This window comes from Sporosarcina sp. P37 (assembly GCF_002109365.1).
In the GTDB taxonomy this organism is placed as follows: domain Bacteria; phylum Bacillota; class Bacilli; order Bacillales_A; family Planococcaceae; genus Sporosarcina.
The window spans coordinates 1,309,537-1,367,207 of sequence record NZ_CP015349.1 but is presented as its reverse complement, the minus strand read 5'-3'; the positions used below and the strand labels follow the sequence as shown (position 1 = coordinate 1,367,207).

Genomic DNA, 57,671 nt, shown 5'->3' with positions numbered 1-57,671 from the left:
AAAGCCTACAAGCGGCACTATTTTAATCGACGATGTAGATTTAACGAAGTTATCGGGAGCACAGCTTCGGCAGGCACGTTTGAAAATAGGGATGATTTTTCAGCACTTTTATTTAATCAGCCAAAAGACGATATTCGAAAACATTGCATTTGCACTGCGGGCGGCAAAAATGCCTTCAGACAAAATAGAGGCACGTGTCATGGAACTGCTTGAAATGGTAGGACTGTCTGACAAGCGCAATGTATATCCTGCGCAGTTGAGCGGGGGACAGAAGCAGCGTGTCGGTATTGCAAGAGCGTTAGCCAATAATCCATCTGTGCTGCTTTGCGATGAAGCGACATCCGCACTGGATCCTAACACAACTATGTCCATTTTGCGTCTGCTGAAAAAGATCAATAAAGAGTTGAACATCACAATAGTTTTAATTACACATGAGATGAATGTGGTAAAAGAGATTTGTGATCGGATGGCGATTATGCAAGCGGGCAAAGTGATTGAAGAAGGTCCGGTGTATGACATTTTTGCTAATCCTGTTCAACCTTTGACGAAGGAGTTTATCAGCAGTGTGGTTTCTTATGATATTCCTGAAAGTGTCACTGCCGGCCTAGCCGGCACATTGATAAAAATCACGTTTAAAGGTGAAGTCGCAATGGAAGGTGTAATTTCCGATACGATGCAGAAGTATAAAGTCAAAGGGAATTTCCTGCACGGGTCGATTGAATATATTCAGGAACGGGCACTCGGGATTTTCTTGATGGAATTACAGGGAGCGCGCGAAGATGTAGAGCAGGCCATTGCATACATACTGGAACAAAATGCTGAAGTGGAGGTGATCCGATAATATGTTCGATGTGTCCCATATCATAGAACTGATGCCGGATATCACAAAAGCTTTCGGCGAAACGTTATATATGATCGGTATTTCACTTTCCATTGCTTTAGTTATCGGTCTGCCGCCTGGGGTTCTGTTATTTACAACGGATAAAGGATTAATTCTGGAGAATCGTGCAATTAACTCTATAGTCGGATTTTTCGTCAATGTCGTCCGTTCTATTCCGTTCATTATTTTGCTTGTAGCACTAATCCCATTAACCAAACTAATCGTAGGGAACACGATTGGCCCAACTGCAGCAAGTGTATCTCTTTCTGTGGCAGCCATTCCTTTCTTCGCAAGAATTGTTGAAACATCGATGCGTGAAATAGACAAAGGTGTTATAGAAGCTGCTATATCAACAGGGGCTTCGCCGTGGATGATTATCTGGAATGTATTGCTGCCTGAATCAAAGTCAAGTATTATCCAAGGACTTACATTGACTTTGATCAACCTGGTTGCCTATTCGGCAATGGCCGGATTTGTTGGCGGCGGAGGAATAGGTGACTTGGCGATTCGCTTTGGCTATTACCGATATGATGACAGTATTATGCTGGTTACTGTCGCTATTTTAATCGTTCTTGTACAGCTGATACAATTTAGCGGAGACCGTTTTTCAAAAATGATAGATAAAAGATAATAGGGGAGAGATGGATGATGAAGAAACTGGTACTTGCTTTCATACTAACTTTGGCAGCAGCCGCTTTAGCTGCCTGCGGAGGAGAAAAGACTGCTGAAAAATCGGATGATGATAAAAACCTTCGTTTTGGTGCAACAGCAGGCCCTTACAGCGACATGCTGAAAAAAGCAATTCAGCCTGGACTTGAAGAAAAGGGGTATACTGTGACCATCACAGAATTCAGTGATTATATTCAGCCGAATATTGCATTGGACAATGGGGATATAGATGCAAACCTGTTTCAAAACATTACGTACTTAACGAATTTTGAGAAGGAAAATAATATGGAACTCTCGGAGCTGATTATAGTGCCGACAGCGCCGCTGGGCATTTATTCAAACAAATATGATTCACTTGATGAGATTGAAGAAGGCTCAACCATTACGATACCAAATGATCCCGTCAACGCAGCGAGAACGTTATATGTATTAGAAGACGCGGGATTAGTAAAAATGGATAAAGAAATAGACCAATTGACGGCATCTGAGAAAGATATCGCAGAAAATCCTAAAAACCTGGTTATTCAGCCGGTTGAGGCAGGGCAATTGCCCCGCTCTGTAGAAGGGGCTGATTTGGCTGCGGTTCCGGGGAACTTTGCAATTGCGGCAAATATGGATTTATTGGACGCGCTGGCTTTAGAAAACATGCCGGATCGTTTCCGTAATGTTGTCGCTGTGAAAACAGAAAATGAAGATAAGCAATTTGCGAAAGATATCATTGAAGTAGTAGAGTCTGAGCAGTTTTTAGAAGTCATCGATTCCGAATTTAAAGGTTTTGGCAAACCGGAGTGGATGGAAAAATAATCGTAATCCTGTAGCAGTGAGATAAAAATATACCAGACCCGGAGACAAAATAATATGTCTTCAGGTCTGGTATTTTTACTTTGTTTTATTACTCTGTCTCTACCAAAACAATATCGTCAATGATAGGCACGTCACGTTTTAATTGTGTCAGCATTTCTTCGTCCACCCGGCTGTCGATTTCGCAGATCGTAATTGCCGGTCCGTCAATCGCAAACCGTTCATTTGCCATGCGTGCAATATTGATTCCTTTTTTTGATAGAATACCCAGCAATTCAGCGATTACACCTTTTTGATCGGTATGGCGGATCAACAATGCCGGACGTTCACCTGAGAATTTTATCGGATAATCATCCAGTTCTTGCACTTCGATTTTACCTCCCCCAAGTGAACTTGCCAGGACTTTAATTTTATTGGTCGGTCCTGTCAGCTCGACGAGTACGGTATTTGGGTGGTAGCTGCCGAGCACCCGGTTCGTGAATTCATATTCTAATCCTGTCTCTTCAGCGAGTTCCTTTGCATGCGGAATTCTTTCATCGGTCGTATTGTACCCCATAACACCCGCCAACAGTGCCAAGTCAGTTCCGTGTCCCTGATAGGTAGTGGCGAAAGAACCCATCAGTGAAAACTTTGCATGAATCGGCTGCTCGTTCAATAATTGATATGCAACATTGCCGATTCGCACAGCACCTGCAGTATGTGAGCTGGAAGGGCCGATCATGACAGGGCCGATGATTTCATAGGCGCTCTGGTATTTGGCGGGAGCGCCTCCGCTTTTTTCTTTTTGCTCTTTTTCTTTGCCGAATACTTTAGTTTTCAGTTTTTGGCCAGTGGGTGTCCCGGCAAGTCCGCCGATTCCTGTTTCACGCAAGGATTCTGGCATTTGCTGGCCGACTTCGTGCATGACATGAATGACTTCATCCGGCGGGATAATGCTGACCACACCAGCCATGGCCATATCCGCGGCGGCCTGTGCAGTAATGGCATGCAGGCCGTTTCGGATGATGCAAGGAATTTCCACCAATCCTGCGACAGGGTCACACACGAGCCCCAGTGAGTTCTTCAGCGCGATACCAATCGCATGCCCTACTTGAACCGGCGTTCCCCCGGCAAGTTCAACCAGTGTGCCAGCAGCCATACCGGTTGCCGATCCGACTTCTGCCTGACATCCGCCGGCTGCTCCGGATATAGAGGCCCGATTTGCAATGACTAACCCAAGTGCTGATGCGGTAAACATCGACAAGACAATTTGTTCGCGTGTAAATTTGCCGCTGTCGAGTGCGTGCACAAGCACGGCGGGCAGAATTCCGGCCGATCCTGCTGTCGGCGTAGCAACGATTCTTCCCATATTGGCATTTACTTCTGAAACAGCAAATGCGTTCGCTGCTGTATGAAGTGTAAGGGGATGGACGAAGGACTGTCCTTTTTCCGCATAATCATGCAGACGATGTCCATCTCCGCCTGTCAATCCGGTGCGCGACATTACGGAACTGCTCGTTCCTTTGCGCACGGCTTCTTCCATTACAGTGAATTGTTCCGACATTTTTTTGATAATGGTCTCTCTGGTGAGGCCTTTTTGTTTAATTTCTGACTGAATCATCAGTTCATGAATGGGTGTATGATCCTGATCTGCGAGCTTGATCAGCTGATCCAAACTTGTAAATGACATTTCTGTATGCTCCCTAATGAGAACGGCTGACCGCGCAGGGATACATTACCGTTCTCGTTGTATTTGATGTGATTCATAGTATTCTGCGTTTGTCTGTTTGTATAAGATTAAGATATATGAAGCCAGCAAATTGTTTTGAAAGCGCTTACTAATATTATTTGACATTTCATGTGAAATGTCAATGAATCCAAGATGCAGTGGATTAGTCCTTTTGCTGTATGTGTTTAGCCGTATTTTATAAAGTTTCCGTTCCTTGACCGGCAATTCTATTCGGCGGCAAAAGTACAAATCGCAGCCGCTTTTCACTCAATAGCTCTGCATATCAGATTGCACGTAATGATACAGCAATTGCAATGTGTTTCGCAGGGAGTCTCCATGCGTCCGTTCAAAAGCATGTGAGGAATCAATTCCCGGTCCAATCAACCCGTGGATGATATCATGACCTGCCCTGATGGCCGCGGAAGCGTCCGAGCCGTAATGCGGATACATATCGATTTTGTACGCTATATCATTTTTAACAGCCAGACCGACTAAATGATTTCGCAGTCCGTAATGGTAGGGTCCGCTGGAGTCTTTTGCGCAAATTGACACCGTATATTCATCAGTTGACTGACCGTCTCCAATGGCCCCCATATCAACCGCCAAATACTCGACAGTTTCCTCAGGGATGTTGGAATTACCGCCATAGCCAATTTCTTCATTATTCGAAATGAGGAAGTGAGTAGTGTAAGGCAGTGAGATGTTTTCTGTTTGAATATGCTTAATAAGCTGAAGCAAAATCGCAACGCTGGCTTTGTCGTCCAGGTGGCGGGATTTAATAAAGCCGCTGTCCGTAATTTCAACGCGAGGTTCAAGTGAAACGAAATCACCGACTTCGATTCCAAGCGTCCGGATTTCCTCCGCTGTTTGAACTTTTGCATCAATGCGAACTTCCATGTTTGCCTGATTTCTTTCCGCAGTGCCGGCATTTTTATAGACATGCACAGAGGTCTGATGCAGTAAAATCGTTCCTGTGATGGTTTTGCCGGATGCTATATGGATTTTACAATACTCCCCTTCGATAGAGTTATAATTATACCCGCCGATGAGGTCGAGCCGCAGACGTCCGTTGTTTTTCACTTCTTTCACCATGGCACCAAGTGTGTCGACATGGGCAGTCAGCATTCGGTGTTCTGTATCATTTTTACCCGGTAAAGTGGCAAGTAAACCGCCTTTGCGGCTGCGCTTTGTCTCTACATTGTATTCCTGTAAGAAATCTTCAACAAATGCAATCACTTGTTTTGTATAGCCTGAAGGACTTGGTATGGATACGAGCTGCTGAATAAGATGTTTGGTTTCATTTGTATCCGGCTGATAAGACATGTTTTAGAGTCTCCTTTTGAGCAGATTGTTTTCCAGTTTAGTGTAGCGTGTTCAATGAATGGTTTCAATCATTAGTTATGACTCTATAAGTCCAAACAGATGAAGCTATGCTATAATTAACCAATAAAAACCGTTAGAACATACTAAGCAGTTATATGAGGGTGGGGAGGTTATGATGTTGAATAAAGAAATGAATTTAGCAGAAGAAGTGAAGGAACTTAAAGAAAAAATCATAGTCTATGAACAATTAATTGAAGAACTCTCTGCACCGATCATTCCATCCATCGTGCCGGATACCATTTTAGTGCCTGTAACCGGTGCGCTTTCAGTCGGACGCTTTATGCATATTCAAAATAAGCTTGTTCAACGAATCGCTGATAACACGGTATACACGGTGATTTTTGATTTTACCGATATAAGCGCACTTGCGGTGGAGGAAAATATGGGGTATGAGCTGTTAAGTGAAAAAATAAATGAGCTGGTCAGTGTGCTGAAGCTGATGGGGACAGAAACATTGTTTGTTGGTTTCTCTCCGGCTTTCGCGCAAAACCTCGTCCTGTCCAATGTGGGGAAGTTCGATCAATTCCGGGCATTTACTAATTTTCGTGAAGGTCTTCAATATTTATTGGAGCAGAAAGGTTTGGAAATCATTCGCAAAAAGTAAAATAAAGAAAGCCCGGGTGACAGAAGAAACTCATTTCTGTCGCGCAGGCTTTCTGCAGTTTTTATCGGTTTCGACGAACGACCAGCACATCACATGCTGCGGTCATAACAATTGCTTCGGATACAGAGCCCAGGAAATAGTGCTCGGCATTTTTCAATCCTTGTGCACCGCATACAATTAGACGGGCTTTGACTGAAGGCGCCAGATCTTCGGGAATTGTGACTTTTGGATCGCCTGTTGTCATGTGAATTTCAACATGTTCAATTCCTTCGTTTTCAGCGAGTGTTTTATAGCGGGTCAGCAGATCATTTACACGCAGCTGTTCTTTTTCAAGATAGGACGTATCCTCTTCAGAAATGGAGAATACATCAATCACACTGACAATGTGAAGTCTCGGACAACCCTCATTCTTTGCCATCTCAATTGATGTAAGCAGGGCGTGTTTTGCTTCGTCTGAACCGTCTACGGCCGCCAAAATAGAGTCATATTTATTCATCTGTCAAAGCCCCTCTCGGAAAACAGGATAATTACTCATGCAGCTTCATATAAAGACGATAGAATACCGGATCACTCATTTCATATTCTTCAGTAATCATACCATATTTATACATACGGTATGTAAAAGTATTCTATACGGTTGGTGTTTCCGCTGGTGAATCCCTCTTCTTTGCAGGTGCGATACGTCTTTTTGTGTTTCACGATACTCTTAGCAGCACATACTAATCAAAACATGGATATCATCAGGAGGAATAGTATATGACAAACAGCAATAGCAATCAGAACATATCATCAGAACAGAAAGAACGCTTACTCTCGGCGTTAAAAGAACGTTTTGAAGAAAACACGGAACGTCACAGCTCCCTTGACTGGACGGCTGTACAAGCAAAGATCGAAGCAAATGCTGATAAGCTGCGGTCGCTGCATAAAATGGAGAAAACTGGCGGGGAACCGGATGTTGTGGGCTATGATGAATCAGCGGATGAATATATTTTTTACGACTGTTCAGCGGAAAGTCCGGCCGGCCGGCGAAGTCTTTGTTACGACCGCAAGGCATTGGATTCCAGAAAGAAAAACAAACCGGAGAATAGTGCAGCGGATCTGGCGATGGAAATGGGAATTGAACTGTTAACGGAAGAACAATACAGAGAACTTCAGAAACTTGGAGAATTCGACAGGAAAACATCAAGCTGGGTACAAACGCCGGATGACGTCAGACAACTGGGCGGCGCACTTTTTTGTGATCGTCGCTATGATAAGGTCTTTGTATACCATAATGGGGCGGAATCGTATTATACTGCCAGAGGTTTCCGTGGTGTGTTACGGGTATAATTCAATAAATAAATTACGTCAGTCCATTTAGCGGGGCTGACTTTCATCCATTCCGTCTATTTTTTACTAGTAATAGGAGAATAAAAGTATGTTAATTTTGGAGATTCTATATGGGGTATAAAGGAAGATTGTATGCTGTCGGTATCGTGATACTATTTAATATTTTGCGGTACTATTATTATCATCAGTATTTGGGCTATTCTTTTAAAGCAAGCTTTTTTGTGTTAACAGCAGTTTTCCTGCTGATTGCATGGTTTGGAGGAAAACAATATGACTTGGCAAGGTTCTATGCCGAAAGAGACCCTTTGACGAATGTATATAATCGCCTCACTATAGAAAAAGCATTCAAAAAACAGGCTTCCTTATGCAGAAGCCGCGGGGGCAAATTGGCGGTTGCCTTGATTGATATAAATGATTTTAAGGAAATAAACGACAAACACGGCCACCAAAAAGGCGATGAGGTACTGCAGTTTGTTGCCGGCCTTTTACTGGCTAATGCAAAAAAAGGGGACCTCGTCGTACGATGGGGCGGAGATGAGTTTATACATTTGATTTCGAATGTCGAACCGGAATGCCAGGCTGCCTATATTCAAAATATAACAAAACAGCTGTCACACCTGACTATGGAACCTCTTTCACCTCTCAGTGCATCGATCGGCTTTGCTGTTTATCCTGATGATGGGGATAGTTTCGAAAGGCTGATCCAGCGGGCAGATGAATCGATGTATGAAATGAAAGTTGATGAAAAAACAAAACGCCCGGTGAAACATGATTAGTGCGGCAGATTGATCCAGCGATAAATCGAATATAATCCAAATGAAAACTTACTCATAGCAGACAGCTGATGAAGAATTGAAAAACATGCGAGAAAGAGAGATGGTGCATATGACCTCTTATAGCTGTTTAGAATGTGAAGAAGTATATCCGGTTGAAGCAGGCCGCTGGAAATGTGAATGCGGAGGTCTGTTGAATCTTCGACATGAAAAAAACTGTACAGAAAGCCGCCATGTTCAGTGAACATAGTTTGCTTTCCGTAAAGGACTCAATAAATTTCAGGCAATTTCTGCACCGCCTGTAACTTCTTCAGCATCGGGATCGCCCAAGACGCCTTCCGTTTTCGCAACGACGACCGCACATGCAGCATCACCGGTAATGTTGACAGCAGTCCGTACCATATCGAGCAGACGGTCGACTCCCAGAACGAGTGCAATACCTTCAACCGGCAGACCGACTGATGTCAGAACCATTGCCAGCATGATCAGGCCAGCGCCTGGAACCGCAGCAGTTCCAATACTTGCAAGTACTGCGGTCAAGACGACAGTCAGCAGCTGACCTACCGTCAATTCGATGCCATAAGCCTGGGCAATGAAAATGACGGCGGCCCCTTGCATAATTGCGGTGCCATCCATATTGATGGTTGCGCCAAGCGACTGCGTAAACGAGCTGATGGATTCAGGCACTTTTAGCTTCTCCTGTGCCGTTTTCATGGAGATAGGCAGCGTTGCGGCAGAACTGGCTGTACTGAACGCGACGAGTTGTGCCGGGAAGAAATTCTTGAAAAACCAGACAGGGCTTCGCTTGCCGATGAGTGCGATGGAGCCGCCATAGACGACAATCGTATGAATTAGAAGCGCACCCAGAACAACCGTCATATACATCCCCATGACTTTAAGCGCGTCAACTCCTTGGCTTCCGACGGCAGATGCAATCAGGCCAAATGCCCCGTATGGCGCGAACTTCATAACAAACGTGATCAAGTACATGATCAGTTCATTGCCTTGTTCAAACAGTTCTTTTACTTTTTCTACTTTAGCACCTAACATCGCCATTCCAAAACCGACCAGTGCTGCAAAGAAGATAATCTGAAGCATATTACCTTCTGCCATAGCGCTGATAGGGTTGGTCGGGATGATTCCCAATAATGTGTCAGCAACCGGGGGCGCTTCAGTTGCTTCATATGTGGCAGCAGCTGTTTCAAAGTTCCCGCCTTCACCGGGCTTCAGCAATAGACCAAGAGAGATTGCAATAACGAGGGCAATTGCCGTCGTAATCAAGAAGAATCCAATCGTCTTCCCGCCAATCCGGCCTAATTTTTTCGGATCCCCTATCCCGACGGTTCCGAGTGCGATGGAAATGAAAACCACGGGCACTACGAGCATTTTCATCAGGTTCAGGAAGATTGTGCCGAGCGGTTTAAATAAGAATGCATCGGCTTTTGAGAAAATGCCGGGTGAAAAGATGTTCAATACAAGACCGACTGCAACACCTGCAATAAGTGCAATAATAATATTTCTAGCCAGTTTCATGAAAATCCCTCCTTAACGCAGTATATTCAATTATTTAGACAAAAATGAAAGCGCTTACTATTTATTATTCGATAGTTTCTGCAAATTGTCAATTATAATCTATTTATATACGTAACTGACAAAATGAATCGTTAAATGGGATTATATATCATGCCTGTTATTGTTTGATGAAATAATTTGTTTTCTTCTTCCTGCCCTGTATAATTAATCATATATAAGAATAATTCATGTACTGAGTAAGATTGGAGTGTTTCAACTGAAGAACAGGGGACGGCAGATAGGGGCGGATGGCGAAAAAAGCCGTAAGCTGCTTTTGGAAATCGCGGCAGGACAATTCGCACTTCATGGTTTTCATAAGACAAAAATCAGTGAAATTGTGAAGGAGGCAAATGTCACCCAGCCAACATTTTATCTGTATTTTCAAAGTAAAGATGCTGTATTTCAAGAACTGATCGATATGTTTAAAACAAAACTGCAAAACCAGGTTGCAGAAAGCAGGCTGCCTTCTGATATGGATGAATTAGGGCTGAAGGAGCGAATTGCATCCGGTTTGCGGGCTGTTTTTGAGTTATTTCAGAACGATGAAGAAGTTGCGCGCATTGGATTTATTGTCTCTGAGGAGGCTTGTGATATTAAAGCGCAAATGGCAGAGCAAATCGAACAAAATTTAATTGCAGAAGCAGAGCTTGGGTATTTTCATACCAATCTGGATCTCGGAGTAGCAGCAGCTGCAATGGTGGGCGCGATTGAACATTTGGCTAAAACAAAACTATGGGCCGGCACGCATACACCAGAAAAACTTGCTGATGAAATCACAAAAATGTTTTTATATGGGTTGAAAAAATAAGAATTGCACGCATAAGCATAAACTCATATACGGAGTTTATGCTTTTCCATTTCTAAAATTCTGTTAAACTATTTTGAAAGATATACTTGATACAGAGTTTTAGCCGAAGAGTTCTATTAGCAATTCTTTCCTGGTGTTTGTGACTGCGCTGTCAGTACTTTGAATAAAAAGACTTTGACAACTGCTGCCATCGTGATAGATTTATGATTGCACGGAGTAAGCGGATGTCGCGTGATATAGAATAGAAATACATGCGCTGGCTGGTGCAGGACAAGTTTTTATGAGGTAAAAATATCGTTTAGCTGGAAGTGACAGAATATGCTGAAATCAAAACTGCAAAAGAAAATATTGCTGATGGTCACTTCGCTTATTTTATTTTTAATGACGCTTATGCTGATTGTTTTTGTCGTCACGGACTATTTGAACTTACTTGACCGCAGTCATACGGTGGGTTTGCAAACTGCAAAAATGCTGTCTTATATGGATACAGTTAAAGAAGGTCTTGAAGAAAAAACGGATGCAGAAAAAGCCGGTGACCTGGAAGCGGTCATTGAACATTATTCAAATCAAGTGGATGCGACTTTTATAGTGATTCAAGATAAAGCCGGGCATATACTTGCTTCGCCCGATGAACATCAAATAGGTGAGATAATCCCATTTAGAGATGGCTATAAAGCGATAGTGTTTGGGGCGAATTATTCCATGCTGTCAAGCGAAATTATCGGTCCCTCCGTCATTAGTAAAGCGCCGATTTATAATGAAGAGGAGAATCAGATTATTGGCGTGGTGACAGTGGGGTATCTCCTGTCGGATTTACGTGAGATTGTACATAATCGTGTAGTAAAACTACTCTTTATCTCACTGATTATCCTCGCCCTTGGAATTTACATCAGTTTCCGTTTGGCTAAATCCATCCGGAAAGATACATTTGGGCTCGATCCCGAACAAATTGCGAACTTTTATATGGAACGAAAGGCGATATTGGCATCGATCGATGAAGGAATCATTGCAGTAAATCCATCGGGTGAAATTACACTGATGAATACTGCTGCGCGTTCTATTCTAGGCGTTCATACGAATCGAAAAGGAGATGATATAGAGACAATTTTTCCAAACTTACCCTCTGTCGCAGAATTAAATGGGTCAGTCACTCAATCTTTTGAAATGGTCTATTCCGCCAAAAGACTGGTTGTCAGTGCCATGCCGCTGCAGCTTGAGGGGATGCAAAAAGGCGCACTGATTACGTTTCGTGATACGACGGAAATGGCGGAAGTCGTAAATACGCTGTATGAAGTCAGAAAGTATTCGGATGACCTAAGAGCACAGACACATGAATTTACAAATAAGCTCTATTTAATCTCAGGCCTATTACAGCTTGGAAAATATGAGGAAGCCATCCGCACCATTCAAACGGAAATCAGTTTTAGTGATCATACTAATCAGTTTATTTTAGAAAATATTAAAGATGCGCATGTTCAAGCGATTCTATTTGGCAAAATGGGTAAGGCATCTGAGATGAAGGTCAGTTTTGAGATTGATGACAACAGCAGTCTGGAATCATTGCCGAAATGGCTGGGTACAGGTGCATTGACTGTGATTCTGGGAAATCTTATCGATAATGCGCTTGAAGCGGCCGCTGGAAATTCGGCAGGACATGTTTCATTCTTCACCTTAGATTTTGGGGAAGATGTTATATTTGAAGTATCTGACAACGGTCATGGAATTCAGGCAGAACAACTTGATACACTGTTCCAAAAAGGTTACTCTACGAAATCAGCTGCAGGAAGAGGTTTTGGCCTGGCGAATGTTCAGCAGGCTGTTCAATCGCTGGGAGGATCCATTCAAGTGTCTGGTACAGATGAAGGCACAGTTTTTTCTGTCTATATTCCAAAACATGCAGAAAATGAGGAGGGTGAAGTCAGATGATTCATGTGGGAATTGTGGAAGATGATTTTCGTATTGCCTCCATACATCAGCAGTTTTTAGAAAGTATAGATGGTGTGAAAGTAGTCTGGCAGGCATTACGTGCGAAGGAAGCATGGGGTCTGCTTGAAAATCAGCCGGTGGATTTACTGCTGGTCGATGTGTATATGCCTGACCAATTAGGAATTGATTTGGTGCGGGAGCTGAAGGTTCAATATCCTTTACTGGATTTCATCGTCATTACCGCCGCTGCGGACCGCGAATTGGTTGCTCAGAGTGTAGCGGCAGGTGCATTCCACTACCTGGTGAAACCAGTTGAATTAGCCAAATTGAAGGAAGTTATTGAGCGCTATCAGCAGAGAAGGCTATTTCTTAAGGAAAGTCCCCATGCAGATCAAGAACAGATTGATAAACTTTTTGTTCATAATACGGCAGTCAAAGACAGTGAAACAAATCTTCCGAAAGGCATTCATCCTTTAACGTTGCAGAAGGTGATGGATATCGTCCATTCATTGAATGAAGGAACGACAGCAGAAGAAGTGGGGGAAAGGCTGGGTGCATCACGTACAACAGCCCGAAGATATTTAGAACATTTGATTGCAGAAGGTAAGATGAGGGCTGAGCTTGAATACGGAATTGTCGGAAGACCGGAGCGGAAATACTTCGCACTGTGAGCATACAGGAATAGAATACAGCAGGAAAGCTGGGCGTATGGTCACTATGATGTATATGGAAGCAGCCCATTACTTATATGATTCCGCTGACTGCTGTACAGAAAACTTTAAGCATCCTATTTCGGGATGCTTTTTTCACGTGAACATAATGAACAAAATGTAGTTAAAGTCTTTTGAATTGTTAAAATTGTAAACGGTTACAGATGTAAGATGACAAAGTACACTATATACAGATGATAAATCAGATAGAAAAGGGGAGAACAGTATGAAAAAACTAGTAGGCGCAGCGGCACTTTCATTTGCACTTATTCTGGGGGCTTGTTCATCAGATAGTGCAGGAGGGAAAGATGTTTCCGATTATCCGAAGAAGAATTTAGAATTCATCGCACCGGCAACACCGGGGGGCGGCTGGGATGCTACAGCACGTGCGATACAAAAGATTTTGAAAGAAGAAGATATTGTGGATCAGAGTATGACAGTCATTAACAAACCGGGCGGTAACGGAGAAGTTGGCTGGCAGTATCTGTCCAAAAAAGATGCACATACATTGGCTATTGACTCCAGTCTGTTAATTACGAATAACTTGCTTGGGCAAAGTGATCTCACGTATGAAGACTTCACGCCGCTTGCTACATTAACAACAGAGTGGATTTCCGTAGCGGTCAAAAATGGTTCACCTTATGGAAGCGCAACAGAGTTGATGGAGCAGCTGAAAAAAGATCCGTCTTCCGTAAAAATCGGTATTGCTCCTGGTCTTGGAAACAACGACCACTTGTCTTTCGTAAAAGCGGCTAAAACATACGGCGTTGATGTTACAAAATTAAACTTCCTCGTTTATGAAAGTGGCGGCGACGTCATGACGAGCTTGCTTGGCGGTCACGTCGATGCAGCGACGATGGCAGTGTCTGAATCTGCCGAGCAGCACCTTGCAGGTAAATTCAAGATTGTTGCGATTTCAGCTGACGAACGTCTGGAAGAATTGCCTGACGTACCGACATGGACAGAAGAAGGCGTGGATATGGTCTTCCCTCACTGGCGCGGTATTCTTGGGCCACCAGATATGACAGAAGATGAGATTGCATATTGGAATGAAGCGTTTGGTGAAATGGTAGGAACAGACTCTTGGAAACAACTGTTGGAAAACAACGGCTGGGAAGATTTCTATCAAGACAGTGCTGAAACAACAGAGTTCTTAAAAGAACAAAAAGAAATGTACACAGAACTGATTGACGAGTCTGGTTTACAGAAATAAGTTTTATAAAAAAGTTGGAGTCCCGCTCAAAGCGGGCTCGCTTTTTTAATTGTTCACTTAGAAGGAGGAACACGATATGGTCCGGTACATAACCCCGATTCTGGCAACTGTTGTCGGTGTCATTATGCTGATCAGTGCTATCAGCTTACCTAAATCAAATCTCGGAAACCCGAATGGTCCTATGTATTTCCCGCTTTTGATTGCTATTATTTTAATTATTTCAGGGATTGTCTATTTCTTTCAGGAATTCAAGGCGCGCGGTAATGAGTTCTCTGATTTCCGTGCCTTGCGAATCGGCAAGTCCCCATTGTATTTGCTCGTATCGCTTGTTTTGATGCTGATTTATACAGTGCTCTTTGAACGGATTGGTTTCTTGTATTCGACTATTCTGTTCCTTGCCGGACTGTTGTTTTTATTGAATGGGCGCAAAAAATGGATGTCTAACATCATTATTGCGGTCGCATTCTCGTTCGTAACTTGGTATGCATTTGGAACACTGTTGCAGGTAAGTTTACCTTAAAGGAGGAACCGGTATGGGAATAGATGTACAAGCCATCTTAGAAGGCCTTTTAACTACAATTCAACCAATGAACTTATTTTGGATCGCACTCGGCGGGTTCCTTGGGACAGTCGTTGGTATGCTGCCCGGTCTTGGACCTGCAACCGCAATTGCGCTGCTGATCCCGATTACATTCGGAATGGAGCCGACAAGCGCCTTGATTTTAATGGCCGCTATTTATTACGGTGCGATGTATGGCGGCTCGAGAAGTTCGATCTTACTGAATACACCGGGGGATGGATCGGCAATTGCTGCCACGTTTGACGGCTATCCTATGGCACAGAAAGGTCAGGCCGGACAGGCGCTTGCGATATCTGCAATTGCTTCGTTGATCGGCGGACTGATTGCAGTTGTCGGCTTTATTGTTCTGGCTAAGCCGCTCGCCAGTTTTGCTTTGCGGTTTGGTCCGGCGGAGTACTTCTTATTGATGGTATTCACGCTATCTGCCATTGTTGCATTGGCAAAGGGGCAGATGGTCAAAGGGTTCATCTCGATGTGTATCGGGCTGATGATCAGTACAGTTGGAATTGATTTACAGACAGGGGTCTACCGTTTCACGATGGGAAATGTTCACTTAAGTGAAGGTATTGATTTTCTCGTTGTCATTATCGGTATTTATGCGGTAGGAGAAGTGTTATACAATTTCTTATCAATCAATAAACCGGTGGGAGAGAAAAAGTCTGTCGGCAAAATATGGATTACAAAAGAGCAGTGGAAACGATCAAAATGGCCGATTATCCGTAATGGCCCGATCGGCTTCCTGATTGGTGTACTTCCTGGAGCAGGCGGTGCAATTGCATCTATGCTGAGTTATTCCATGGAGAAACAAGTATCGAAACATCCGGAAGAATTCGGGGAAGGTGCAATCGAAGGATTGGCTGCGCCGGAGTCTTCAAACAACGCAGCAGCTGTCGGAGCATTTATTCCGATGCTTTCCATGGGAATTCCGGGTTCAGGAACAACTGCAGTTATTCTCGGTGCCATCGTTATGCTCGGTTTAAAGCCTGGTCCGTTATTGTTTGAAAATAATCCCGATATGGTATGGACGTTCATCAACAGTATGTTTATCGGAAACTTGTTCCTTGTCATACTGAACATTGCACTGGTTGGAATTCTTGTAAAGATTCTAGATACACCGCCGCGCGTATTATATCCTGTCATTATGATGCTGGCGTTTATCGGAACCTATACACTTGGTTACAGCACAGTAGACTTCCTGATTTTGATCATCTTTGGTTTTGTCGGTCTGTTCATGAAAATGCTGAAATTCCCGGTAGCTCCGCTAATTCTGGCTGTCATTGTCGGATCAGATATGGAGCAGAATTTCCGGATGAGTTTGGTTTCGTATCCGAATGCAGTGGGAATTCTAACGGCTTCACCGATTACTGTCGCTTTGGTTCTTATGACACTTATTTCACTGGGCTTACCGTTCTTTTCCTCGTGGTTAAAGAAGCGTAAAGCGCAAAAAAATAACAGCGAAGCAATGTAAGTGATTTTATGACAGTGATGACGAAAAAGAAAAGACTGCTAGTACTCTGCAGTGTCTTACTATACATCATAACGTTTTCTCCCTTTGTGGAGACTTCAGAAGTATTACGTGCCGTCGCGTGCCTCATCATTATCCAAGTTCTTTGGATTGGTGGGGTCTTTCCTTTAGCATTCAGTTCTTTGCTGCTGATGTTATTGCTTTCCGTGCACTTCTTTACGTATGAGGAAACATTGAGTTATTTTGCCTCCGAGATTGTCTGGCTGTTATTTTCAACGTTTATTTTAGCAGGTGCATTCATTGAATCGGGACTCGCCAGCCGCCTGTCTTTGAAACTTCTTTCCTTATCGAAAGGTTCGAGCCGGCTGCTGGTGTTTTTCTCATTCGTGCTGATGTTCATCTTGTCACTGTTCATTCCGTCCAATATAGGCAAAGCGAGTTTGGTCTCGTCCGTGCTGGATGGCATTGTCAGACATTTACAGACGATGGGGCGCGTAGAGCGGCTGGCGAAATCACTATTTGTGGGCTTAACACTCATCGTGCCAATATCTGGTGCGGTGGTGGCAACGGGTGCAAGTTCGACGCTGTATGCCTTTGGGTTGCTTGGCGAAGTGACGCAAGGTCTGGATTACGTGCGCTGGCTGCTGTATATGGGGCCGCCTATTATTCTGTTCTTACTGTTATTATTCCTGCTCTTTCTCGTTGTTTTCCCGCCTGAACAAATCGACGGCGCAGAACTCGAAAAAGTAATTGGACAGAAATTACATAGCCTCGGACAGATGTCGCGCAGCGAATGGAAGGTTCTTGCGATTCTTGGCTTGACGGTTATATTGTGGATGACAGGGAGTCTGCATGGATTTTCCGTATCTCTCGTTGCGCTGTTTGGTGCAATTCTGACAGTACTTCCCGTTACAGGGATATGGCAGTGGGAGACAGCAAAAAGAAAGATCGGCTGGGACTTATTGCTGTTTTTTGCAGCAACTCTGATGCTGTCGAGTATGCTGATTAAGACAGGCGCGGTGAAATGGTTCGCTGTACAGCTGATTGAAGTTCTGTCGATGGAATCGTATTTTTTGGTCGTTCTGTCACTCCTTCTCTTGACTGCTCTGCTGCGGCTGTTTTTCGTCAACGTGCTTGGTTTTTTGACTATCATGCTGCCTGTAGCGTTAGCAATTGGCGAGGCATTTCCTTCGCATGACCCTCTGTATTTGTCAATGGGCGTGTTTTTAATGGGGATTCCGGGTTTTGTTTTGATCACGCAATCGCCGATACACTTAATCAGTTATGAATATGGTTATTTCACGAAGCGTGATTTACTGCAGCTGGGATCAGGTGCGTTTGTCATTTGGCTGCTCGTCGTTCTCGCTTCAATGTATGGATACTGGATGGTTTTCTATTCTTAAAATGAAAAGGGGAATTAGTAATGACATGGTTAGTACAAGAACAAAAAACGCAGAAGGAACTGGCAGGAGAATTTTTAACTGCTATTCGTAAAAAGGAAATATTGAAGATCATGGGCGCACATGATGGTATGGCAGCTTTGACGGCGAAGAAAGTAGGTTTTGAAGCATTGTATTTATCCGGCGCGGCATTTACTGCGAGCCGTGGTTTGCCGGATCTTGGGATTTTGCACTCACAGGAAGTAGCGGAACGTGCGAGAGAATTAGTGCGTGCAACGAATTTGCCTGTTCTTGCAGATATCGATACCGGATTTGGCGGTGTGCTGAATGTTGCGCGGACGGCCAAAGAAATGGTTGAAGCAAATGTAGCGGCTGTGCAGATAGAAGACCAGGATTTGCCGAAAAAATGCGGACATTTAAACGGCAAGAAGTTAATTGCTGCTGAAGAGATGGCAGCGAAAATTCGGGCGATTAAAGAAGTGGCGCCTTCATTAGTCGTCGTGGCACGGACAGACGCATTATCAGTCGAAGGGCTGGATGCTGCCATGGAACGGATGAAATTGTATGTGGAAGCGGGAGCAGAAGCGCTGTTCCCGGAAGCATTGACGACAAAAGAAGAATTCGAAAAAGTGGGGGCTGCTTTTAATGTGCCGCTGCTGGCTAATATGACAGAGTTTGGGCGGACAGAATATTATACAGCTGAAGAATTTCAGGAATTCGGTTTTTCGATGGTGATTTATCCTGTGACTTCATTACGTGCAGCCGCGAAAGCATTTGAAATCGTATTCCAGGAAATCTTCGATAAAGGGACGCAAGTGGATATGCTTGACCGGATGCAGACCCGCCGTGAACTATATGAAACGATTGAACTGGAAAAATATGAGTCTCTGGACGGAAAGATTGCCAAGACAATTATTCCTGAATGAAGGAGGAAGCAGCCATGAAACAAAAAACGGTGCCGTGTATTGTATATCGCGGGGGTACGAGCAGAGGCGTATTCTTTAAGGAAAGCGACCTGCCGAAGTCAAAAAACGCGCAAGAACAGATATTCATGTCAGCAATTGACGCATATAATCCTTCACAAGTAAACGGTCTGGGCAGCGGCACCTCACACACAAGCAAAGTGATAGTCATTCGTGAAACTGACAGCGAAGAAGCTTGTCTTGCGTACACATTTTACCAAGTAGGAATTGGCGAGGCTGTAGTGGATTCTGAAGGAACGTGCGGGAACTTAATGGCGGCTGTCGGAGCGTATGCAATAGATGAAGGATTTGCAAAGATTCCTTCTGCTGACGGAATGTGTGAAGTGACTGTGCTGAATGAAAATATTAATCGTTTCATACGGATTAAAGTGCCTGTTGCTGACGGAGAAGCCCAAGTGGATGGAGACTATTTGATGGCAGGAATTGTGCATACAGGTGCAAAAATCAGTGTTTCGATTTTGTCACCGGCCGGCGGTAAAACGGGAGCTGCATTTCCTGCTGATATGCGTACGCAATTAAAAATGGATGATCGGACCATTGCCGCAACAGTCAGTGATATCGTCAATCCGTTCGTATTTGTTAAAGCGCAGGATTTTGGATTGGATGGTTCAGAGCCGAATCATATACTCAGTCAAAATCAGCACTTACTCACACAGCTTGAAACATTGCGTCTCCATGGCGCTGTAGCTGCGGGGATGTCAGAAACTGTTACTGCAGCCAAGGACGTGCCTTCTATACCGAAGATTGCCTTGGTTGCACCGCCGCGTGATTATCTTACTGCGTCAGGTGCTGTGGTCAAAGCAGAAGATATTGACGTCATTGCAAGAATGCTTTCCATGGGGAAATTTCATCGGACGTTCGCCGGCAGCGGTCTGTATAATTTAGCTTCTGCATTACTGATCGATGGCACGATTCCAAATGAATGCTGCGTTGCCGGCAGTCAGAGACAGCAGCAAAAGATTCGAATTGGCCATCCGGACGGAATAGCAGAAGTGACAGTAGAGTTAACAGCCGATGGAAAAGACGTTGCCGCAGTCGGCTTGGACCGGACGGCAAGAAGAATACTCGAAGGCCGATGCTATGTTCCGGGCTGGCTGTGATTTTGATCGGCTCATAGCAGCAGATAAAGGGGGAGCAATGGATGAAACAGCACTGTGGATGGAATCGCGGTACCGTGCGTGACGAATTATTAATTGAAGGGAAGCAATTCAGCTATGTTTCATTGAAACGGCTGGAGGGTCTTGGTTTCAATGGAATACACAGATTACCTTATACGATCAGGCTGCTTCTTGAATCTGCGGTTCGTCATGCGGATGGCCTGTACATAACGGATGAACATATCGCCGCACTCGCAAATTGGCAAGGCGGCACTGCGGGTCAGGAAGTGCCTTTTAAACCGGCGCGCATTGTATTTCAGGACTTTACGGGGATTCCGGCTATCGTCGATTTGGCATCAATGCGCGATGCGGTAGCTGCACGCGGCGGTAATCCATTATTAGTCAACCCGCAAATACCGGTCGATTTAGTAATCGATCATTCAGTCATTATTGAACATGCGGGAGATGAGACAGCGTTTGAACAAAACCTGTCTATCGAATACGAGCGAAATGCGGAACGATATTCGTTTGTGCGCTGGGCACAGAAAAACTTTGAAAACTTTCATGTCGTCCCGCCGGCGAATGGTATTGTCCATCAAGTGAATTTGGAGTACTTGGCTGCAGGTGTCAGAACAGAGACACACAATAATAAAGAGTGGCTATACCCAGATTCTTTAGTCGGCACGGATTCGCATACTCCCATGATTAACGGAATTGGAACAGTTGGCTGGGGAGTGGGCGGAATCGAAGCTGAGTCTGCGATGCTAGGACAGCCTCTATACTTTACGATTCCAGACGTGGTGGGTGTGAAGCTGACGGGTTCATTGCCTGAAGGGGTAACCGCAACAGATCTCGCATTAACCGTGACAAATACCTTGCGTAAAAAAGGGGTCGTTGGAAAGTTTGTGGAGTTTTACGGTGAAGGGCTGCGTCATATACCTGTTACCGATCGTGCCACAATAGCGAATATGGCGCCTGAATATGGAGCAACGATGAGCTTTTTCCCGACCGATGAACGGACGATGGAATATTTTCGCCAGACAGGACGGGAGGATTCTGTTCCGCTCGTGGAAGGATATTTGCGTGCGCAAGGCTTGTTCATGGATGAAAGTTCCGACGCGCCACAGTTTTCAGAGACGATGGAATTGGATTTGAGTACGATCATTCCGACAGTCAGCGGACCGAAAAGACCGCAAGATACGGTCGCACTGACAGAAATGAAGCAGTCATTTGAAAGTATTTTGGCGGAACCGGTTGCTGACGGCGGGTATGGCAGGCAGCGTGTGAAATCCTCGGAAGGTATACAGGACGGGTCTATTGTGCTGGCATCCATTACAAGCTGCACGAATACGTCCAATCCTTCTGTCATGGTGGCGGCGGGGCTGCTTGCTGCAAATGCTGCGGCACACGATTTACATGTGCCTTCGTATGTCAAGACAACGCTGACACCGGGCTCCCGGGTCGTCACCCGTTATTTGGAAAAGGCAAATTTACTAACATCTTTACAAACACTCGGATTTTTCGTAGACGGCTACGGCTGCGCTACATGCTGCGGCAATAGCGGCTCCCTGATGCCTGAAGCAGAAGAAGCGATAGCGGACAAAGATTTGGTCGCAGCATCTATTTTGAGCGGAAACCGTAATTTTGAAGGGCGTGTACATCCGCTGATACGTGCAAATTATTTAGCATCTCCTCCACTTGTCGTTGCCTATGCACTCGCGGGACGAATCGATATTGACTTTGACGAGGAGCCGATTGGCAGTGGAACGGATGGGCGCCCCGTCTATTTAGCGGATATATGGCCGTCAGCGGAAACTGTGCAGCGAATAATTGGGGAAACTGTCGACGCTTCCCTGTTTCGTGAAGAATACGCAGGTATTTATTCCAATGAAACCTGGGAGTCGATACCGGCGCCGGAAGGTATGCTGTATGACTGGGATGAAAACTCTACGTATATTCAGCGTGCTCCATATTTTGATAAGGCTCAAAGCGTGTCGATCAGAGAAAATACACAGAAGATGATTCCGCTGCTGATGCTGGGTGATTCTGTCACGACCGATCACATCTCACCGGCAGGGCATATACCATTGAATAGTGATGCCGGCAGATTTTTATCGGAGCAGGGGATCAGCCCCCGTTCTTACAATAACTATGGCGCACGCAGAGGGAATCACCATGTAATGATGCGCGGCACATTTGCGAATATACGTCTTCGTAATCATCTCGTTCCCGGTACGGAAGGCGGCTATACGATACATAGAGGCACGGGGGAACAAGTGACAATATTTGAAGCATCGCAGCGATATCAAAAAGAACAGCGTAATTTAATTGTACTGGCAGGCAAAGAGTACGGAACCGGAAGTTCACGGGACTGGGCAGCTAAAGGTACGTCACTGCTCGGTGTAAAAGCTGTCCTCGCTGAAAGTTTTGAGCGTATTCACCGCAGCAATTTGTCAGGGATGGGTGTGCTGCCTCTTCAGTTTGCGGAGGGTGAATCTGCTTCCACGCTTGGTTTGGATGGATCAGAAATATATTCACTCGATGTGGAAGATGAGACGTTCGTTCCCGGACAGCGCTGCGTTATGACAGCAGAGCGGGAGAACGGTGAAACCATTGATTTTACTGTATTGCTGAGGATTGACAATAGGATGGAAAAAGATGCATATTTGCAAGGAGGCTTGTTGCCTTCAGTAGCGGCGAGTATGCTAAAAGAGTCTGAAACACCGTAATCATCAGATGACCTGATTGAGTAAACAATTGTTGAAAATGCGTTGACGTACGTTCTTCCATACGATAAAATGAATGTCAACAATATAAATATGTCAGTTTACTAAAAGGGGTATATCAACATGATGGATTCAAGAAATAGACTTAAAATGATGATTGTGACCGCTTTGTTTGCGGCAATAATCGGTATTATGGCACAGCTGACTATTCCGCTGCCGCTCGTTCCGATTACGGGACAGACGCTGGCGATCGGCTTGGCAGCTACCATATTAGGCTCGCGTTACGGCACAATTTCCGTGCTCGTTTACTTGGCAATGGGAGCAGTCGGGATGCCTGTGTTTTCTGGAATGTCTTCAGGTTTAGGCGTAATCTTTGGCCCGACCGGCGGATTCCTGATTGGATTCATTCCGACGGCGTTCATTACCGGCTATTATATGGAACGGACCAGTTTCACGCTGCCGAATGCAATTGTTGCCAATATTATTGGCATGTTTGTAGCATTAGCTTTCGGTACAGTGTGGCTGAAGTTTATCGCAGAGCTTTCTTGGACAGCAGCGATTATGGCAGGTTTTGTGCCATTTTTAATAGGCGGCTTCATCAAGGCATTCCTTGCTGCCTGGGCGGGAATTATGGTTCGCGGCCGCTTATTGGCTACCCGTTTATTACTGGCTTGACTGGATGGACAACGACTTACAAAGCGTTAGCTCTTACATAGGAGTTAACGCTTTTTCGTATTTTTTATAAGTTCTTTATAAAAGTGCGGCAAATAGTTGGTTTTTTAGGGAACTAGTTGATAGAATGGTTTTTGAATTAGGAGATGCAATTTTTCTTATTTCATCAGGTCTATCCAGTTTATAAAATGGGTATATATCATGGTAACCGAATCTAATGCCGGTGGCGAAAACTTGAGTGTTTATTGAAGGCCCTGTAACCTCAAGTGAACAAAGGAACAAAAGTAGTGTCAGGAGGTCTTTTCATGAAGATAGCTGTAGCGGTAGACGGATCAGAAAATGCATTGCGTGCCACAAAGTATGCCATGATGTTGGTGGAACAGTTTCCTGAAGCGCAAATGGAATTAATCCATGTCATTGATTTTAATAAAGTAGAGGATGAACGGCTGCTTAAACAAAGTCCGAACAGCCTTGCCTGGTACCAGAATAAAAAGGTACAGTCTGCCTTGAAATTATTGAAAGAGAAGGAAATACAGGCGGGCGTGACAGTCCTGAAGGGAAATCCGCAACAGCAAATCATTAAACACGTGAACACAAACGAAATTGATCATCTCATACTGAGCAGCCGCGGATTGAACACACTTCAGAAAATGGTAATGGGAAGTGTCAGTCAGAAAGTAATCAAAAACGTGAATTGCTCTGTCACGATAGTTAAATAGATAGTACGTGAATTAAGGATTGTCCGGAATGTCAGACACGACGTTTTGGACAATCCTTTTTTAAAAATGCTGTATGGATCTTCTAAATCAAATAATTCATAATCTCCGAAATGAAACTGCCGCAGAATGTCTGGAAGACAATTTTGCGGCAGTTTCAATTTCAGTGTCTTTTGTCAGTTGCGTAAGCGGGCGCTGCGCTATGAGCTTCGGCTTGGGCAGCTGAAGAATTCTCTTCCCATTTATCCAGTATTACTGCATTGGCTGTGTTTCCAAACACGTTCAGCAGCGTACGGAAACCATCAGTCAAACGATCGACACCTGCGACGAGCGCGATGCCAGCAAGAGGCAAATTGGCTGCCGCAAGTACCGTAGACATCATAATGATACCTGCACCCGGCACGCCGGCTGTGCTGAATGACACAACAAGTGCACTGATAATAATGGCAAGTATTTGTGCGCCGCTCAGCTGGATATCAAACAGCTGCGCCACAAATAAAGCATTGAATGTCTGTAAGATACATGCGCCATCACGCTTTAGGGCAGTCCCTAAAGGAATCGCAAAGCCAGCAATATCTTCTTTCATCTTGAAGGCTTTTTTGCTGTTTTCAATAGCAACCGGCAATGCAGCGTTCGAACTGGCTGTGCCAAATGCAATGCCGAATGTCGGCTGGAAGCTCTTCCAGAAGTGCTTCGGTGAAACATGCAGGAAGCTGAGTATGATGAAGTATGCGATTGCCATTAGTGTTAATGCGATGATTAACCCAAGAATATAGACGAGTAACTTCTGCACAATGTCCAGACCCTGAGTGGCGATGACAGAGCTGATTAGGGCGAACACACCGATTGGCGACAGTTTGAGTACGAGCATCGTAATTTTTTCTACAATAACATGAACGCTTTCTATAAAGGAAATGAACGGTTTTGCATGACTGCCCGCCATACGAATTCCGATCACGACAATAATTGCTGTAAAAATAATTTGTAATAAGTTTCCGGTTGCGAATGCTTCAAATGGATTGGTTGGAACAATTGAAATCAGCCATTCAAGAATTCCTTGTCCCTCTTTCGCTTCGCCGGGAGCCAATTCACCCAAGTTTCCAACCATATTGCCGGGTTTCAGCACGGACGCAGTGATATAGCCGATAACAAGTGCAAGAATACTTGTGCTGACATAAAGAAATAACAGCTTTCCTGTCAACCGTCCAACTTTTTCGGAGTTGCCGATGCTGGAAAAACCGATAATTAATGAAGTAAAGACAATCGGTACGACTACGAACTGAATTAAGTTCAAGAACACTTTACCGATTGGTGAAAGCACATATTCATTCAGCTGCGGAACCGCGTGCGGGAAAAAAACATTTAGAATAATTCCGAAGACAATACCAAACGCCAGACCGAATGTAATTTTCGTTGACAGTTTCAAAGCACTCAACTCCTTAAATCCTTATAATAGTAATAGGTTTAATATAATAAAGTATATCGGTTTTGTCAACATTGAATTTGCGCACTATTCAATTTCTTGAAACGAACGAAAATGTTTCATTTTGACCGATTCCTTGAATATAAATTACGCAAGGGATGAAGGGGAAGAAACACGGGAGGAGATCAATTGCAATTAACTTTGTTTTAGGGATGGCAAGGTAAATTGCAGTAGCAAGGGGGCTAATACACAGTTTGTGGAGAAGATAGTGAAAAAGGAATTTTGTGTTAAAATAGATGACAAGTGGACGGCTTGTTAACTGAACAGGCCATTTTGCGTAAGATTGTTGCAAGGAAGTAATTAAAGAGGGGAATACAATGAAACCTAAAATGAACAGAAAAGATTTGTTAGACAGCGACAATATATGGAACGCTGTAGTAACAGTTATAAGTGAAAATGATTTATCAACTAAAGACACGGTTTTAAATGAAGCACTTATTGTTTTTCAATATTACTCTGAGCTAGAAAGTGGGGGACACGAAGTTTTACTGAATTGGCTTGAATCGTCTATCGAAGAAATAAGCATTGAATTTTATTTTTACAAATTAATAACTATCCTTGAGAAAATTGGTGCTCATGACCATGCAATGATTGAGGAAAAGTATGGACGAGAAATGTGGAGGCTGTACGTTGCTCTAGAAAGTGATGAGATAGAAGAAGATGAATTTTATCATGTTGTTAATAAGGCTGATGACGAATACCACAAGCTTAACGGCAGATTAGAGAAATTATTAGAAACTTACTTCGTCAGTATTCATACGAATTTAATAGATGTGATTGAAGATTAACCAGTTTTTGTTGAAATCCAGTACGTTCTGGAGCTAGTATAAATCTATACCTTCTAATTTTGAAGATCTTGTTGAACCAATTGATGACTCATTAGAAAAAACTGCTTATTGGTTACGTTCACTCGTAAGGGAAAATTTTATTGATTTGGATGAGAATATTAATGGCGGACTCAGCAAAAGAAAAAGCATACGAGAGAAGTTCTTCTTGAAAAACAGGGCTTGACATCTAAGTGTATTAAGTTATTTACGAGATCTAAGAATAATTGATTTATTGAGAGCCAAGGCTTTATTCAATAAGGATTAGCCCCTTTTCAGTAATGGTACGTTTATTTCTAACGTGTATGCTGAATATTACAGAAAAAACTTAATAGAAGGGTGTAATTATGCAAAAAGTGATTCCTGCTTTCCGTATTACTGACTATAAAAGAAGTATAGAATTTTACGTAGATAGATTGGGTTTTACAATCGATTGGGAGCATCGGTTTGAACCTCATTTTCCTGTTTTTGTTCAAATCACGAAGGATAATATGACACTTTACTTAACCGAACATACTGGTGACTGCCAAGTTGGTGGATTAATTCATTTATTTGTTCCCAATGTTGATAACTGGTACAACGAATTGAAGATTAAAAAGGATATTCATATTCCTGAGCCTCCAAATGAGGATCTTGAGGGACTTCGGATGATGACAGTCGTAGACCCTGATGGTAATCAATTGCGCATATGTACACGTTTATAAACAATTTACTAATGGAACTTTCACTAGGAGTAGTATTCAGTTAACGGGTGCGATTGCTTCATAGCGAATGCCCCAATATCGCAATCGGTCCAGATGGTCAAACATTCAGAAAATAACAAGCTTGTAGATTATCCAAAGAAATTGGTTTTTGGAAATGAGATGCTCTTGACAAGTCGTTGTAAAGATAGTGTATGGTTTAGGATTCTCCCTGCAGAACCGGACGCTTTCCTGAGGGGGCGCGGCGGACTCGCCAGAAGTGCGTTGGCGATTACGCCTGTCACCCTGATCCTCCAGGAGTCGCCGGTTCTTCCGGGAGAATCCTTGAGTTTGTGTCCGCAGGTCAGTTAGTGTTCGTCCAGAAATTGGAGTATGGTAAGTGACTTTATCTGCGCGGTGTGGTTGGAGCTATGGATTGCCTGACTGAATGGACAGCAAAGCGATTTTTTTCTCCATTCAGTTCATCTAAATAGTCATAGTAGCTAAAAAAATTACCGCTTTCTAACTTCAAAAATGGACGCATTGTATCAGACAAGTCTACTCGGCTTTCACTGCTTGCAGAGGGCTATCAAACTGTCTTATGTACACTAAGTCCGGCTGCAGCGCAGATCAACGGTTTCAAACCACTATCTAACTATCGGGCGCTATTGTCGCATACGCTTTTTGTACTCACTTAGTTGATCGGAGCGGAAAGCGGCTCGGGGAGGAACAGCGAGAGCCGTAACGAAGAACGGCTTTTTTGAGTGAAGCGAGGAATGTGGTTCATCGCACGCCCTCCAGCGTCCGGCTGCAGTAATTACAGAACAAGTAATATGAAGTTTATATTAATATATACGGTAAGCAAAAAACGCACAGGTGTGCAATAATCTGTGCGTTTTTTTGCTATTTTATTGTTAATTCAAGTATAAAACATTCGCTGAACCGATTGTTTTTTGAGTTGCAATTGTACTTTATCTCCCCGTCAACCGAACCGGCTATACTAAGATAAAGGTCTGTTGTATCTACATATAATTGGCGTCCGTTCCACTCGAGAGAGCCAATAACGCAGCGGCGGTTAGCCCAAGTGTCATGACAATCAAAAATATTGCGTCCGTCCGGCTGTATCGTGTCGGATAGTAATACGTCCTGGCTGCCCCCATCTGATACTGTTTTGCTTCCATGGCGACTGCAATTCGCTGCGCGCGGCGGATGCTTTGCGCAAACAGGGGGACACTGAATGACTGCAGCCGTTCATAGATCCCTTTAATTCCCCGTGAAAACCGTACATTTCGTACTCTCAGCGCATTTCTGCGAATCTGCAGTTCTTCTGTAACAGCAGGAATTAAACGGAATGATGCAATAAAGCTGTAGGCGTACTTGGACGGCAGACGGAACTGCTGCATCATAGCATAAAAAAACAGCACAGGCTGAATCGTCAGGATAAACGTAAAGCCGACAAAGCCGAATGACAGAGATTTGCTTCCCAGCAGCAGTGCGTGCTGTATACTTTCCTCAGAAATCTTGAATAATCCCCACTGCCAAAGTACAGCTTCACCTTTACCGAATAACAGCATCGTCAGACCAGTAGATAGAAATGAAATCGCCAGCGGAATTGACAATACAGCCAGTTTCTTAATGGAATAGCCGCTGAATATATAGAACAATGCGCCGTAGAATACGGCCTGCCAAATGGCAAATGAGAGACTCTGATTAAGCAGTGTGATCAGCAGGAGCGCAAAAAACACCACAAACTTTAGTGCAGGATTGACGAGGAATAACCACGTTTGCCGTTCAGGCGTGAACCAATTAAGCATTCAGCAGACCTCCTGTAACAGCAGGGGGGTTCAATACTCCGTTTTCCACAGTCCACACGGAGGTAGCAAAGTTCTCCACGATTTCCATGTCATGTGTCACCATCAGAATCGTAATACCTTCAGTCCGCAATTTCTCCAATTTCTCCAGAATAGCAAATGTATTCCGTGCATCTTGTCCAAACGTCGGTTCATCCAGCAATACGATATCTGTTTTCGGGGTGAGCGCAGTCGCCACGCTCAAGCGGCGTTTTTGTCCGGTAGATAATTGGTAAGGATGACGTGAAGCTGTGCCAGGCAAGTTGAATAAATCGATTAAATTCCTGGCGCAGCTTGCCGCATCCTCTTTTGTCATGCCATGCAGCGAAACCGTCAGTTCTTCAGCAATCGAGTTCGTCACAAATTGCAGTTCAGGATTTTGAAAGACGAGTGATAATCCTTCTGGAAGCTGCCGTTTCTTCTTTTTCTGCACAATCGGCACACCGTTTACTTCGTAGATCCCGTCAGTTCGCAATAATTGCATAAGCGACAGAAGCAGCGTGCTCTTCCCTGAGCCGTTCTCCCCGACAATCGCAATCCAGTCACCTTCCTGAACTGTTGCATCTTCAACGGAAATCTTTTGTATGGCACCCCGATAGCCGTGAAAATCTTGGAGAAGAATTTTCTCTTGCGGCTTCACTTGACTGCGATTTTGCATTAAGGAAAGAAAAGCTTCCGATTCCTTATATTTTTCCCATACACCGGGATACCATATGCCGTAGCGGGTCAGCTCCTCCTGATAGCCGGAAAAAATGTCGGCGGGTGATCCGTCAGCCAGAATAACGCCGTGATCATTGAATAGTACGACGCGATCGACCCAATCGGCAATCAGATCAATTTTATGTTCTACAATGAGTACTGTTTTCTCGGCAGTCGCCTCTTTAATAGAAGACCAAATTTGCTGTGTGCCTTCGGGATCCAGTAAAGCAGACGGTTCATCAAGGAATAGAACGTCCGGTTCAAGCAGTAAAACGGAAGCCAAAGCGAGCCGCTGTTTCATTCCTTGGGATAGTTCATTAATCGCTGTATGAGGATCTTCCAGCTGCAAATCTACACGTTTCAGCACTTGTTCTATGAGCGTCTTCATTTGTTCCCGCGGCACTTGCAGATTCTCCAGTACAAATGCCAATTCTTCGTCGACATACGTCATACAGAACTGCGTATCAGGATCCTGAAAGACGAACCCCCATGAATCCGGCAAACTGATAGCCTTTGACTTCATCGGCAATTCAATGGAGTTTGGAATAATACCGCTCAGCACTTGCAGCAGGGTGGATTTGCCGCAGCCGCTAGGTCCCAGCATAAGGACCTTTTCGCCCGGCTGTACGGAGAAAGACAGATCCCTGAATACCAATGATTCTTCTCCGGGAAACTTTAATCGTAAATCTGAGACGCTGATGTTACTCATAGTAGAATCCATCCTCTGCAATTACTCGTCCAGCAATGAATATTCTTTTTTATCAACTGGCCGTATTAATGAAGTTACACCTGTTGCTTCAAGAGCTTTGACAATCAGCACAGCAAAGATACCGGTAAATATAAATGCGCTGATTGCCCGCAATCCGTATTTCACAATCAATGCCCATGTTTCAAGCGCAGCGTAGCCGTAAATCAAGTCGAGTCCAAAACTGGCCAGGCAAGATGCGACTCCCGCCAGTCCAGCTGTCAAAACAGAATAGCTTCTATAGCGGAAAGCAGCAAACAGTAATTCCGCGGCAAGACCTTGCGCAAACCCGTAGATCAGCACTTCGATGCCGTGACCTGCAAAAGCAGATAATGACGCACCCGCAATACTGGCAATTAATGCGGTTCCCGGCTTTCGCAACAGTAAGAAAGCGAAAGGCCCGACCATAAACCACATGCCGTAAATCAACTGACGCAGCACGGGCATGATCGGTTTAACGACAGTGTATAGGTCGTCCCAAAACTTCATGAGAATACCAAATACTACGCCAATCATAATCGTAATCAGTAAATCGGTAAATTTTAACTTCTTCAACATCTTTCACTCCTTCTCATTTGTCTATACAAAAAAGCCGTCTGAAGAGCAGACGGCCGTGGAAGGAAATGATCCTTGTATATTCCATCGAACATGCTCTCTACGCTGGCATTACCCAGATCAGATAAACGGTCAGCAGCGGCTTTACCTGCAATCTCAGCCTGATTCACTCAAGCACCCGTACGGACAATTATGTAAGCAGTCCTAGTATACAATACGCCGATTTATCTCGCAACTTATGCATATAAACCAGATTGTACTGGCTGTCGTCCAGTTTAATTCGCATACAATGCGCTGAAATGCTGATATACTAATAGGATACAAATGATTCTGAACCGCGCGGGTATACGGTTTTAAATAGAGTGTAAAGGAGTTTTTTACATGACAAAACATATAGCGTTCATTGATGTAGAAACGACAGGGATGAGTGCAGAAGCAAGTGAAGTGATCGAGCTGGGCGTTATGCTCGGGGAGTATGAAGATCATCGTATAGTCAGGGTAGCTGATGAATACTGCGAGTTTCAGGAACCTTTCTATTCCATATCACCAACTATTACGAACCTGACAGGTATTACAGATCAGATGGTAAGAGGCAAGTCTTTGGATATGGATAAAATTTTGACAATACTAGACCGGGCTGACGGGATTGTCGCGCATAATGCGTCATTCGACCGGGGATTTGTCAGCCGGTTATTGCCTGAAACGCTCGACATGGACTGGTATTGCTCTGTCAGGCAAATCAAATGGAAGAACTACGGGTTTGAAAATGGCAAGCTGCAGCAGCTGTTGAGAGCGCACCAGATTCAGGTGCATAACGCCCACAGAGCGCTGGATGATGCAAAGAATCTGGCGGTTCTGCTGAATTCATCAAATCCTCATCTTACGGAGGAGACGTTCATTTCTTATTTGATGAATAAGTCGCCGATGAAGAAACCTGCAAAAACGAGGTTCTAACAATCGATCAGGATGTCCGGGGAGTGCAGAGCCGGGCATCCTTTTTCTATGGCTAAGATATGACAGCTGGACTGTATTCCTACAAGTCCGTCTGCATAATTTTTTCATATTCTTTTCCTATACTGTATTTACGGGGTGGTTTAATGAATAAAATCTCAACGAAGCTAGCGGCTTCTTTTATTATCATTTTCTTGCTGCTTGAATCGGTATTAATGATTTATTTGCATCAAAATATTATTCACGCAAGGGTGGATGAAGAATATTCACGGCTGCTTGCGAGCGGCAGCAATCATCGTGATGTGCTGGAAGATTATTATTCCGATAAAACGATAGCACACATTGTATTAATGGAAACGGGAAAAGAAAGGGAAGTCATTATTACAGATGAAAAACGTGAAATCATCAGCAGCTCAGCTGACAGCCTAGAGAACTTTTCATCCGCTTTATCACTAATTAGCAAAAATGATGAAACAGATCGGATAGTAGTGACGGACTGGAAGAATTCACCCTTCATCGCAAGTGTTCACCCTTATAAAGCTGGCGCAGGCCAATCGGGATATGTTGTGATGTTTCAGAGCAGCCAGCCAATTGAAATGCTGGTTCAAAAGTTGAATCTGCATTTTGGATTGGCAGGCTCAGTTAGTATCGTAATTTTATTTATTATTTACTTCATTCTGTCGAAGTTTCTTACCCGGCCGCTGATTCGCATGAAGGAAGCGACAGAAAGGCTGAGTGAAGGAAAATTTGATGTGAGTCTTCCAGGGGCGAGCAATGATGAACTGGGAGAATTATCAGCGGCAATAATGAAATTGGCAACAGATCTGGAAAAAATGAAAACGGAACGCAATGAATTTTTGGCATCTGTCTCTCATGAATTAAGCACACCGCTTACCTACTTAATCGGATATTTGAAAGTGGCGATGAGAGAAGAATTGTCTGACGGGAAGCGGAATCATTATTTGCAGATTATTGCAGAAGAATCCAATCGCATGAAGGACTTAGTCAAAGATTTGATGGAACTGGCAAAAATGGATGAAGTCACATTCACGGTAACGAGAAGCCAGTTTTCAGCACAAGAATTTATCGAGGATATGAACCGCCTCATGGCTCCGTCGTTTGACATGAAAAAAATCAGGCTGGTCATGAGCTGTAAAGAGGATTTTCAGCTAGTTGCCGATCGAATTCGATTAGAACAAATCGTACTGAATTTACTGGATAACGCATTGAAATACTCGGATGAGCAGACGACAGTCACATTGGAAATTTATCAGGAGCAGCAGCAGACGGTTTTGTCAGTAACGGATGAAGGAATGGGGATTCCATCCAATGAAATCGACAGGATCTTTGATAAGTTGTATCGTGTGGAAAAATCACGCTCCAGAGCATTTGGGGGCTCGGGATTAGGATTGGCGATTGTAAAAGAACTCGTTGAAGCACATGGCGGAACGATTACAGTAAAAAGTGAAGCAGGAAAAGGCAGTACATTCATAATTACAATCTGATGATTGGGGTGCAGGCAGATGCGAACAATTTTACTTATAGATGACGAACACAGAATGTTGGATTTACTGGAATTGTTTCTGGAACCGCAAGAGTTTCGTTGCATAAAGGCGACTAACGGGCCGGAGGGACTGGAACGATTGCAGGAAGAGCCGGTTGATTTGGTGCTGCTTGATATTATGATGCCAAATATGGATGGCTGGGAAGTTTGTACGGAAATACGCAAGTTTTCGGATGTTCCGGTGATCATGCTTACTGCCAGGACAGATAAGAACGATTTAGTGAAAGGCTTGAATACGGGGGCGGACGACTATATCACGAAGCCGTTTGATGAACGTGAGCTGATCGCCAGGGTGAACGCGGTTTTGCGGCGTGCTCCGATAGAGGATTCAGGACATATTGTACATGGTGACTTTGTGTTAAACAGCGACTCGTATTCACTGCATTACAAAGATAAAAGTATCCAGCTGACGCTGAAAGAGTACTACATCATTGAAGCGCTTATCACTCAGCCGAAGCGGACGTTAACAAGGGAGCAATTAATGCATGCCGCTTGGGATTATAATACGTATACCGATATACGGACAGTGGATTCGCACATACGAAACTTGCGCGATAAATTAAAAAATGCAGAGTTTCCAAATGATAAATTCCTGAAAACTGTATGGGGGATAGGATACAAGTGGAGCTAAATAAGCATGAGCAAGGAAACAAGTATGCGGGTAGTTTGCCCGCTTGTCCGGTGATGCTGCCAGCGGGTGAAGATCCGCTGAAAGATTTATAAGGAAGGTGTCAGCTGCTTTGTATAATTTATTATCGAGTATAAGTCAACTCATTACCGAGCCGGTGAATACCTTGCTCTTAACGTTCGAAAACAGCCCAATGATTTCAGCTCTGCTCTTAGGTTTGCTCGGTGCTGCAGCGCCTTGTCAACTCACTGGAAATATGAGTGCCATTACGCTTTATGGAAATCGTTCCATTCAATTAAAAGAAAATATAGCAGAAGTTACTTCTTTTATAGCAGGGAAGGCAGCCGTTTTCAGCTTGCTCGGATTTCTCGTTTGGTGGCTGGGAGAAACATTTCAAAGCGCGTTAATCGGTTACTTCGCGTTATTCCGCAAATTCATTGGTCCGCTGATCATCGCTACTGGATTGGTTTTGCTCGGTGTCATGAAATTAGGTTTTCTAAATAAAATCACGCAATATGTTCCCGTTAAAATAAGAAACGGAAAAGCAGGTTCCTTCATGCTGGGAGTCAGCTTTTCGCTGGCATTCTGTCCGACGATGTTTGTCTTATTTTTCTTATGGTTAATGCCCTTAGCTGTGACTGCTCCGCACGGATTTATATTGCCGGCTGTTTTTGGTATTGCTACATCCATTCCGCTGCTCGCTTTATTTTTCTTCATCTGGCTAGTCGACGCAAAAAGACATGTGATGAAAAGCAGTATGAAAACGGCAAGAATAGTTCAGCGGGCAGCCGGTGTCCTATTAGTGACAATTGGCCTGCTTGATACGATTACGTATTGGGGAATGTGATACATAGTGTGGCTCGTTTTACATCAGATTCAAGTAAACCTATTCAGGAGCATACCGCAACAAAGCGTAATTGCAGACATAGATCATCGGCGTGCACAGTTTTTTCATAAGTTCTTGCTATACTGCACTTACATACAACAGATGAAGGGGATAGTTCAATGAGGATTAAAAATAAAGCTTTCGTTTTTCTTATGGGTGTACTGCTTATAAGCGGCTGCAGCAACGATACGCAGTCTAAGGATGAGACTAATCAGCATATGATGCATCAAAACAATTCAGAAATGCACGATTCTATGATGGACTCATCCCAAATGGGCCATGGACATATGAGTCATGATAATGTATTGCCGTTAAAAGACTCTTCAGGAAAGAATGAACTAAACATTCCGCCGTTACTGACAAGTGAAGCAGCGAGCGGGACAGAGTATACGGTGACGGCCCAAAAAGGTGAAGCAGAAATTTTCGATGGTATAACGACAGAGACGTTAGGATATAACGGAGATTTATTAGGACCCGTTCTTCAATTGAAAAAAGGGGAGACGGCCACCATTCACACCGCAAATAAATTGGACGAGGAGACAACATTTCATTGGCATGGCTTGGAAGTGTCCGGCGAAGCAGATGGCGGGCCCCATAAAACACTTAAACCGGGTGAACAAGAAACTATACAGTTTGAAGTGACACAAGAGGCTGCTACGTTATGGTTCCATCCGCATCCGGAAGGCAAGACCGCAGAACAAGTGTACAAAGGTCTTGCAGGATTGATTTATATTGAAGACGCTAACTCGGACAAGTTAGAAATCCCTAAAGAATACGGGAAGAATGACATTCCTTTGATTTTCCAGGACCGCTTCTTTACGGAGCAGCGCCAATTAGACTATAAAACGGCAATGAACGATGACGGAACGATAGGCGATACGTTATTAGTAAATGGTACAGCAGATCCTTTCTTAACAGTAGGGAAGGAAAAAGTGCGTCTCCGCTTACTTAACGGATCAAATGCGAGGAACTACACGTTTTCATTAAATACTGGAGATTCATTCGTTCAAATCGCAACTGACGGGGGCTTCTTGAATGAGCCGGTTACATTGAACGAAGTGACACTGACGCCTTCTGAGCGGGCAGAAATAGTAGTTGATTTTTCCAAGGCAGATACATCAAAAGGTGTGTCGTTAGTTAATGAAGACGGATCCGTCCTTTTGCCGTTTGAAGTGTCAGATGAAGAAACAGAGGTTGCACAAACGTCAAAACAACTGAATGATTTTTCTGTAACAGATGAAGAAAAGAACATGCCGGTTACTAAACATATTGAACTGTTTGGCATGATGAACCATGTGGAAATTAACGGGAAAAAATTTGACCCGAATAGAATAGATTTTACCCAGCAGCAAGGTGTTACAGAGGTATGGGAAATCTACAACAAGAAAGATATGATGGGCGGAATGATTCATCCGTTCCATATTCACGGAGCACAATTTAAGGTCATTTCAAGAGACGGAGCAGAACCTGCAGAAAATGAAAGAGGCTGGAAAGACAGTATAGCCGTTCACCCCGGTGAGAAAGTGAAAATCGCGATACAGTTTAAGCATAAAGGTGTGTATATGTTCCATTGCCACATTTTAGAGCATGAGGACAACGGCATGATGGGGCAAATAGAAGTGAAGTAACGGCAGGATCATTGACAATGGGGATATGCGTGAGTCCGTAAATAAGGAGTTTTTAAGGACTTCCTGAATATATGTTTTGCCTCAATTTTCGCGGGAAGAATAAAAATAGTCCATTCATGAAAGGACTCAGTAAATTCCGGAAGATGACCGGCAAAATATAACCTAAAGGGATGAAGCGATGATGAAGAAATCTATGCTGGCAATTGGCACTTCCCTCATTCTCGTAGTAGGGGCATGCGGCGCTAATACAGCGGATGAGGAAAAACCTGCAGAAGAGCAAACACCGCAAGAAGAATCACCACAAGCGGATATTGAAATGGAGCATGCGAGCGACGGGGAAGTGCCTGAAGGGCTGCAGACGGCAGAAGATCCTGCATTTCCCGTAGGCAGTAAAGCTGTTATTGAAACAGATCATATGCCGGGGATGAAAGGCGCAGAAGCAACGATTGTAGGCGCATATGATACGGTTGCATATGTCATTACGTATACGCCTGCAGATGGCGGAGAAAAAGTGAAAGATCATAAGTGGGTCGTTCACGAAGAGATAGAAGGCGCCGGGGAAGAAGTATTTGAAGACGGTGCAGAAGTGACTGTACTTGCTGATCATATGGAAGGGATGCAAGGTGCAGAAGCGGTCATTGAGTCATCTGAAGATACGACAGTCTATATGATCGACTATATGCCGACCACTGGCGGAGATGAAGTGAAGAATCACAAATGGGTCGTAAACAGTGAACTGTCTGACATAAAGTAAAATACGTAAAAGCGTCTGCGCAATGGCAGACGCTTTTGGTTTCTTATAATGTAAATTTGCGTACTAATTCATTTAATTCTTCTGCAAGGTTTGATAAATCACTGGAGTTGCCCGCGATTTCTTCCATGGCGCTGCTTGCTTGCTGGGAAGAGGCGGAAGTCTGCTCCACGCCTGCTGCGGACTCTTCTGTAATCGCTGCAATTTCTTCTATTGAACCACTCATGGATTGACTGGTTTCAGAAATCTCTTGTAGATCATCAGAAATGCTGCGAATCCGATGAACCATTTCGGTGACAGCCTCACTAATGCTGCTAAACGTCTCACCTGTACGTTCTATCTGATTTGTACCTTCTTCTACTTGCTTGTATCCCTCTTGCAGTGAGTTCGTGACAGAACTGGATTCATTCTGGATTTGTTGGACGATACCGGTAATATTCGTTACCGATGCAGAAGACTGTTCCGCCAGGGTCCGTACTTCATCTGCCACTACAGCAAAACCTTTTCCATGCTCGCCGGCCCGTGCTGCCTCTATCGCCGCGTTTAATGCCAATAAATTCGTTTGTGCGGCAATATCCTGAATGACAGAAACGAGCTGGGATATTTCTTGCGTATGCTTGTCCAGCCCTTCTACTTTAACGACAGCGTCATGCACAATCTGATCAATGATTTTCATTTGTTTAGAGGAGGAGTTCATGACCTGACTGCCCGTATTTGTCATTTCGAGCACATCGCTTGATGATTGGTGAATATAAACGCCATTTTCATTAGCGTCAATCACTTTTGATACGAAAGTCTCCATCGAAGAAGATAGGCTGCTTGCGTTTGTAGCCTGAGATTCCGCGCCGTATGCCAAGTCTTCCATGGTAGTGGCAATCTGCGCAGTACCCGCCTTTACTTCGCTTGCTGATTGAGTAAGCATTTCACTTTGGGACGAAACGGTCTGGGCTACTTTATGTATTTCATCCAACAAGCTATGCGTATTCGCACTCATTTCATTAGTCGACTCAATTAATTGTCCGACTTCATCTTGTAAGTTTGTTTCTAATGGCGCACTGCTTAAATCTCCGCCGGCAATCCGTTTCATCCGCTCCATAACGAGGTGAAGCGGTCTGGAAATGGAATTGGCGGTAATAATAGCTACGGCCAGGCTCAAAAGGATTACGAGAACGATGATGCTGGTAACCAGAATCAACGTATTATTTCCACTCGACAGTAAATTCTTTTCGATGTCAATAATAATCGTTTCACGGTCTTCAGCAGCCTTTTCATAGGAAGCCATCAGCTCGCGCGCATCGTCAGTTGAAGCGAGCAAATTACGCTGTGCCAATTCTTCGTTTCCACGCTCATATTCAGCAAAGACATTTTCTGTTATGTATTCTCGCCACTCCACAGTTCTTTTCATCAAATCGATAGTTTCGTCTGACGTGCCAATTCTTTTCACGTTCTCTTGATGTTTTATACTGTCTTCTGTGTATTGATCAAATACGTTTTTATAACTCGTTTCACCTGTCAGTATAAAACCGCGTGAAGCGGCAATCCGGTTCGCCATATCGAGTGCGAGCTGTTCATCTGCAATCAGTAAAGGGAGCTCTTTCTTCAAAATAGATTCAGTTGCTTTGTTATTTGCCAGCAGTGTAGAAAAAATAAACATGCCAAGTAAAATGATTAAGACAATGACGACTGAGAAACCTGTCAGTAACTTACCTCTGATACTTTTAAATTTGCCCATCACCTATCACCTCTTCTGTCTTTTTAATAAACTAGCTACTTCTACTATACCTTTTACTTACCCTATTTTCTACAAAATAGGCGGAAAGACTAACTTTTTTGTTTGTGATATATGGGTATAGTTTCTTGATTTACAGTGGAAGTAACTCTAATCTTTTATATAGGTGGTATGCTGTTAACAGCTATTTATATAATTGCTTTAACATCAAGAAAGGAGCACACTATGCAAACTATACAACAGCAGTGGTTTGGGAATGCGCGTGCGGATATACTCGCAGGCATTGTCGTAGGACTGGCACTTATTCCAGAAGCATTGGCTTTTGCGTTCATCGTTGGTGTTGATCCGCGTGTGGCGCTTTATGCTTCGTTTACCATTGCCGTCATTACTGCGTTTGTAGGCGGGCGGCCGGGTCTGATTTCTGCCGCAACGGGTGCAATGGCATTGGTGCTCGTCAGCCTGATGGCGAATCACGGACTGCAATATGTACTCGCAGCCACTGTTTTAACCGGTATTATACAATTCATATTAGGGTCACTCGGTGTGGCGAATTTAATGCGCTTTATCCCGAATTCCGTCATGCTTGGATTCGTGAACGCGCTCGGTATTATGATTTTCATTACGCAATTGCCATACTTAGTTGGAGCAGGGACGATGACGTATCTATTCGCCATCGCCACACTGATAGTTGTGTATACGGTGCCGCGTTTTTTCACGGCAATCCCCGCACCGCTGATTGCCATTGTTGTCATGACGGCGATTGCACTACTCAGTGGTGTGAAGCTGCAGGCTATCGGTGACTTAGGGACGATGCCGCATTCATTGCCGACATTTTTCCTGCCGGATATTCCATTGAACTTTGAGACGCTGAAAATTATTCTGCCGTATGCTTTGGCGCTGTCGATTGTCGGTTTGCTCGAATCGCTGCTCACTTCTCAAGTACTTGACGATATGACAGATACGCCCAGCAATAAAAACCGTGAAGCCAGAGGACAGGGCATCGCCAATTTCATTACAGGATTTTTTGGCGGTATGGCAGGATGTGCGTTAATCGGCCAATCCGTAATCAATATTAAATCGGGCGGGAGAGGACGTTTATCTACTTTGACTGCCGGTGCGTTTTTGATGTTCTTGATTATTGTATTGGGGGATTTGGTCATCAAAATTCCTATGCCGGTTCTTGCGGGAGTCATGGTGATGGTTGCGATGACGACATTTAACTGGGGGTCATTCAAGTTTTTAAGGCAAGCGCCGCGCTCTGAGTCTGCAGTGATGCTCGTCACGGTTGCGGTTATTTTATATACGCATAATCTGGCGATCGGTGTAGTCATAGGTGTCGTCTTGAGTGCTTTATTCTTCGTCGCGAAGATTTCGCGCGTGACCGTAGTGAATGAAGCAGGAGTGTATAAAATTATTGGCCCGCTGTTCTTTGCTTCTACGACGAAGTTTATTCAGTCGTTTGATCAGGTAAAGGGAGAGCAGATTATTATTGATTTTGAAAATAGCCAGCTGTGGGATGAATCGGCAGTCGGCGCCATCTTGAAAGTTGTGCAAAAGCTGGAAAGCAAAGGTGTAGCCGTTACAATTCAAGGGTTGAATTCGTCGAGTGAACAACTATACGAAAAGTTACTCTGAGGGGGAACCGATATGAAGATTGCGGTGGCAATTGACGGATCAGAAAATGCGGTACGTGCTGCTGAACATGCGATTATGCTGGCGGAGTACTTGCCAAGAGTGCAGCTGGAGATCATTTATGTACAGGATTACAGCAAGGCGAAGGATGAAAGACTTTTGTCGCAAAGTCCTGAAAGTCTGTCACTGAAACGGGAACAGAAGATGCATCCAATTTTAGCGCTTGCACGTGAAGCCGCTGTCGATGCGAAAGTTATTATGCTCAAAGGCAACCCGAGTCAGGAAATCATAAACTATGTCAATGAAAAGAAGATTGATAAACTGGTCATCGGCAGCCGCGGTCTGAATGCATTTCAGGAAATGGTGCTGGGCAGTGTGAGCCATAAAGTCATGAAGCATGTAAAGTGTCCGGTGACAATTGTGAAATAGAAAAAGATTGCCCGCGTCTGAACTGCGCTGGCAATCTTTTTGAATACGGCGAGCATGTCGCCGTATTCATAGTATTAGTTTACGATCTGGTCTTCTAAGTTTCTCCACAGGTGATGTGCTTCACGCGCAATATGCTCCAATAAATCAGGCGGTGCAGTCGTAACCGCTGCACAATTTTTAATGAGCTCACTTAATTCCAATTTAAAGGCTTCGAGCGCTTTGGCTTCTTTTATTACCATCTGATTGAACGTATTCAAAACCGGTGAAACTTCATTGCGCGGTCTGCGGATAATGGTTTTCAAAGATTGTGCCTGTAACAGGAGATTTTCAAACTTTCTCGTCATTGCACGCACTTGGTCATGCAGTTCGTAGTTAGAAGCATCTACATAGTGACTGATGAATATCAAATGATCGACCATTTGGCGAAGCCAGAAATTACTTTCATGAATCGTGGCGTCAGCTGGCGTAATATAGGAATTCGTTTCAATCAGTTTGAATACTTTCTCCGCTTCTTCCGCTTCTCTGATCATATGGTCGAGAAGTGAAGTAGGTGTGGAGATGATGACATCGCAATGCAGTGCCCGATCCATTGTATGAAGAAGTAAATCTCTAAACTCTTTCGTGGAGCTTTTTGCTTCATCGATGATTAAGCCGATATCCCCCGTTTTAGATTCAGTCTTTTTAAAGATTTTCCCCATGCGATCCACCATTTGCTGATTGGCACGGGCTAGCTCCAATTCATGGTGACTGATTTCACGGTCAAAAAACTCCCCGTGCTCAAAGTTATTGCGCACCCAAAAATCAATAATTCCGTACGTATCGCGCTCATAATTATCCGTGTACCCTGTCATCAGCAGATTCCTCCTGTTTTTTGCTGCAATCAATACCATCCTATTCATTTATAGTGTTGTTTATGTCTTGGAAGGGTATCTTGCTAGTAAGCCTTCGATTTCTTGAAAATATGTATATACTTAAGGGAGAGGTGTTGTAAAGTGAAAATCGGTATAATCGGAACCGGTAATATTGCGCAGTATTTATTGGAAAGTATTAATAAAAATAAAAAGGTAGATGGCAAGATTATCTCTATATTCGGAAGAAATCAGAAAGTTGGGCCGCGTCTGGAAACGCAATATGGGCCCGCATTTTATACGGACTTTCAAGAATTCATTCAGTCTCCTGTCGATCTGGTTGTGGAAGCGGCGACAATAGATGTTGCTGTGGAGCATATGGAGGGAGTTTTGAAGAACAAAAAAGATCTGATACTCAGCAGTATTGGAGCATTCAAAGACACGAATTTTTTGAAAAAGATGAAAGAAGAGGCACATAGGCATAATCAGCACATTTATCTGCCGTCGGGTGCAGTGGGCGGACTGGATCTTCTGCAATCAGCGAATGCATTGGGCGGTTTGAAGGAAGTAAGTATTACAACGAGAAAATCATACCAGTCATTAGGGCTTGAAGTGAAACATACAGAGGACTGTATGTTTGACGGTTTTGCGCTGGAGGCGATTGATAAGTTTCCTAAAAACGTCAACGTAGCATTATTATTATCGATTGCAGGTTTAGGAGCGGAACAGACAAAAGTACGTGTCATCGCGGACCCGAACATTCAGCGAAATACGCATACCATTGAAGCAAGCGGCGATTTCGGCAAAATGAACCTGACTATAGAAAATGAGCCAATGCCGAATAATCCGAAGACTAGTTATCTCGCCGCATTAAGCATACTGGCTACTTTGCAGAACAGGGGAAGCGCCATTACAGTCGGAAGCTGAATCATGAATGATTACGGCAAAAGATGAAAACATTCTGCTGCAAAGCCGCACTGGCAATTCATTAAATGAATTGCCAGTGCGGCTGTTTCTGTTTGCTGAGAGACTCAACTAATTGAAATGCCTGCGTCCTTTTCATTGTCGCCGTCGCGCCACTCCAGCTCGACTTCCAGCTTGTTCTTATCCAGCTGTTTTTCCAGCTTGATTTCTAGCACTACTGATGAAGCAGGTGTCACTTTATGTGTTTGTCCATTGTGAGTCAAAGTAAAGGTGCCTTCTTCCCTCAATTTCTTAGCCATCGTCTCAAGAAATTCAGCTGCATTCACCAATGATGTCTTTTCTTCATGATCAACTAACACTGTTTTTTCATTTTTAGTACTTCCTGTCATGTCTGATCCACCTCCTGTAACAGATTCTAATATGGCAATTATACCATATAAAACAAAGCCTTAATTCCAAGGATGACTATGCGCGTGTATAAATTTTGTATAACGTTATGTTCATTTTATTTTTTTGAAAAATATTCAGCGATAGGAGTTGACATGGAGTAAAAAGGGTAATGGTAGTAGAAGAGATGTATTCAGGAGAGAGAAACACTATATTTCAAGCTAATGTAAAAGGTTATACAAGAATACAGAGACATGATACAAAACGTCCTGCAGAAATTAATGAAAAGAGGTTAAAATCAGCGCGTTACAGTCACACTGTTACATAAAAGGATGAACTGATGAACACTACAAATTGAGGTGATGCACATATGGAGAATACACTACAGAAATTGTATGAAATAAAACGCGCATTAAACGGAAAGTTTTTTGAGCGGGAAAGCGAAGTGGAAGGGATTTTGGTCGCGCTTCTTTCCAAGCAGCATATGCTGATGATCGGTCCAGCGGGCACTGCAAAATCCGCACTGTCAGTAGAATTGGCCAAAATTGTGGAGGGAACATCGTATTTTCAATGGCTGCTGACCAGATTCAGTACCCCCGAGGAAGTATTTGGCCCGCTGTCGTTAAAAGATTTAGAAAAAGGTGTGTATAAACGTAATACTGCCGCGAAAATGCCTGAAGCGCATCTCGTGTTTTTAGACGAAATTTTTAAAGCGAACTCCGCGATTCTGAACAGTCTGCTGACACTGATTAATGAAAGGCTGTTCTATAACGATGGCTCTCCCGTCGAAGTGCCGTTAATGTCTGTTATTGGTGCGTCTAACGAATATCCGGAGGAAGGAGAAGGCCTGGAAGCGTTATTCGACCGGTTCCTCCTGCGTTTTGAGATTAATTTTATTGCGGATGAATCGAACTTTGTCTCGATGATGAAATACGAAGGCGAAGACGTAGAAACACCGACTATGCAGTTGAAAGAACTGCAGCAATTACAGACCATGACCGAAAACGTGAAAATTCCTGATGAAGTATATGAAACGTTATCCACGATTCGCAGAGAACTTCTGGACGAAGGGATTCAGCCGTCCGACCGCCGGTTCAAGCAATCACTGTGCGTTCTCCAGGCAAAAGCTTTAATCGAACAAAGGGAAAGCGTTCAAGTCAATGATATTGCGATTTTAAAACATGCACTGTGGGAAACATTGGATCAAAAAGAAACAGTCTCAAACATCATTGGCCGGCATTCGCAAGATGAAGTGGGACGAAGACTTTCAGCTATTGAAAACGAAGCAAATGAAATATATGACTCAGCAGTGCGCGATCAGTCGGCTGAAGCAGGTATGGAAGCCATTCAGAAAATGAATGCACTGACAGCGGAACTGCGTACATTGAACGACAGAAATTCAAGCCGTATGGATGAAATTAAAACACTGCAAAGCCAAATAACCGCATTAAAAAACGAAGTGGAAAGCAGCAGATTAGATACTGCCTACTATGGCACTAGTGCCGGCAAGAAGAACGAAAATGACGGACAGCATGGAGTCTTTTTCAGAATGTGAAAGGAGCGATTTTTATGAAAAGAAGTAAAATCGTAAGAGATCATCGCTCCGTACTGAATACAGACGCATTTGATAAACGACGGTTTAAAGAGCTGTTCGGGATGTCGGACGGTTTGCAGAAGGTAAGAGACGAAGGGCAATTGCCGACTGCAGAAGCGCTGCTTGGTGATATTTGGGCGGCACTGTATAAAATGAAACCGCGAATTGTGGCAGGCGGCATTCATCCGGCACTAAAAGCAAATCAGACGATTTTAAAGAAAATAATGAAAGATGAACGCTTTGAGGAATATAGAAATTTCACCCGGCTGGATGATCTGGCAGCGACCGTATGTACAGTGAAGTTTGGTGAGAAAATAAACGCGTGGCTTGCGGAGGCGAAAGCGCTGGATGAGGAACTGCTGGAGAAGATGGAGGCTGTTGAAGCGCTCCAGGATAATGTGCCGATAGAGCAGGCAACCCCGGAAGATATGGATGAAATAGATGAGCCGGTTCAGGAACTGGCAGAAGCATCCGATAAATTGAATGACAAACTTGAATTGACGCTTGAAACGAGTGGAGAGCGTTTTTTGCAGGCGATGGATGAAGCGGTAGAAGAAACCATCAAGGTAAAAGACAGCCTGATTTCTTTAATGGGCGGAAGCAGCGCCGGTAAAGGGGAAGCGGATCTGAAAAAGGTGCCGCTGCGCGAACAGCTGGCTGTTGCTGATCAATTGGCAGCAAACCCGAAGATGCAAGAAATTGCGGAATGGGCAGGCCGATTCAAAGAAGTGGCGAGAAAAAAACAAAAAGCGAATTATGCAGAGTCCATGGAAAGGAGAGGTGTGACGACCGGAAATGAAATAGAACGATTGTTGCCAATAGAATTAGGGCTGTATACGCAAGATTCAACAAAAAAAGACTTCTTGCGGCGTTTAGCTGAAGAGGAGACGATGCAGTACGACCAGAGAAAACGGGAAGAGCTTGGTAAAGGTCCCATTGTCTTTTGTCTCGACCAGTCCGGAAGTATGAAACTGCTTGATAATCAGTCGAAAGGATTTATCTTAGCGCTTCTGTCCATAGCGAAAAAACAGCGCCGAGATTTATGTGTGCTATTATTTTCTACGACCGTGCAGCTAGAAACATTTGCCAAAGGCAAGATCACTTCCAGTGAACTCGCACGTCTTGCCCGCACGTATTTAGGCGGCGGCACGGACTTCACTCTGTCGCTGAAGGAAGCACTAAAAGTCATCGGGGGCAGTGCATTCAAAAATGCGGATGTAATTTTCGTTACAGATGGAGAAGACGAGATCAGTGACAGCTTCCTGAAGGAATTTAATGAAATGAAAAAACAAAAGAAATTCAGCGTACTTTCGCTTATACTGGGCAAGGATACGAAAATCCCAGAATCATTTTCAGACCGCGTACTGCATGTAACAGATTTTGACGAGGAAGGCAGTTTTACAGCATTTGAAATATAATGGACAGATAATTGAAACCCTCTAATTGCAGAGGGTTTTTTGCGTTATTCATAAGTCTGTCTTTTTGGGACATTCTAATGAAAACATTATGGCTGATTGAGGTGATGCAAATGCTGATTGAAAGATCGTCTTCATGGAAAGAAGGATTTATTGAGAGGCTGGAAAACAAAGAGCCTTTTGACAGCTGGAATTTATATAATATGTGCTATACCATCACGAAAAATAACTTAATTACTAATTTTACAGGATTGCAGTCGCTCGCTTATCTGCCGAACGTTAAACCGTTAGCGCATCAAATAGAAGCGGCTGAACGTGTGATCGAGGAAATGAACGGCAAAGCAATTTTAGCGGATGAAGTGGGACTTGGTAAAACAATTGAAGCAGGACTGATTATCAAAGAGTACTTGCTCCGCGGACTTGTGAAGAAAGTTCTCATTCTGGTGCCGGCTTCTCTTGTCAATCAGTGGGTGGAGGAGCTGTATACAAAATTCCATATCCCCGCACTGCTGTACAAAAAGAACTATGAGCTCGATTATGTGGATGTAGTCGTCATGAGCTTGGATACAGCCAAGCGCAGTCCGCATAAGGAAAAAATCTATGCGCAAGATTATGACTTAATCATTGTGGATGAAGCCCATAAATTAAAGAATCATCAAACGATCAGTTATGAATTTGTGCAAAGTCTAAAAAAGAAATTTTGCCTGCTGCTGACTGCAACACCCATCCAGAACGATATTTTTGAATTATTCTATTTGGTGTCATTGCTTAAGCAGGGGCATCTCGGTAATTTTGAATCGTTTTCTGCTATATTTTCAGCGAAAAATCGGGATGAAGAACGGGATGAGTATTTAAAGGAGCTAGTGAGTCAGGTTATGGTGCGCAACAGGCGGCAAGATACCGGCATTGAATGGTCTGCGCGTCAGGTACAATCCATCCCTGTAGAATTCACAGCCGATGAAAGACAAGTGTATACGGCTTTATCCCAATTAAAAGAGATTTCACCCGTATTTGCGGATGCGTTTACGACGATGACTGTACAAAGGGAAATGTGCAGCAGTCCGGATGCAGTGATTGGCACATTGATGAACTTGCTGGCCGAGTGCACGAAGCCGGAAGAAACTAGCTGCGTAAATCAAGTGATCGAGCAGCTGGAAAGACTGCCAGTGCATTCCAAAGCTAAAATGACAGCAGACTTAATTGCGAAAGCGAACGACAAAGTGATTATATTTGCAGAATATCGGATGACACAGCTGTATTTGAGTGACTATTTATATGCAAAGGGAATCTCGAACGTCATATTCAACGGCAAATTGAGTAAAAGCAGCCGTGAATGGATTAAACATCTCTTTAAGCAGCAGGCGCAGGTGCTCATCGCAACAGAGTCCGGTGCGGAAGGGATTAACCTGCAGTTTTGCCATCACGTGATCAATTATGACTTGCCGTGGAATCCGATGAAATTGGAACAGCGGATCGGCCGGGTTCACCGGTTAGGTCAGGAGCATGATGTGCAAATTTATAACTTGGCAGTAGAAGGAACGATTGATGATCATATCCTGAAAGTGCTGCAAGGAAAAATCGATACATTTGAACAGGTGGTAGGGGAGCTGGACAATATTTTAGCGATGAAGGAACAATCTATATGAGGGAGGCGGATTCATGCACGCACAAGAGATCCATACTTTTCTCCATCAGTTTTTTAAAGAAAATCACTGTGAAGTACTCCATGGAAATGAACATTATCTCACCGTACAGCTGACAATTGACATGGATAAAAAGATTATGAACCGGCCGTTTTATTGGCGGTATGTGGAAAGTGTCAACGAAACACCGAATCCCGCACAGCTTACACTGATTACAGACATGCAACATTTGAACAGCGGGATAAAAGGCGAGGCAATCCATCTCGGTTCACCGCGTCTGCATCAGTTATTTCGGGTGACAAAGGAAATGGGCCGGTATGTGAAAATGTATGAGCGGATTTCGGACGCACACAGTCAAGTGATTCTTACGCCTTGGATCGGTGTAAATTATAAAGTATCGTTTATTAGCCATCAGACGAAAGAAATGTTGTATTCAATCGGCATGAACTTGATGACAGGCGCCGTGATGAACGGATTTCATGAGACTCTATGCACTCGTCAGTTATCATCGGAACCGTCTGAACAGGTATTTCATTTGCCTTATATCATCACACCTGCCCGCGGAATCGACCGGTTGGATCAAGTGATCGATCAAATCATTGAAGGCGAAGACCAGTCATGGATTGAAGAAGCAGAAAAGCGCTGGAAAAGAGATCAGGCGGTATTGGATTATTTCTATGAAGGCCAGGAGCAGAAGCCTGAATACTATGATGTGGAGAAACAAGCGATGGAAGAGCGGTTTAAGCCGCGAATTACAGTGGACATAGTTAGCGGAGGATTATTTTATTTGAAATGAAAATAGCAGCGGGCGAATGAAGGTTGCCTTCATTCGCCCGCTGTTTTGATTTTGTCTTCAGATAGGATACACTAAAAGCACTGAAGAAAAGTGTGGTGAGTCCGTTGTTTACGATTATGCTGATAGAAGATGATCAAACCTTATTTGCCGAAATAAAAGAACGCCTGACGCAATGGTCTTACCGAACGGAAGGAGTTAAAGACTTCCGTAATGTATTGCAGGAATTTATGGAACTCAAGCCGGATCTGGTGATTATAGATATCCAATTGCCAAAGTATGATGGCTTTCATTGGTGCCGGATGATCCGCGCGCATTCCAACGTGCCAATTATTTTTCTGTCCTCGCGTGATCACCCGACGGATATGGTGATGTCGATGCAGCTTGGAGCTGATGACTTCGTTCAAAAACCTTTTCATTTCGATGTGCTGATAGCGAAAATCCAGGCGATATTGCGCCGTGTCTATAATTACAACATCGAACAGATATTGGAAGTGAAGTCCTGGTGCGGTGCGGCAGTGGATTTTGTTAAAGGGACACTGACGAATGAGAACGGAACGATTGAGCTGACCAAAAATGAAATCTATATATTGAAAGTCCTGATTGAGAAGAAGAATGAAATTGTGACGAGAGAAGAAATCATCACCAAACTGTGGGATGATGAACGATTTGTCAGCGATAATACGCTTACTGTCAACGTCAATCGACTGCGTAAACGCATTGCGGAAATTGGACTGACTGATGTGATTGAGACAAAGATAGGACAAGGTTATATGGCAAAGGAAGAAATGCTATGAAGCAGCTATTTCTGAAAGAACGGGCTGCATGGATTGTATTCTTTCTGTTTTTGCAGCTGCTGGCTTTGGCGATAGGGTATATGGACACTGGCATTACATTTACATCTGCTGCTTATATAGTATTTCTATCCTGTTTGTCTTTCTTGCTGTTTTTGATTATGCGGTACACGAAAGAAACCCGGTTTTATAAGGAGCTGAACACGCTCGACTCGTCATTTGACCTAACTATGCTGCCGGAAGCCGACAGCCCTTTTGAACATATCGCCTCCGAACGAATTTCAGAACAAAATCAGTTGTTTACACAGCGGCTGGAAGTATTGCAAAGCAGCGTTGAGCAGGAGAAAGACGATATTCTGAACTGGATCCACGAAGTAAAGACGCCGCTGACAACAATGCAGTTGATGATCGAACGAATAGAAGATGCTGCTCTTCGTTCACAGCTGATGTATGAATGGCTTCGTATTCATTTATTACTCGATCAGCAATTGCATCAAAAACGTATTCCATTTATCCAAAATGATTTATATATCGAAAAAATAGATTTGCAGAAGGTGCTGTTTCAAGAGATTAAGTCATTGAGGCAATGGTGTATGCAAAAGAATATCGGATTTGAAGTGTCGCTGGAAACGGACACGGTGCTGACTGATGCCAAATGGCTTGGCTTCATGATCAGACAGCTTCTGACGAATGCAGTAAAATACAGTCATTCATCAGACATTCGCATTCGGAGTACGTCAGCCGAGGACGTTACGAAGTTATCTATAAAGGATTTCGGAAAGGGGATCCATTCAAAAGACCTGTCTAGAATTTTTGACAAAGGGTTTACAGGAACAGCGGACCACGGAAATCACGCCGCTACAGGAATGGGCCTGTATTTGGCAAAACAAGTGGGAGAATCACTGCTGATCGACATACAAGTCGAATCAGAGCCAGGAGAAGGAACGCGATTTACATTGACCTTCCCGAAAGAAAATGAATGGATTCGCATGATAAATGCATAGGGGGAATGAAAGGTAAGCATGTAAAGTAAATCATACGCTGACGGCAATGTTGTCATTGAACTTATTTTCAGCCTAAGTGCGGACAGGCAGTTCACTGCGTCTCCTTTGAAGTGTAAATCTTCACCCGAGAGTCCTTGGCAGCCTCTCTGCTAATCTTCCCGACTTACAGCATGTGACGATACTGTCACATGCTTTTTCAAATTGTCATCTCAAAGACAGGAGAAAAGTTCTTGGGTTGATTAAGATAGAACTAACAAGGAGTGATGGACATGGTAATTTTGCAAGCAACGAAAATATATAAAACATACGGCAATAAATTTAATAAGCAAGAAGTACTCAGCGCATTAGACCTTCAAGTGAATAAAGGTGAATTTATCAGCATTATGGGTGCATCCGGCTCTGGAAAAACGACGCTGCTAAACGTCCTTTCTACCATTGACCGCGTGAGTCAGGGAACCATCAGCATTGAAGGGCAAAATCTCAGCCAAATGAAAGAAAAGCAAATGTCGGAATTTCGTAAACATCATTTGGGTTTTATCTTCCAAGACTATAATTTGCTGGATACTTTAACGGTGAAGGAGAATATTCTGCTGCCGTTATCAGTGCAAAAAATAGCTAAAAAAATAGCTGATGAAAAGTTTCATGCAGTAGCAGAAGAACTCGGGATAGTGGATATTGCTGACAAATACCCGAACGAAATTTCAGGCGGGCAAAAGCAGAGAACTTCTGCTGCGCGTGCGTTTATACACGATCCAAGCATCATCTTTGCGGATGAACCGACGGGGGCTCTTGATTCGAAAGCTGCATCGGATTTGCTCAATAAACTGAGTGCCTTACATGCAAATCGTAATACTTCTATTGTTATGGTTACACATGACCCTTTGGCAGCGAGTTTCAGTGAGCGTGCAGTGTTTATTAAAGACGGGCAGATTTATACACATCTGTATAAAGGAGATCAGACCCGCAACGAGTTTTTCAATGACATTATCAAAACGCAAGGTGTACTGGGCGGTGTGAAGAATGACGCTTAACCAGCTGATATTTCGTAATCTCAAGAAAAATCTTAAGCATTATTATGTGTATATCTTTGCACTGGTTTTCAGTGTGGGACTATACTTTTCGTTTGTGACACTGCAATTCGATCCTGCATTGGATGATGTGAATGGCGGGGTGAAAGGTGCTGCAGCTATTAAATCAGGATCGGTTTTACTGATAGTTATTGTGTCAGTGTTCTTGCTGTATGCCAACAACTTATTTATAAAAAGGCGCAGCAAGGAAATTGGGTTGTTTCAATTAATCGGTATGACGAAAGGAACTGTTTTTCGTATTCTGAGTGTCGAGAACTTTGTATTATATATCGGCTCACTGTTCGTTGGAATCTTTCTCGGTTTTTCGATGTCCCGGCTGCTGATGATCATTCTTTTTAAAGTGACGGGCGTGACAGATGTTGCGGCGCTGCGTTTTTCCTTGGAGGCATTGCTGCAGACACTGGTAGTATTTGCGGCAATTTATCTATTAATTTTGATCATGAATGCAATATTCATCAAACGCCAAAGTATCTTATCGCTGTTCCGTGCAACATCTGTTACGCAGCAGCGGGTGCAAAAGGTGACGAAATTTCAAGCAGTCATTGGCGTGTTTGGCATCTTGCTTATTTTGTTTGGCTATTATTTATCAACCAAGCTGTTCAGCGGTGAAATTCTGGGCAATTATCTATTCTTGACAATGATCGTCATACTGGCATCTGTGATTATCGGGACCTATTTATTTTATAAAGGATCGGTAAGTTTCATCTTTAATCTGATCCGTAAACGTAAAGGCGGGTATCTGAATGTCCGTGATGTCTTATCTCTTTCTTCGATTATGTTCCGAATGAAATCCAATTCATTCCTGTTAATGATCATTACCACATTGTCTGCATTATCAATTGCGCTGCTGTCGTTAAGTTATATTTCCTATTACTCTGTGGAGAAAACAGTGGAGCAGACAATCCCTGCTGACTTTACTATTCCGAATACTGAGCGTGCGATGGAATTTATGCAGGCATTGGAAGAGGAAGGTATCGCCTATACAGAGACAGCGGTGGAATTATTAACATCACCAGTGGATTTGTCACAAGTAATTTCCATTACGGAAGAGGTTGCGTTAGGACAGAGTTATGCCGATACCAATATGATTGTAATCAGTGAGAAAGCAGTACCGGCAGTAAATGTAGGGGAGAACGAAGTGCGCTTTATCAATTTAGATACTTTTGCAGAAAAGTTTATGAAATTCCAAGCAGATCGTCAGGTGGTGTTTAAAGGCACAGAACACGCATATGATCTGACATTAACGGGTCTAGAGGATTTGGCTCTACTGCCAACTCGTATAACCTCCGCTTTTCCAGTTGCTGTAGTGGACGATCAACTATTCCAACGGATGCAAAAAGATAAAGATACTTCCTTCACATCGGAATTCACGGAGTATTACGGAGTGGATATCGATGACAAAAACGAGGTTGAGAACGCCAATACGATTTTTAATAAGCTGGAAATCAATATATGGGCAGGGCATGAATCGAAATATGAAGAGCAAAGTAATCAGAAACAAAGCGTAGGCATGGTGATGTTCATCGTGGGATTCCTGGGGCTCGCATTCCTCATCACATCCGGTTGTATTCTCTACTTCAAGCAAATGGATGAAAGTGAAGATGAAAAATCAAATTACACGATTCTAAGGAAACTTGGATTTACACAATCTGATTTACTAAAAGGAATTCAGAGGAAACAGTTGTTCAACTTTGGTATCCCATTAGCCGCAGGTTTATGCCACAGCTATTTTGCTGTAAAATCTGGCTGGTTCCTATTTGGTGCTGAAATGGTGACACCAATGATTATCGTTATGCTGATCTACACGGCTTTGTACTCGATATTTGGCTTGCTGTCAGTGTTGAATTATAAGCGTGTGATTAAAGAATCTTTATAAAACAGCACCCCCTGACACATCGATGTCAGGGGGTGCTGTCGTTTAGAGAATCTGCATAGGCGGGTACAGTGAATCGGTGAGCCGACGTGATTTTATTGAGGTAATGAATGTCGTGCAGCATTTCGCTGATACCAATAGATCCCGGCAAACACGATAAATTCTGATGCGGGAATTGACAGCCAAATACCGTTCAATCCAAAGAAACGAGGCAAGATCATCAGGAAAATCAGCATAATGATGATTTCTCGTGACGCCGTGATCCATGTGGCCATACGGACGTTGCCGACAGATTGATAATAAGTCATCATCACAAAATTTGTGCCTGTAAACAAATACGCAATGAAGAATAAATTAATTCCCGTTGCGGCCAATTCACCGATGTTTTTAGGGAAGTCTCCGAAGATAGACACGATGGGGCCTGCAGCAAATTGTCCGACTAAGAAGAATGTAATGCCGGCAGCTGCAACTGTAAATGTGGCTTTTTTCATCGTTTCTTTCATCCGCACGCGGTTACCTGACCCGTTGTAATAACTGATGAGCGGCTGAATCGCACCTCCCATTCCGAGGAAAAGCATCAGCATAACGCTGTGCACATAGTTCAAAATGGAGAATGCCGCAACGCCTTCTGTACCGGCCATGCGTTCAAATGCAATATTATGTGAAATAGTAAAAACTGAAATACCTAATTCGGAAAGAAAGCTTGGGAATCCGATGAAAATGATCGCAGTGAACAGCTTTTTATTAAACGTACACTTCACCAATTGTAAATTATTGCTCTTTCTAAAGAAATGTGTGACCAGCACGAGCATACCGAGGAAAGAAGCGATGATGGTTGCCAGCGCAGCGCCTGTAACGCCATAATCAAAAATAAAGAGAAACACATAATTCAGTATGATGTTAACGACAGACGTGACGATTAAGCCTGCCATGGAAAGGGTGGGCGCGCCGTCATTTCGCACAAAAATACTGAATGTATTCTCGACAGTGAAAATAAATCCGAACAATAAAATGACAAATAAGTAATCAGAAACATAAGGGAACGTCGTTGGATTAGCTCCAAGTGCATAAGCAAGAGGTTCCCGAAAAATAAATGCGGTTAGCCCCAGAATGATAGTAATTAAGAAAATTGATAAAATGGCGTGTGTGAAAATGGATCTGGCTTTCTGTTTATCCCTGACACCCATTGCCATGGAATATTTTGTGGCGGCGCCAATGCCAATCCAAAGAGATACGGCAAAAAAGATCGTATAAACGGGAGCCGAAATTCCGACTCCCGCTAAAGCTTCTGCACCCAATCGGTTACCGACCATAATGCCGTCCGCCACAATATTTACTGCCATCAGCAGCATGCCAATTGTTGAAGGAATTAAATAGCGCAAAAAAATACGTCCTACCGGTTCAGTGTCCATCCGATCCAATTTGGGTGAAGAAAGGCTCATTGCACAGGGCTCCTCCGCAGATCAAGTTCCATGATGAGACAAGGGAATTCACCTGCATCGTCTATTTTTCCGTTAAGTACGAATCCGAATTTTTCATATAAACGCTGTGCTTTTTTATTATCGGGATAAATACTTAAATAAATCATGTCACATTGATATTTTTCTTCCATTCTGGTTAATAGAAGTGTAAGGAATCGGCTGGCATAGCCTTTTCCCTGATGATGCTGATCAATCATGAAGCGGTCGAGCCACACATGGCCGCTTTTTTCTTCGCGCCCATGCATTGCATAGCCAACGAGCTCCTCTCCATCATATAATCCAACAGATTTCCATTCAGGTTCAAACTGTGATTGAGCCAGTGAAAATGAATTGCTTTCTATAAAATTCTTTTGGTTTTCATGAACGGATAAATAGGCAACTTCTTGCCAATTTTCATTCGTTACCTCACTTGCGTGGAGGCTCATAATTCCATCTCGCTTTCAATTTTTTGTGAAACCTAAAAACTATTTTTGTTTTATCAGTTTTTTACGCCGTCGTCCTTCTTAATAAAACCGAACAGCAGAATATCGACAATAGAGTCCAGCGCCTCGGTTACCGTAATGCTGTTCTCGTAGAAAAACTTGCGGTCGAGTGTGGAGTTTGTTGCGTCGATGATCAGCTTCATCAGCAACGGAACATTTTGATTGGCAATAATCCCTTCACGGATTCCTTGTTCAATCAATTCACGCAGTTCATCCCATTCGTGAAGAGCAGCGTGAACGCGTTCCCATTGCGCAGGGTGCGTTTTTTTCATCTGATCAAGAATTTGCCAGTTATAAAAATCATTATATTTAGGGATGACCGTAATGGCCCGCTTGATCTTCTCTACCAAGCCTAGTTGCGGATCTTGCATGATCAAAGCTGTCTTCTCGTCAAATTCCTGTAAAGTTGAATCAATAATTGCGTCTAATATTTCCGTTTTAGAAGAGAAGTGCTGATACAATGTGCGCTTGCTGATGCCCAGTCTGCGGGCTAAGTCATCCATTGTAAATTTCATGCTTTTTTCATGAATCTCTTCTAAAAAAGCTTTCATGATGCGTGCTTTCATCTATCGTACCCCTATCGTTATATACAGAGAAAAACTATAAAAACAAAAATAGTTTTCATCGTTCTAATCTAGTATAAGGAATATTGATATGAAAAGCAAAGACTGCGCTTGCTGAAAGTATTAAATTGACAATTACGCTTACTGATTAGTAAATGCGGGTAGTTTGATTGTATACGTACGAGGAAAGGCGGAATATTATGGGGAAAAATCACTTAGTTGTCGCCGTTGCTGGTGCCAGCGGCTATATCGGCAATAATTTATTGAAAAAGCTTAAAGGAAGAGCAAAAGTAATCGGCTTATCACGCAATGGGAATCAGAGGCAAAGTACTGAAGATGTGGAGTGGCGGTCTTGTGATCTGTTTTCGATGAAGGATGCAGAAAAAAGTCTTGCTGGTGCAGATATTGCTGTATATCTCGTTCATTCCATGCTGAAATCAGCTCGGCTGACTCAAGGCACTTTTGAAGACATGGATGTTATATTAGCCGATAACTTCGCGCAGGCTGCTAAAAAGCAGGGCATCAAACAAATCGTCTATTTAGGCGGTATTATTCCAGATGAAGAGATTGGAGACTTATCTCGCCATTTGAAGAGCCGTTTGGAAGTGGAGAGGGTTCTGCGTTCGTATGATGTGCCTGTTACGGCATTGCGTGCAGGATTGATAGTCGGCCCGAAAGGTTCATCGTTTCCCATCTTGTCTAAGCTTGTCAGGAGACTGCCGGTAATGATTTTACCTAAGTGGACACGTTCAAACACCCAGCCGGTAGCTCTTGAAGATGTGATTAAATCATTGAGTTCGCTGATACTGGATTTTGAACCTGCACAGCGCTCAATTGATGTAGGCGGACCGGAAGTGATGACATATAAGTCTATGATGGAAAAGACAGCTGAAGCAGCAGGGAAATCATCGCGAATGATAGATGTGCCTTTCTTTTCGTTGAATTTATCGAGGTTATGGTTACGGCTCGTTACACAGACGCCTAAGGAGATTGTCTATCCGTTAGTTGAAAGTTTGCGACACCCAATGGTTGTCAGCCCATCACGTTACTTGGAAGGTATCAGTAACGGCAAGATCCCTTTTATGCAAGCGGCAAAAGAAGCGCTTGATGCAGAAAGTAAGGATAAGAATCGCTCGAATAGAAAACCTTCAATGGGGCCGCTTAAACAAGACGTACGTTCAGTTCAGCGTATTGAGCTGCCTTACAGCTGGACTGCTGATGAAACAGCGCGTTATTATGTCAAATGGCTTGCTGCTTTTTTAAATCCTTGGATTAAGACCGATGTAGATGATCAGTTGAATTGCCGGATCGGCTTTCTTGGTAACCGGACACTGCTTGCCTTGAGTTATTCTGCAGACCGCAGCACAAAAGACCGTTCACTGTATTATATTACGGGAGGACTGTTAATGGATCCGGATTCCAATGAACGCGGCAGAATAGAATTCCGGAAGATTCCGGGTTCTAATGAGGTCATTGTCGCAATTCATGACTACTTGCCATCCATTCCGTGGTTTATTTATTACGCAACACAAGCAAATATGCATACATTTGTTATGGCGAGTTTCCGTCGCCATATGAATAAACTCGGAGTCATTGAACGTGACCGGTTAGGAATTGTTGCATCAAACATTATATAAAAGGAAAAAGCAGCCGAATTTGATTCTTCGGCTGCTTTGTACTATTCATCTTTGTGAAAATATAATAATTTATTTTGTTTCCGGACTTACATCTGC

The 57,671-nt window shown here is 43.5% G+C and carries 53 protein-coding genes and 1 riboswitch (2 of these 54 only partly in view); of the genes, 38 read left to right on the top strand and 15 right to left on the bottom strand.

The genetic code is table 11. The annotated features are described in order from the left end of the window. The 3 genes in view from SporoP37_RS07110 to SporoP37_RS07100 are tightly spaced (at most 17 nt apart) and all read left to right on the top strand, a layout consistent with a single transcriptional unit that may run on beyond the window. Positions 1-841: the 3' portion of a methionine ABC transporter ATP-binding protein gene (locus SporoP37_RS07110; protein ID WP_081243003.1), read on the top strand. Its footprint begins 164 nt before the window's first position; the window shows 841 of its 1,005 coding nt (coding positions 165-1,005); its start codon lies beyond the left edge, outside the window; the stop codon is at positions 839-841. Position 842: 1 nt separating this feature from the next. Continuing rightward, on the top strand, positions 843-1,511 hold the full coding sequence (locus tag SporoP37_RS07105) for a methionine ABC transporter permease (protein ID WP_085430619.1): 669 nt from the start codon (positions 843-845) through the stop codon (positions 1,509-1,511). A 17-nt stretch (positions 1,512-1,528) separates the two neighbouring features. Then, the gene (locus tag SporoP37_RS07100) at positions 1,529-2,353 is read left to right on the top strand and encodes a MetQ/NlpA family ABC transporter substrate-binding protein (protein ID WP_081244780.1); all 825 of its coding nucleotides are present in this window, start codon (positions 1,529-1,531) and stop codon (positions 2,351-2,353) included. Between the two features lie 88 nt (positions 2,354-2,441). On the opposite strand, the gene sdaAA is transcribed toward SporoP37_RS07100, so the two are convergent. Together sdaAA and SporoP37_RS07090 are read right to left on the bottom strand one after the other, a co-directional pair. Beyond that, a complete protein-coding gene (sdaAA, locus tag SporoP37_RS17575) occupies positions 2,442-4,019 on the bottom strand; it encodes an L-serine ammonia-lyase, iron-sulfur-dependent, subunit alpha (protein WP_085430618.1) in 1,578 nt (525 codons plus the stop codon). A 306-nt stretch (positions 4,020-4,325) separates the two neighbouring features. Beyond that, positions 4,326-5,381 carry a M42 family metallopeptidase gene (locus tag SporoP37_RS07090; protein ID WP_085430617.1) on the bottom strand — a complete coding sequence of 352 codons (1,056 nt, stop codon included), beginning with the start codon at positions 5,379-5,381 and terminating at the stop codon, positions 4,326-4,328. Between the two features lie 178 nt (positions 5,382-5,559). On the opposite strand from SporoP37_RS07090, the gene SporoP37_RS07085 reads away from it, so the two are divergent. Then, a complete protein-coding gene (locus tag SporoP37_RS07085; RefSeq protein ID WP_143565464.1) occupies positions 5,560-6,045 on the top strand; it encodes an STAS domain-containing protein in 486 nt (161 codons plus the stop codon). A gap of 61 nt (positions 6,046-6,106) precedes the next feature. Here the strand turns inward: SporoP37_RS07085 and SporoP37_RS07080 are convergent, their stop codons facing one another. Next, entirely contained in the window at positions 6,107-6,541 is a 435-nt protein-coding gene (locus tag SporoP37_RS07080) for a universal stress protein (protein ID WP_081242998.1), read from the bottom strand. Between the two features lie 260 nt (positions 6,542-6,801). On the opposite strand from SporoP37_RS07080, the gene SporoP37_RS07075 reads away from it, so the two are divergent. Further along, entirely contained in the window at positions 6,802-7,374 is a 573-nt protein-coding gene (locus SporoP37_RS07075; RefSeq protein ID WP_085430615.1) for a DUF4256 domain-containing protein, read from the top strand. Positions 7,375-7,484: 110 nt separating this feature from the next. After that, positions 7,485-8,150 (top strand): GGDEF domain-containing protein, encoded by a 666-nt coding sequence (locus tag SporoP37_RS07070; protein ID WP_085430614.1) that lies wholly within the window; start codon positions 7,485-7,487, stop codon positions 8,148-8,150. Between the two features lie 276 nt (positions 8,151-8,426). On the opposite strand, the gene SporoP37_RS07060 is transcribed toward SporoP37_RS07070, so the two are convergent. Then, positions 8,427-9,680 (bottom strand): dicarboxylate/amino acid:cation symporter, encoded by a 1,254-nt coding sequence (locus SporoP37_RS07060; protein ID WP_085430612.1) that lies wholly within the window; start codon positions 9,678-9,680, stop codon positions 8,427-8,429. A gap of 247 nt (positions 9,681-9,927) precedes the next feature. Between SporoP37_RS07060 and SporoP37_RS07055 the strand changes: the two genes are divergently transcribed. From SporoP37_RS07055 to SporoP37_RS07000, 12 genes are all read left to right on the top strand, one after another. After that, positions 9,928-10,527: a TetR/AcrR family transcriptional regulator gene (locus SporoP37_RS07055; RefSeq protein ID WP_158233620.1), complete on the top strand. Its 600-nt coding sequence runs from the start codon at positions 9,928-9,930 to the stop codon at positions 10,525-10,527. A gap of 318 nt (positions 10,528-10,845) precedes the next feature. Next, a complete protein-coding gene (locus SporoP37_RS07050; RefSeq protein WP_081242992.1) occupies positions 10,846-12,453 on the top strand; it encodes an ATP-binding protein in 1,608 nt (535 codons plus the stop codon). Then, the gene (locus SporoP37_RS07045) at positions 12,450-13,124 is read left to right on the top strand and encodes a response regulator (RefSeq protein ID WP_081242991.1); all 675 of its coding nucleotides are present in this window, start codon (positions 12,450-12,452) and stop codon (positions 13,122-13,124) included. The genes SporoP37_RS07050 and SporoP37_RS07045 overlap by 4 nt, the downstream gene beginning before the upstream one ends. Before the next feature lie 265 nt (positions 13,125-13,389). After that, complete coding sequence (locus SporoP37_RS07040; RefSeq protein WP_081242990.1) at positions 13,390-14,376, top strand: tripartite tricarboxylate transporter substrate binding protein; 987 nt, start codon at positions 13,390-13,392, stop codon at positions 14,374-14,376. Positions 14,377-14,452: 76 nt separating this feature from the next. Then, complete coding sequence (locus tag SporoP37_RS07035; protein ID WP_085430610.1) at positions 14,453-14,896, top strand: tripartite tricarboxylate transporter TctB family protein; 444 nt, start codon at positions 14,453-14,455, stop codon at positions 14,894-14,896. 13 nt (positions 14,897-14,909) lie between these two features. Then, positions 14,910-16,424: a tripartite tricarboxylate transporter permease gene (locus SporoP37_RS07030; protein ID WP_085430609.1), complete on the top strand. Its 1,515-nt coding sequence runs from the start codon at positions 14,910-14,912 to the stop codon at positions 16,422-16,424. Positions 16,425-16,432: 8 nt separating this feature from the next. Then, entirely contained in the window at positions 16,433-17,824 is a 1,392-nt protein-coding gene (locus tag SporoP37_RS07025; protein WP_232329824.1) for an SLC13 family permease, read from the top strand. A 20-nt stretch (positions 17,825-17,844) separates the two neighbouring features. Next, positions 17,845-18,747 (top strand): methylisocitrate lyase, encoded by a 903-nt coding sequence (gene prpB / locus SporoP37_RS07020; RefSeq protein ID WP_085430608.1) that lies wholly within the window; start codon positions 17,845-17,847, stop codon positions 18,745-18,747. 14 nt (positions 18,748-18,761) lie between these two features. Next, positions 18,762-19,904, top strand: coding sequence for a PrpF domain-containing protein (locus SporoP37_RS07015; RefSeq protein ID WP_085430607.1), 1,143 nt, complete (start codon positions 18,762-18,764; stop codon positions 19,902-19,904). A 41-nt stretch (positions 19,905-19,945) separates the two neighbouring features. Continuing rightward, the gene (gene acnA / locus SporoP37_RS07010) at positions 19,946-22,630 is read left to right on the top strand and encodes an aconitate hydratase AcnA (protein ID WP_085430606.1); all 2,685 of its coding nucleotides are present in this window, start codon (positions 19,946-19,948) and stop codon (positions 22,628-22,630) included. A gap of 120 nt (positions 22,631-22,750) precedes the next feature. Next, a complete protein-coding gene (locus SporoP37_RS07005) occupies positions 22,751-23,302 on the top strand; it encodes a biotin transporter BioY (protein WP_081242984.1) in 552 nt (183 codons plus the stop codon). Between the two features lie 302 nt (positions 23,303-23,604). Next, positions 23,605-24,018: a universal stress protein gene (locus SporoP37_RS07000; protein WP_081242983.1), complete on the top strand. Its 414-nt coding sequence runs from the start codon at positions 23,605-23,607 to the stop codon at positions 24,016-24,018. A 160-nt stretch (positions 24,019-24,178) separates the two neighbouring features. Here the strand turns inward: SporoP37_RS07000 and SporoP37_RS06995 are convergent, their stop codons facing one another. After that, positions 24,179-25,441 (bottom strand): dicarboxylate/amino acid:cation symporter, encoded by a 1,263-nt coding sequence (locus tag SporoP37_RS06995; RefSeq protein WP_081242982.1) that lies wholly within the window; start codon positions 25,439-25,441, stop codon positions 24,179-24,181. A gap of 374 nt (positions 25,442-25,815) precedes the next feature. Here SporoP37_RS06995 and SporoP37_RS06990 point away from each other — a divergent pair, with 374 nt between their 5' ends. Together SporoP37_RS06990 and SporoP37_RS06985 are read left to right on the top strand one after the other, a co-directional pair. Further along, the gene (locus SporoP37_RS06990) at positions 25,816-26,286 is read left to right on the top strand and encodes a DMP19 family protein (protein ID WP_085430605.1); all 471 of its coding nucleotides are present in this window, start codon (positions 25,816-25,818) and stop codon (positions 26,284-26,286) included. Positions 26,287-26,669: 383 nt separating this feature from the next. Continuing rightward, a complete protein-coding gene (locus SporoP37_RS06985; protein WP_085430604.1) occupies positions 26,670-27,026 on the top strand; it encodes a glyoxalase superfamily protein in 357 nt (118 codons plus the stop codon). A gap of 998 nt (positions 27,027-28,024) precedes the next feature. Here the strand turns inward: SporoP37_RS06985 and SporoP37_RS06980 are convergent. Genes SporoP37_RS06980 through SporoP37_RS06970 form a run of 3 tightly spaced genes read right to left on the bottom strand, consistent with a single transcriptional unit; the run spans position 28,025 to position 30,854 of the window. After that, positions 28,025-28,816 (bottom strand): energy-coupling factor transporter transmembrane component T family protein, encoded by a 792-nt coding sequence (locus tag SporoP37_RS06980; protein ID WP_085430603.1) that lies wholly within the window; start codon positions 28,814-28,816, stop codon positions 28,025-28,027. Next, positions 28,809-30,260, bottom strand: coding sequence for an ABC transporter ATP-binding protein (locus SporoP37_RS06975; RefSeq protein WP_085430602.1), 1,452 nt, complete (start codon positions 30,258-30,260; stop codon positions 28,809-28,811). The genes SporoP37_RS06980 and SporoP37_RS06975 overlap by 8 nt, the downstream gene beginning before the upstream one ends. Positions 30,261-30,281: 21 nt before the next feature. After that, positions 30,282-30,854, bottom strand: coding sequence for an ECF transporter S component (locus tag SporoP37_RS06970; protein ID WP_085430601.1), 573 nt, complete (start codon positions 30,852-30,854; stop codon positions 30,282-30,284). Between the two features lie 77 nt (positions 30,855-30,931). Beyond that, a riboswitch (TPP riboswitch) is annotated at positions 30,932-31,043 on the bottom strand. A 189-nt stretch (positions 31,044-31,232) separates the two neighbouring features. On the opposite strand from SporoP37_RS06970, the gene SporoP37_RS06965 reads away from it, so the two are divergent. The 6 genes from SporoP37_RS06965 (at position 31,233) to SporoP37_RS06940 (ending at position 37,262) form a co-directional block, all read left to right on the top strand. Further along, complete coding sequence (locus tag SporoP37_RS06965; RefSeq protein WP_085430600.1) at positions 31,233-31,805, top strand: exonuclease domain-containing protein; 573 nt, start codon at positions 31,233-31,235, stop codon at positions 31,803-31,805. 143 nt (positions 31,806-31,948) lie between these two features. Next, positions 31,949-33,307: a sensor histidine kinase gene (locus tag SporoP37_RS06960; protein ID WP_085430599.1), complete on the top strand. Its 1,359-nt coding sequence runs from the start codon at positions 31,949-31,951 to the stop codon at positions 33,305-33,307. Between the two features lie 18 nt (positions 33,308-33,325). Then, positions 33,326-33,997: a response regulator transcription factor gene (locus tag SporoP37_RS06955; protein WP_085430598.1), complete on the top strand. Its 672-nt coding sequence runs from the start codon at positions 33,326-33,328 to the stop codon at positions 33,995-33,997. 253 nt (positions 33,998-34,250) lie between these two features. Then, the gene (locus tag SporoP37_RS06950) at positions 34,251-34,841 is read left to right on the top strand and encodes an urease accessory protein UreH domain-containing protein (RefSeq protein ID WP_443028571.1); all 591 of its coding nucleotides are present in this window, start codon (positions 34,251-34,253) and stop codon (positions 34,839-34,841) included. Between the two features lie 164 nt (positions 34,842-35,005). Beyond that, positions 35,006-36,508, top strand: a complete 1,503-nt coding sequence (locus tag SporoP37_RS06945; protein WP_335698163.1) for a multicopper oxidase family protein — start codon at positions 35,006-35,008, stop codon at positions 36,506-36,508. A 181-nt stretch (positions 36,509-36,689) separates the two neighbouring features. Next, a complete protein-coding gene (locus tag SporoP37_RS06940; RefSeq protein ID WP_085431714.1) occupies positions 36,690-37,262 on the top strand; it encodes a YdhK family protein in 573 nt (190 codons plus the stop codon). A 43-nt stretch (positions 37,263-37,305) separates the two neighbouring features. Here the strand turns inward: SporoP37_RS06940 and SporoP37_RS06935 are convergent, their stop codons facing one another. After that, complete coding sequence (locus SporoP37_RS06935; RefSeq protein WP_085430595.1) at positions 37,306-38,991, bottom strand: methyl-accepting chemotaxis protein; 1,686 nt, start codon at positions 38,989-38,991, stop codon at positions 37,306-37,308. A gap of 222 nt (positions 38,992-39,213) precedes the next feature. Here SporoP37_RS06935 and SporoP37_RS06930 point away from each other — a divergent pair, with 222 nt between their 5' ends. Beyond that, positions 39,214-40,623: a SulP family inorganic anion transporter gene (locus tag SporoP37_RS06930; RefSeq protein WP_085430594.1), complete on the top strand. Its 1,410-nt coding sequence runs from the start codon at positions 39,214-39,216 to the stop codon at positions 40,621-40,623. A 12-nt stretch (positions 40,624-40,635) separates the two neighbouring features. Then, complete coding sequence (locus SporoP37_RS06925) at positions 40,636-41,049, top strand: universal stress protein (protein WP_081242970.1); 414 nt, start codon at positions 40,636-40,638, stop codon at positions 41,047-41,049. Between the two features lie 74 nt (positions 41,050-41,123). On the opposite strand, the gene SporoP37_RS06920 is transcribed toward SporoP37_RS06925, so the two are convergent. Then, on the bottom strand, positions 41,124-41,900 hold the full coding sequence (locus tag SporoP37_RS06920) for a DUF2935 domain-containing protein (protein ID WP_081242969.1): 777 nt from the start codon (positions 41,898-41,900) through the stop codon (positions 41,124-41,126). Between the two features lie 141 nt (positions 41,901-42,041). Between SporoP37_RS06920 and nadX the strand changes: the two genes are divergently transcribed. Continuing rightward, entirely contained in the window at positions 42,042-42,824 is a 783-nt protein-coding gene (nadX, locus tag SporoP37_RS06915; protein ID WP_085430593.1) for an aspartate dehydrogenase, read from the top strand. Positions 42,825-42,928: 104 nt separating this feature from the next. Here the strand turns inward: nadX and SporoP37_RS06910 are convergent, their stop codons facing one another. After that, a complete protein-coding gene (locus SporoP37_RS06910; RefSeq protein WP_085430592.1) occupies positions 42,929-43,210 on the bottom strand; it encodes an amphi-Trp domain-containing protein in 282 nt (93 codons plus the stop codon). 368 nt (positions 43,211-43,578) lie between these two features. Here SporoP37_RS06910 and SporoP37_RS06905 point away from each other — a divergent pair, with 368 nt between their 5' ends. The 8 genes from SporoP37_RS06905 to SporoP37_RS06870 all read left to right on the top strand — a co-directional run bounded on the left by SporoP37_RS06905 (position 43,579) and on the right by SporoP37_RS06870 (position 53,415). Continuing rightward, a complete protein-coding gene (locus tag SporoP37_RS06905; protein WP_085430591.1) occupies positions 43,579-44,763 on the top strand; it encodes an AAA family ATPase in 1,185 nt (394 codons plus the stop codon). A gap of 14 nt (positions 44,764-44,777) precedes the next feature. Further along, positions 44,778-46,220 (top strand): VWA domain-containing protein, encoded by a 1,443-nt coding sequence (locus SporoP37_RS06900; protein ID WP_085430590.1) that lies wholly within the window; start codon positions 44,778-44,780, stop codon positions 46,218-46,220. A gap of 110 nt (positions 46,221-46,330) precedes the next feature. Further along, positions 46,331-47,863: a DEAD/DEAH box helicase gene (locus SporoP37_RS06895; RefSeq protein WP_198160070.1), complete on the top strand. Its 1,533-nt coding sequence runs from the start codon at positions 46,331-46,333 to the stop codon at positions 47,861-47,863. A gap of 13 nt (positions 47,864-47,876) precedes the next feature. Next, positions 47,877-48,656 (top strand): YqhG family protein, encoded by a 780-nt coding sequence (locus tag SporoP37_RS06890; protein WP_085430589.1) that lies wholly within the window; start codon positions 47,877-47,879, stop codon positions 48,654-48,656. A 104-nt stretch (positions 48,657-48,760) separates the two neighbouring features. Beyond that, positions 48,761-49,450, top strand: a complete 690-nt coding sequence (locus SporoP37_RS06885; protein ID WP_081242963.1) for a response regulator transcription factor — start codon at positions 48,761-48,763, stop codon at positions 49,448-49,450. Next, positions 49,447-50,451, top strand: coding sequence for a sensor histidine kinase (locus SporoP37_RS06880; RefSeq protein WP_085430588.1), 1,005 nt, complete (start codon positions 49,447-49,449; stop codon positions 50,449-50,451). Before SporoP37_RS06885 ends, SporoP37_RS06880 begins: the two co-directional genes overlap by 4 nt. Before the next feature lie 269 nt (positions 50,452-50,720). Beyond that, on the top strand, positions 50,721-51,482 hold the full coding sequence (locus SporoP37_RS06875; protein ID WP_085430587.1) for an ABC transporter ATP-binding protein: 762 nt from the start codon (positions 50,721-50,723) through the stop codon (positions 51,480-51,482). Then, positions 51,472-53,415 carry an ABC transporter permease gene (locus SporoP37_RS06870; protein WP_085430586.1) on the top strand — a complete coding sequence of 648 codons (1,944 nt, stop codon included), beginning with the start codon at positions 51,472-51,474 and terminating at the stop codon, positions 53,413-53,415. The genes SporoP37_RS06875 and SporoP37_RS06870 overlap by 11 nt, the downstream gene beginning before the upstream one ends. 92 nt (positions 53,416-53,507) lie before the next feature. On the opposite strand, the gene SporoP37_RS06865 is transcribed toward SporoP37_RS06870, so the two are convergent. From SporoP37_RS06865 to SporoP37_RS06855, 3 genes are read right to left on the bottom strand one after another with little or no spacing between them, the layout of a single operon-like run. Next, complete coding sequence (locus SporoP37_RS06865) at positions 53,508-54,854, bottom strand: MATE family efflux transporter (protein WP_085430585.1); 1,347 nt, start codon at positions 54,852-54,854, stop codon at positions 53,508-53,510. After that, positions 54,851-55,318 carry a GNAT family N-acetyltransferase gene (locus SporoP37_RS06860; protein ID WP_081242958.1) on the bottom strand — a complete coding sequence of 156 codons (468 nt, stop codon included), beginning with the start codon at positions 55,316-55,318 and terminating at the stop codon, positions 54,851-54,853. The genes SporoP37_RS06865 and SporoP37_RS06860 overlap by 4 nt, the downstream gene beginning before the upstream one ends. A 53-nt stretch (positions 55,319-55,371) precedes the next feature. Beyond that, entirely contained in the window at positions 55,372-55,941 is a 570-nt protein-coding gene (locus tag SporoP37_RS06855; protein ID WP_081242957.1) for a TetR/AcrR family transcriptional regulator, read from the bottom strand. A 197-nt stretch (positions 55,942-56,138) separates the two neighbouring features. On the opposite strand from SporoP37_RS06855, the gene SporoP37_RS06850 reads away from it, so the two are divergent. Beyond that, positions 56,139-57,575, top strand: coding sequence for an NAD(P)H-binding protein (locus SporoP37_RS06850; protein ID WP_085430584.1), 1,437 nt, complete (start codon positions 56,139-56,141; stop codon positions 57,573-57,575). A gap of 69 nt (positions 57,576-57,644) precedes the next feature. Here the strand turns inward: SporoP37_RS06850 and SporoP37_RS06845 are convergent, their stop codons facing one another. Further along, positions 57,645-57,671: the 3' portion of a hypothetical protein gene (locus tag SporoP37_RS06845; protein ID WP_085430583.1), read on the bottom strand. 252 nt of this gene lie beyond the right edge of the window; only the last 27 of its 279 coding nucleotides appear in the window; its start codon lies beyond the right edge, outside the window; its stop codon occupies positions 57,645-57,647.

Coding starts and splice junctions, on each gene's coding strand:
- SporoP37_RS06860 (WP_081242958.1), bottom strand. CDS start 55,318: ATGAGCCTCCACGCAAGTGAGGTAACGAATGAAAATTGGCAAGAAGTT.
- SporoP37_RS06975 (WP_085430602.1), bottom strand. CDS start 30,260: ATGAGTAACATCAGCGTCTCAGATTTACGATTAAAGTTTCCCGGAGAA.
- SporoP37_RS07040 (WP_081242990.1), top strand. CDS start 13,390: ATGAAAAAACTAGTAGGCGCAGCGGCACTTTCATTTGCACTTATTCTG.
- SporoP37_RS06865 (WP_085430585.1), bottom strand. CDS start 54,854: ATGAGCCTTTCTTCACCCAAATTGGATCGGATGGACACTGAACCGGTA.
- SporoP37_RS06850 (WP_085430584.1), top strand. CDS start 56,139: ATGGGGAAAAATCACTTAGTTGTCGCCGTTGCTGGTGCCAGCGGCTAT.
- acnA (WP_085430606.1), top strand. CDS start 19,946: ATGAAACAGCACTGTGGATGGAATCGCGGTACCGTGCGTGACGAATTA.
- SporoP37_RS07000 (WP_081242983.1), top strand. CDS start 23,605: ATGAAGATAGCTGTAGCGGTAGACGGATCAGAAAATGCATTGCGTGCC.
- SporoP37_RS06920 (WP_081242969.1), bottom strand. CDS start 41,900: ATGACAGGGTACACGGATAATTATGAGCGCGATACGTACGGAATTATT.
- SporoP37_RS07100 (WP_081244780.1), top strand. CDS start 1,529: ATGAAGAAACTGGTACTTGCTTTCATACTAACTTTGGCAGCAGCCGCT.
- SporoP37_RS07015 (WP_085430607.1), top strand. CDS start 18,762: ATGAAACAAAAAACGGTGCCGTGTATTGTATATCGCGGGGGTACGAGC.
- SporoP37_RS06930 (WP_085430594.1), top strand. CDS start 39,214: ATGCAAACTATACAACAGCAGTGGTTTGGGAATGCGCGTGCGGATATA.
- SporoP37_RS06990 (WP_085430605.1), top strand. CDS start 25,816: ATGAAACCTAAAATGAACAGAAAAGATTTGTTAGACAGCGACAATATA.
- SporoP37_RS06910 (WP_085430592.1), bottom strand. CDS start 43,210: ATGACAGGAAGTACTAAAAATGAAAAAACAGTGTTAGTTGATCATGAA.
- SporoP37_RS06875 (WP_085430587.1), top strand. CDS start 50,721: ATGGTAATTTTGCAAGCAACGAAAATATATAAAACATACGGCAATAAA.
- SporoP37_RS07080 (WP_081242998.1), bottom strand. CDS start 6,541: ATGAATAAATATGACTCTATTTTGGCGGCCGTAGACGGTTCAGACGAA.
- SporoP37_RS06935 (WP_085430595.1), bottom strand. CDS start 38,991: ATGGGCAAATTTAAAAGTATCAGAGGTAAGTTACTGACAGGTTTCTCA.
- SporoP37_RS07005 (WP_081242984.1), top strand. CDS start 22,751: ATGATGGATTCAAGAAATAGACTTAAAATGATGATTGTGACCGCTTTG.
- SporoP37_RS06925 (WP_081242970.1), top strand. CDS start 40,636: ATGAAGATTGCGGTGGCAATTGACGGATCAGAAAATGCGGTACGTGCT.
- SporoP37_RS06965 (WP_085430600.1), top strand. CDS start 31,233: ATGACAAAACATATAGCGTTCATTGATGTAGAAACGACAGGGATGAGT.
- SporoP37_RS07045 (WP_081242991.1), top strand. CDS start 12,450: ATGATTCATGTGGGAATTGTGGAAGATGATTTTCGTATTGCCTCCATA.
- SporoP37_RS06880 (WP_085430588.1), top strand. CDS start 49,447: ATGAAGCAGCTATTTCTGAAAGAACGGGCTGCATGGATTGTATTCTTT.
- SporoP37_RS06890 (WP_085430589.1), top strand. CDS start 47,877: ATGCACGCACAAGAGATCCATACTTTTCTCCATCAGTTTTTTAAAGAA.
- prpB (WP_085430608.1), top strand. CDS start 17,845: ATGACATGGTTAGTACAAGAACAAAAAACGCAGAAGGAACTGGCAGGA.
- SporoP37_RS06905 (WP_085430591.1), top strand. CDS start 43,579: ATGGAGAATACACTACAGAAATTGTATGAAATAAAACGCGCATTAAAC.
- SporoP37_RS06940 (WP_085431714.1), top strand. CDS start 36,690: ATGAAGAAATCTATGCTGGCAATTGGCACTTCCCTCATTCTCGTAGTA.
- SporoP37_RS07050 (WP_081242992.1), top strand. CDS start 10,846: ATGCTGAAATCAAAACTGCAAAAGAAAATATTGCTGATGGTCACTTCG.
- SporoP37_RS06870 (WP_085430586.1), top strand. CDS start 51,472: ATGACGCTTAACCAGCTGATATTTCGTAATCTCAAGAAAAATCTTAAG.
- SporoP37_RS07075 (WP_085430615.1), top strand. CDS start 6,802: ATGACAAACAGCAATAGCAATCAGAACATATCATCAGAACAGAAAGAA.
- SporoP37_RS06980 (WP_085430603.1), bottom strand. CDS start 28,816: ATGCTTAATTGGTTCACGCCTGAACGGCAAACGTGGTTATTCCTCGTC.
- SporoP37_RS06955 (WP_085430598.1), top strand. CDS start 33,326: ATGCGAACAATTTTACTTATAGATGACGAACACAGAATGTTGGATTTA.
- SporoP37_RS06895 (WP_198160070.1), top strand. CDS start 46,331: ATGCTGATTGAAAGATCGTCTTCATGGAAAGAAGGATTTATTGAGAGG.
- SporoP37_RS06960 (WP_085430599.1), top strand. CDS start 31,949: ATGAATAAAATCTCAACGAAGCTAGCGGCTTCTTTTATTATCATTTTC.
- SporoP37_RS07030 (WP_085430609.1), top strand. CDS start 14,910: ATGGGAATAGATGTACAAGCCATCTTAGAAGGCCTTTTAACTACAATT.
- SporoP37_RS07090 (WP_085430617.1), bottom strand. CDS start 5,381: ATGTCTTATCAGCCGGATACAAATGAAACCAAACATCTTATTCAGCAG.
- SporoP37_RS07060 (WP_085430612.1), bottom strand. CDS start 9,680: ATGAAACTGGCTAGAAATATTATTATTGCACTTATTGCAGGTGTTGCA.
- SporoP37_RS06950 (WP_443028571.1), top strand. CDS start 34,251: ATGAGTGCCATTACGCTTTATGGAAATCGTTCCATTCAATTAAAAGAA.
- SporoP37_RS06970 (WP_085430601.1), bottom strand. CDS start 30,854: ATGTTGAAGAAGTTAAAATTTACCGATTTACTGATTACGATTATGATT.
- SporoP37_RS07070 (WP_085430614.1), top strand. CDS start 7,485: ATGGGGTATAAAGGAAGATTGTATGCTGTCGGTATCGTGATACTATTT.
- SporoP37_RS07025 (WP_232329824.1), top strand. CDS start 16,433: ATGACAGTGATGACGAAAAAGAAAAGACTGCTAGTACTCTGCAGTGTC.
- SporoP37_RS07035 (WP_085430610.1), top strand. CDS start 14,453: ATGGTCCGGTACATAACCCCGATTCTGGCAACTGTTGTCGGTGTCATT.
- sdaAA (WP_085430618.1), bottom strand. CDS start 4,019: ATGTCATTTACAAGTTTGGATCAGCTGATCAAGCTCGCAGATCAGGAT.
- SporoP37_RS07105 (WP_085430619.1), top strand. CDS start 843: ATGTTCGATGTGTCCCATATCATAGAACTGATGCCGGATATCACAAAA.
- SporoP37_RS06985 (WP_085430604.1), top strand. CDS start 26,670: ATGCAAAAAGTGATTCCTGCTTTCCGTATTACTGACTATAAAAGAAGT.
- SporoP37_RS06855 (WP_081242957.1), bottom strand. CDS start 55,941: ATGAAAGCACGCATCATGAAAGCTTTTTTAGAAGAGATTCATGAAAAA.
- SporoP37_RS06900 (WP_085430590.1), top strand. CDS start 44,778: ATGAAAAGAAGTAAAATCGTAAGAGATCATCGCTCCGTACTGAATACA.